Here is a 57,671-nt window from a genome sequence, read left to right on the forward strand (position 1 = left end):
GCCCGGCCAGTACGCGATCCAGACGGCGCTCGGCGGCTATCAGAGCATCAACGATCTGATTGCGCCGGGCGGGCGGCTCTACAAGCAGCGCCAGCTCGCGTACGACATGCTGACGGCCATTCCGGGCGTGACCTGCGTGAAGCCGGAGGCAGCGCTGTACATGTTCCCGCGCCTCGATCCGAAGCTGTATCCGGTCGAGAACGACCAGCAGTTCATCCTCGATCTGCTGCTGGAAGAGCGCGTGCTGCTCGTGCAGGGCAGCGGTTTCAACTGGAAGGCGCCGGATCACTTCCGTGTCGTGTTCCTGCCGAACGTCGACGATCTCGCCGATTCGATTCACCGGATCGCGCGCTTCCTCGACGGCTATCGCAAACGCCACGCGGCCTGAGGGCGCATCGGCGCCCGAACCGATTTTCAATCTCTCACTAGACACACACGCTGCATGGAACCGATCAAAGTTGGACTGCTGGGCTTCGGCACGGTAGGCAGCGGCACCTTCACGGTACTGCGCCGCAACCAGGAAGAAATCAACCGACGCGCGGGTCGCGGCATCGAGATCGCGCGCATTGCCGTGCGCAATCCCGCGAAGGCCACGGCGGCGCTCGGCAGCGAGGCGGGCACGGTCTCGATCACCGACGACTTCGGTTCGGTCGTCGACGATCCGTCGATCGCCATCGTCGCGGAAATGATCGGCGGCACGGGCATCGCGCGCGATCTCGTGCTGCGCGCGATCAAAAACGGCAAGCACGTCGTGACGGCCAACAAGGCGCTGCTCGCCGTGCACGGCACGGAGATCTTCGAGGCGGCGCGCACGAACGGCGTGATGGTCGCGTTCGAAGCGGCCGTCGCGGGCGGCATCCCGATCATCAAGGCGCTGCGCGAGGGCCTCACGGCGAATCGCATCCAGTACATCGCGGGCATCATCAACGGCACGACGAACTACATCCTGTCGGAGATGCGCGACCGCGGCCTCGACTTCGCGACGGCGCTGAAGGCCGCGCAGGAACTCGGCTACGCGGAAGCGGACCCGACCTTCGACATCGAAGGCGTCGACGCCGCGCACAAGGCGACCATCATGAGCGCGATCGCGTTCGGCGTACCCGTGCAGTTCGACAAGGCGTACGTCGAAGGCATCAGCAAGCTCGCCGCGATCGACATCCGGTATGCGGAAGAACTCGGCTACCGGATCAAGCTGCTCGGTATCACGCGGCGCAGCGACAAGGGCATCGAGTTGCGCGTGCATCCGACGCTGATCCCCGGGAAGCGTCTGCTTGCGAACGTCGAAGGCGCGATGAACGCGGTCGTCGTGCACGGCGACGCCGTCGGCACGACGCTGTACTACGGCAAGGGCGCGGGCGCGGAGCCGACGGCGTCGGCAGTGGTCGCGGATCTCGTCGACGTGACGCGCCTGCACACGGCCGACCCCGAACACCGCGTGCCGCATCTGGCGTTCCAGCCGGACCGTCTGTCGAGCACGCCGATCCTGCCCATCGACGAAGTGACGAGCGGCTACTATCTGCGTCTGCGGGTCGCCGACGTGACGGGCGTGCTGGCCGACATCACGCGCATCCTCGCGGACACGGGCATTTCGATCGACGCGCTGCTGCAGAAGGAATCGGAGCAGGTCGACGTGTCGAAGAAGGGCGAGACCGACATCATCCTGATCACGCACGAGACGGTCGAGAAGAACGTCAACGCGGCGATCGCGAATATCGAGGCGCTGAAGACGGTCGTGTCGAAGGTGACGAAGCTGCGCATGGAAGCGCTGAACTGACGCACGCAAAGCACACGACGCACGACACGCACACTCGCAACGAGGCAAGCTCATGAACTACATTTCCACGCGCGGCGCCGGCATCGGCGAGCGCCACACGTTCTCCGACATCCTGCTCGGCGGTCTCGCGAAGGATGGCGGCCTGTATCTGCCGGGCGACTATCCGCAGGTATCGGCGGATGAACTCGCGCGCTGGCGCGCGCTGCCGTACGCCGATCTCGCGTTCGAGATCCTGCGCAAGTTCAGCGACGACATTCCCGCTGAAGAACTGCGCGAACTGACGCGCCGCACGTACACCGCGCAGGTGTACTGCCATGTGCGCGACGAAGAGAACGCCGCGCAGATCACGCCGCTGAAGACGCTCGGCGTCGAAGACGGCGCGTCGCTGTCGCTGCTCGAGCTGTCGAACGGCCCGACGCTCGCGTTCAAGGACATGGCGATGCAGCTGCTCGGCAATCTGTTCGAGTACACGCTCGCGAAGCACGGCGAAACGCTGAACATTCTCGGCGCGACGTCGGGCGATACGGGCAGCGCCGCCGAATACGCGATGCGCGGCAAGAAGGGCATTCGCGTCTTCATGCTGTCGCCGCACAAGAAGATGAGCGCGTTCCAGACTGCGCAGATGTACAGCCTGCAAGACCCGAACATCTTCAACGTGGCGATCGATGGCGTGTTCGACGATTGCCAGGACATCGTCAAGGCCGTGTCGAACGATCATGCGTTCAAGGCGCAGCAGAAGATCGGCACGGTCAATTCGATCAACTGGGCGCGCGTCGTCGCGCAGGTCGTGTACTACTTCAAGGGCTACTTCGCGGCCACGAAGCGCAACGACGAGCGCGTGTCGTTCACGGTGCCGTCGGGCAACTTCGGCAACGTGTGCGCCGGACACATCGCGCGGATGATGGGTCTGCCCATCGAAAAGCTCGTCGTCGCGACGAACGAAAACGACGTGCTGGACGAATTCTTCCGCACGGGCATTTACCGCGTGCGCAAGTCGTCGGAGACGTATCACACGAGCAGTCCGAGCATGGACATCTCGAAGGCGTCGAATTTCGAGCGCTTCGTGTTCGATCTGCTCGGCCGCGACCCGAAGCGCGTGCTGCAACTGTTCCGCGACGTCGAAGAAAAAGGCGGCTTCGATCTGCAGGCGAGCGGCGATTTTGCGCGCGTGCAGGAGTTCGGCTTCGTATCGGGGCGCAGTAGCCACGACGACCGCGTCGAGACGATTCGCGACGTGTTCCAGCGCTACGACACGATGATCGACACGCACACGGCCGACGGCGTGAAGGTCGCGCGCGAGCATCTGCAGGCGGGCATTCCGATGATCGTGCTGGAGACGGCGCAGCCGATCAAGTTCGGCGAGACGATCCGCGAGGCGCTCGAGCGCGAGCCGGAGCGTCCCGCGGCGTTCAGCGGGCTCGAAGACTTGCCGCAGCGCTTCGAGGTGCTGCCGAACGACGCGCAGCGCGTGAAGGACTTCGTCGCGGCGCATACGGGGGCTTGAGCGGGCAGTCAGCGCGATAGAAGCCCGGTCACGCAGACGGCGCACGTTCATCGACGTGCGCCGTTTTGTTTTGCGGCGCGTGCCGATGCGCTTAGCTCTCCAGCAGCCATTCGTCACGGCCCGGATAAAAGCGCCCATCAACGCGACGCGGCTGCGCCCGCTACAATGATTGTTTTCGAATCGCTTCATTTCCGATCGATGTCCACACCTACGCCTCCGACGCCTCCGCAGTCCGCGCCACGCGCGCCGATGCTGTCGACGGCCGACGCGCTCGCCACGCTGCTCGGCGCCGCCGTGCAGATCGGCGGCACCGAAACGCTGCCGACACTCGACGCGACCAACCGCGTGCTCGCCGCCGACGTGATCTCGCCGCTCGACGTGCCGCCGATGAACACGAGCGCGATGGACGGCTATGCGGTGCGTGTCGCCGAGCTGTCGCAAGGCGAACGGCGCTTGCCCATCTCGCAGCGCATTCCGGCGGGCCACGCGCCGCAGCCGCTGGCGGAAGGCACGGCGGCGCGCATCTTCACGGGCGCGACGGTGCCGCCCGGCGCCGACGCGATCGTGATGCAGGAGCAAACGGAAGCAGCCGGCGACGCAGTGGCGATCCTGCACACGCCGAAAGCGGGCGAATGGATCACGCAGCAGGGCGCCGACATCCGCAAGGGCGCGACGATCCTGCCCGCGGGCACGCGGCTCACGCCGCAGGCGCTGGGACTCGCGGCGTCCGTCGGGTGTGCGAATCTGGAGGTCGTGCGCCGCGTGAAAGTCGCGGTGTTCTTCACGGGCGACGAACTGACGATGCCCGGCGAGCCGCTCAAGCCCGGTGCTATCTACAACTCGAACCGCTTCACGCTGACGGGCCTGCTGCAAAAACTCGGCTGTGAAGTCACCGATTTCGGCATCGTTCCCGACAAGCTCGACGCGACGCGGCAAACGCTGCGCGACGCCGCGCAGGCGCATGATCTGATCCTGACGTGCGGCGGCGTGTCGGTGGGCGAGGAAGACCACGTGAAGCCCGCCGTCGAGGCTGAAGGGCGCCTGTCGATGTGGCAGATCGCGATGAAGCCGGGCAAGCCGCTCGCGTTCGGCGCGATTCGCCGCGCGTCGGCGCAGGGCGAAAGCGCGGCGGCGGGTGCGGCGAGCGAGACGTTCTTCATCGGCTTGCCGGGCAATCCCGTGTCGACGTTCGTCACGTTCCTGCTGTTCGTGCGTCCGTTCCTGCTGCGCCTCGCGGGCGTGCGGACAGTGACGCCGCGCGCACTGTCGCTGCGCGCCGACTTCACGCAGCACAAGGGCGACCGCCGCAACGAATTCCTGCGCGCGCGCGTGAACGCCGCGGGCGGTCTCGATCTGTTCCCGAACCAGAGTTCGGCGGTGCTGACGTCGACGGTCTGGGGCGACGGCCTGATCGACAATCCGCCGAATCATGTGATCAGCGCCGGCGAGACCGTGCGCTTCATCCCGTTTTCCGAATTGCTGAACTGAGCGCGGCCGTTATCGGGCCGCTACCGAGAATGAAGATCCAGCTGAAATATTTTGCGAGCGTGCGCGAAGCGCTCGGCCGGTCAGACGAATCCGTGGACGTGCCCGAAGGCATCGCGACGGTCGGCGACGTGCGCGCCTGGCTGCGCGTGCGCGGCGGCGTGTGGGCCGAGACGCTCGCGGAAGGCCGCGCGCTGCGCATGGCCTGCAACCACGTAATGACGGACGCGGGCACGCGCATCACCGACGGCTGCGAAGTCGCGTTCTTTCCGCCCGTCACGGGCGGCTGAGTCCGGCCATTGAATCGGGCCAATGAAGCGGGAGGGCGAACGATGACGGTCCGCGTCCAGACAGAAGACTTCGACCTGACGACGGAAGTCGCCGCATTGCGCGCGCAGAATCCGAAGGTCGGCGCTGTGGCGTGCTTCGTCGGCACGGTGCGCGACATCAACGAGGGCGAAGCCGTCGAGACGATGGAGCTCGAGCACTATCCGGGCATGACGGAGAAGTCGCTCGAAGCGATCGTCGACGCGGCCCGCGAGCGCTGGCCGGGTACCGATGTGCTGATCGTGCACCGCGTCGGCAAGCTGATGCCGCTCGATCAGATCGTGCTGGTTGCGACGACGTCGAAGCATCGGGCGAACGCATTCGCGTCGTGCGAATTCGTGATGGACTACCTGAAGACCCAGGCGCCGTTCTGGAAGAAGGAAAAGACGGAAAGCGGCGAGCGCTGGGTCGACGCCCGCGTGACCGACGACGAAGCGCTCGCGCGATGGGGGCTGAAATCGGCGAACTCAAACGCGGATTGAGCGAAGAACGGCTCAATCGTCGTCGCGCGATTTGCCGATGATTTTGGCCGGAAACGGCTCGCCGCGCGGACGCGCATGTTCCGCCTCATGCTCTTCGCGCGAACGGCGGCGCGGCGCGATCCGCTCCAGCAGCGCCTGCTGTTCGGCGGGAATCTGATAGTCCCAGCCGAAGCGGCTCAACTGCAAACTCTGTGCGATGCGCAGCGCGGGCTCCATGAAACGCACGGCGGCGGCCGGTTCATAGCGCGACTCGACGGTATCGAGGAACAGATAGAGCCAGTGGCTGAAGTGCCGCGGCTCGACGCCGGCGAGCGGCATATGCGCATGCTGTACGTTGCCGCGATATTGCTTCGCGCCCAGAACCAGCGATCCCCAGAACACGCACATCTTCGGCAGATGCTCGTCCCAGCGTCCCGCCAGCTTCTCTTCGAACACCGGACCCAGCAGCGCGTCGGCACGCACGCGGTCGTAGAACGCGTAAACGAGCTCGTGGATGTTCTCTTCGTCGGGTTCGGCGTAGCGCGTGGCGAGGTGTTCGGCAGCGGGAATAGTGGAAGAAATTTCGGACTTCATAGCTGAAATAAGTAAGACGCGGCAAGCACTCCGACGCAAACCTGGCGCAAACTCCATCGCAAACTTTGGGCGCGCTCATCTAAAGTCAGAAAAAGTGCGCTTCAGACGAAAGTTAGCGTTTATAGTTACGCGAAATAACGAGATAAACGCGGCAATAAGAAGCGTTTTCGACGCATGATATTGCGCGCTGCAGCACCGGCGTTTATGGGAGGGCGTGAACATTCCGCACGTCATCCCCGTCGCGACTTGCCTTTCAATGAGACTGACAGACTATACCGATTACTCGCTGCGCGTGTTGCTTTACCTCGCAGTCCGTTCCGAAGGACTGGCTACGATCCAGGACATTTCGGACGCGTACGGCATATCGAAGAACCATCTGATGAAGGTGGTTCAGCGGCTTGCGGAACTCGGCTGGGTTGAGACCGTGCGCGGGCGCAACGGCGGTTTGCGGCTGTTCGAGCATTCGTCGGCGCTGACCATCGGCGAAGTGGTGCGCGCTGCCGAGAACGACTTCTCGCTGGTCAGCTGTTTCAACGGCAGCGATCCGGGCTCGCATCGCGAGTGTGTCATTCAGTCGCAATGCCGGCTGAAGGGCGTGCTCGAAGCGGCGCGCGCAGCGTTTTTCCGCGAGCTCGACGGCTTTACGATCCGCGATATCGCCGAGCCTGCGTCGCCGCTGATGTCACTGCTCGGGCTCAAGCCGTCGGCCACCGTCGTGCCGATCGTGCCCATTACGCCCGCCCTACCGACGGGCACCTGAGCCGACCGCACGATCGGTCGCCCGTGCGGCCGTCATTCGACGTCGCACTCTGCGCATATGAACGGCTTGCGGGCAGGCCCGCGCCCGTTCGCCGGCGCCCGCTGCGAGCCGCTGTGCGCCATCTCCGCCTTTGCTTTCACCGTGCTGTACGCGGGGCTAAACTGCGCTGTGTCCCGCGCTGGACGCGACAACGCAGCCGCCGTGCGAATTCTCTCCCCCTGATGCAAAAAAGCGCTTGAAACCTGCCTAAAACGCCTCATTTTGGTGGTAATCGAAATTGGAGGTCTCTTGATGAGAGTCGACAAACTCACCACTAAATTCCAGGAAGCGCTGGCCGATGCGCAAAGCCTTGCCGTCGGCCATGACAATCAGTACATCGAGCCCGTTCACCTCCTCGCGGCTCTCGTCGCGCAGCAGGACGGCTCGGCGCGTTCGCTGCTGTCGCGCGCCGGCGTCCACGTCCAGGCGCTGCAAACCGCGTTGAACGACGCGATTACGCGCTTGCCGCAAGTGCGGGGGACGGACGGCAACGTGCAGATCGGCCGCGATCTCACGGGTCTCCTGAACCAGGCCGACAAGGAAGCGCAGAAGCTCAACGACACCTACATCGCGAGCGAAATGTTCCTGCTTGCCGTCGCCGACGACAAGGGCGATGCCGGCCGTCTCGCGCGCGAGCATGGTCTGTCGCGCAAGTCGCTGGAGGCCGCCATCGTTGCCGTGCGCGGCGGCTCGCAGGTGCACAGCCAGGACGCCGAAAGCCAGCGCGAAGCACTGAAGAAATACACGATCGATCTGACCGAGCGCGCCCGTGCAGGCAAGCTCGACCCAGTCATCGGCCGTGACGACGAAATCCGCCGTTCGATTCAGATCCTCCAACGCCGGACCAAGAACAATCCGGTGCTGATCGGCGAGCCGGGCGTCGGCAAGACGGCGATCGTCGAAGGTCTCGCGCAGCGCATCGTCAACGGCGAAGTGCCGGAGACGCTCAAGGGCAAGCGCGTGCTGTCGCTCGACATGGCCGCGCTACTCGCGGGCGCGAAGTATCGCGGCGAGTTCGAAGAGCGTCTGAAGGCCGTGCTGAACGACATCGCGAAGGACGAAGGGCAGACCATCGTCTTCATCGACGAAATTCATACGATGGTCGGCGCGGGCAAGGCCGAAGGCGCGATGGACGCGGGCAACATGCTGAAGCCGGCGCTCTCGCGCGGCGAATTGCATTGCGTCGGCGCGACCACGCTCGACGAATATCGCAAGTACATCGAAAAGGATGCCGCGCTGGAGCGCCGCTTCCAGAAAGTGCTCGTCGACGAGCCGACGGTCGAAGCGACCATCGCGATCCTGCGCGGCTTGCAGGAGCGCTACGAGCTGCACCACGGCGTCGACATCACCGACCCGGCGATCGTCGCGGCGGCGGAACTCTCGCATCGCTACATCACAGATCGCTTCCTGCCGGACAAGGCGATCGACCTGATCGACGAAGCGGCGTCGAAGATCAAGATGGAAATCGACTCGAAGCCCGAGGAGATGGACAGGCTCGATCGCCGCCGTATCCAGCTGAAGATCGAGCGCGAAGCCGTCAAGAAGGAGAAGGACGAAGCGTCGCAGAAGCGCCTGCAACTGATCGAGGAAGAAATCGAGCGGCTCGACCGCGAATATTCGGATCTCGAAGAAATCTGGACGGCGGAAAAAGCGGCCGTGCAAGGCAGCGCGCAGCTGAAGGAAGAAATCGAGAAGACGCGCGCGGAAATCACGCGTCTGCAACGCGAAGGCAAGCTCGAAAAGGTCGCCGAACTGCAGTACGGCAAGCTGCCGCAGCTCGAAGCGCAACTGAAGCAGGTCACGCAGGCCGAGGCGCAGGAGCAGAACAATCCGACGCGTCCGCGCCTCTTGCGCACGCAGGTCGGCGCGGAGGAAATCGCGGAAGTCGTGTCGCGCGCGACGGGCATTCCCGTGTCGCGCATGATGCAGGGCGAACGCGAGAAGCTGCTGCAGATCGAAACGAAGCTGCATGAGCGCGTGGTCGGCCAGAACGAAGCGATCAGCGCGGTTGCCGATGCGATCCGCCGTTCGCGCGCCGGGCTCTCGGACCCGAACCGTCCGTATGGCTCGTTCCTGTTCCTTGGGCCGACGGGCGTCGGCAAGACCGAGTTGTGCAAGGCGCTCGCGGCGTTCCTGTTCGACGCGGAAGATCATCTGATCCGCATCGACATGAGCGAGTTCATGGAGAAGCACAGCGTCGCGCGCCTGATCGGCGCGCCGCCGGGCTATGTCGGCTACGAAGAAGGCGGCTATCTGACGGAAGCGGTGCGCCGCAAGCCGTACAGCGTGATCCTGCTGGACGAAATCGAGAAAGCGCACCCGGATGTCTTCAACGTGCTGCTGCAGGTGCTCGACGACGGCCGGATGACGGATGGCCAGGGCCGCACCGTGGACTTCAAGAACACGGTGATCGTGATGACGTCGAACCTCGGCTCGCAGGTGATCCAGGCGATGGTCGGCGAGTCGCAGGAAGCCGTGAAGGATGCCGTCTGGGAAGAAGTGAAGCTGCACTTCCGGCCGGAGTTCCTGAACCGGATCGACGACGTCGTCGTGTTCCATGCGCTCGGCCGCGACAACATCCAGTCGATCGCGAAGATCCAGCTGGAACGCGTGCACGACCGGCTCGCGAAGCTCGATATGCAGCTGGTCGTGTCGGATGCGGCGCTGGAGCTGATCGGCAAGGTCGGCTACGACCCGCTGTTCGGCGCGCGGCCATTGAAGCGCGCGATCCAGCAGGAGATCGAGAACCCGGTCGCGAAGCTGATTCTGGCCGGCAAGTTCGGGCCGAAGGACGTGATCCCCGTCGAGGTGGAAAACGGCAAGCTCGTGTTCGAGCGGGTGGTGCACTAAGCCTGAGCGGCATGGAAACGGATGCGCTGACAACGGGCGTATCCGCTCCCGATCGAAATCAAGAAAGAAAAAAAGCAAAAAGGCAACGAAGCGATTCGTTGCCTTTTCGTTTTTGTGCGCGGCGCTTCAGGCGCTACGCATGTCGAAGCAATGCAAAAGCGCCGCGGAAGTGACGCAGAAGTAGCACAGAAGCAGCGCACTCACGCGTTCTTGTTGCCGCCGAACAGGCCGGCCAGCGCGCCCAGCGAGCCGAGTGCGCTCGCGAGGCCGCCCGTGTCGACCTTGCCGTCGGCGGGGACTTCGCCGTTCGGCGTCGCGGCGTTGACGACGTGCGGCAGCACTTGCGACAGCAGACCCGTCACCGCCGACGGTTCGACGCCGACCTTCGATGCGATGTTCGTCACGGCTTCCGAGCCGAGCACGTTATGCAGTGCGTCGGCGGCGATCGGCTGGTTCTCGCCGTTGCTGACCCACGAGTTGATGATGTCGCCTGCGCCGTTTTGCTGGAAGCGCTGGATCAGCCCGTTCAGGCCGCCCGGCTGGTTGTTGATGAATTCGAGTGCAGCGGCGATCAGCGCCTGCTGGCCGCCGCCTTCGGGCGTATTGCCGCCGCCGAGCATGGAACCGAGGGTGTCGAGTAGGCTCATGACAATCTCTCTGTAGAGGCCGGCGCGATACTCGTGAAAGCGTGCGCCGGCGGGTAGGTGAAACGCCGGAAACGTCGGAAACGCCGCGCGAGCGCGGCACCGACAGGCTTGACAGACGTAGACGTGAAGCAGTGAGGCCATCGGACGCACAGCGAAGTGCGTCCCCGTCCGAGTCCTTATACGCCCGATGCAGCGGACGCGGCCTTGCTCTTCTTCGATTTCTTCGACTTCGGGGCGGTCGTATCCGACGCCATCGCAGGCGCGGATGCCGCGGTAGCAGCGGGCGCCGATGCTGCAGTGGCGTCCGCCTTGCTCTTCTTCTTCGACTTCGAGGCTTTCGTACCCGATGCGGCTTCGGCAGGCGCGGAAGGCGTGGGTTGCGCCGTGGTTGCGGGCGCAGCCGTCTGCTTCGACGTCGTCGCGGCGGGCTTGGTGGTTGCGCCCGTCGGCGGCGTGGACGAGCCGTTGATCGTGAGGCCCGCGGCTTCGAGGTTCTTCACCGACTTCTCGCCGATGCCCTTGACGCGATTCGCAAGGTCGTCGGCATCCTTGAACGGGCCATTCTTCGTGCGTTCGTCGATGATCGCCTTTGCATGGACGGGGCCGATGCCCTTGACCGATTCGAGCGCCGCCTGGTCGGCGGTATTGACTTCGACGGCGGACGCGAATCCCGCCGACAACGACAGGATCAGCGCGGCGCAAAGCATCAACAGCTTTTTCAACATGGCAATCACTCCATTGAGGGCAAACAGGTAGCCGGAACGGACGACGCTTTCACGTTAGCAAGCACTGCGTTCAAGCATAGAACATTTACTGTTCTCTTTCGCCGAAGGGCGCGCGACGTTGCGCGAATCGGCCGATTTATACCGGTGCGTCCGTGACAACACAATCGGCTCGCACCAAATTTGAAGCTTTTGCGCACTCGCGGGGCTGGCATCGTGTACGGATGTCAGGGGAGTTTGACGGAGGATGGGGCGGGACGGGGGGGCGCTGTTTGCTGCGCGGTTGTGCTCCCTCCCGTTGTGCCCGCTTTGGTCGCGCCTGCTTTCACAGGGCCACGCGCCGTCGCGCCGCGCACTTCGAAACGCACGGAATCGGCGCCCGATCCATCCGCATCGACGAGTTCCAGCACGTGACGCCCAGGCCAGGGCAGCCACAGCACGCGTTCGTCGTGGCCGAGCGAGCGGCCGTCGAGACGCCACGTGCTGCTGGCGGACGAGCCGCTCGCGCGCTCGAACACGATGCGCTGGCGCGCGGCGGGGATGTCGGGATCGAGCGCGAAGAGCGTGCCGTCAGTCGGTGAGCCGATGCGCGGCGCTCCGTTCGATGACGACTTGCCGGAACCGTTCGACGCGCGCATGAGCGCCGCTGAACGCGGCATCCGCGAGACGGTTCGCGCGCCGTCCGCATTGCTCGCGTTCGCGGCGAGTCCGACCAAGGGCGTTTGCGTGCCGCTCACGAACCATTCGTTGCGCGCGGGCTCGATGTTCTGGTCGAAGGTCACGCGCGTCTGCACGACGCCCACTGGCGCGCGCGGCGCGACGCTCGGCACGCGCCGATGCAGATAGCCGACGATGGCCGCCCAGACGGGCGCCGCGCCCGTCACGCCGGATACGTCCCACATCGGCTGTCCGTCTGCGTTGCCGACCCATACACCGACCGTATAGCGCGACGTATAGCCGATCGTCCAGTTGTCGCGCATGTCCTTGCTGGTGCCCGTCTTGACGGCCGAAAAGAAGCGCGTCGCGAGCGGACTGTCGAAGCCGAACGTGCGCGTGCGCGCGTTGTTGTCCGACAGCACGGTCGTGATGATGTAGCTGGCATCGGCGGTGAATACGCGTTGCTTCGCGGCAGGCTCGCGCAGGCTCGATGCAGGCGCATGACGCGGCACGTCGAAAGTCGGCGACGCGACTCCGCCGTTGGCGAGCGCGCGATACGCATTGGTCAGCGACAGCAGCGTCACGTCCGCGCTGCCGAGCGCGAGCGAATAGCCGTAGTAGTCGCCGCTTTGCGAAAGCGGCAGGCCGAGCGCGGTGAGCGTTTTCGCGAAGCGATGCGGCGTGACCATCACGAGCGCGCGTACGGCGGGCACGTTCAGCGACGAGCCGAGCGCCGTGCGCACGCTCACCCAGCCCTTGAAGTCCTTGTCGTAGTTTTGCGGAATATAGAGGCCGCCGCCCGCTGCGAGATCGAGCGGCGCATCGTCGAGCAGCGAGGCTGTGGTGAGCCGACGCTCGTCGATGGCCTGTGCGTAGAGAAACGGCTTGAGCGTCGAGCCGGCCTGGCGGCGCGCGAGCACGGCATCGACATCGCGCGCGCCCGACAGGCCACCCGACGATCCGACCCACGCGAGCACTTCGCCCGTCGCGTTATCGAGCACGACGACGGCGCCGTCGTGCACGTTGCGCGGATGCGCGGGCGCGTTGAGCTCGATGAGCGTGCGCGTAAGCGTGTCGCTGGCGAAGCGCTGGAGCTTCGCATCGAGCGTGCTCGTGACACGCGCGCCCGCCGTCGGATGCGCTTCGCTCGCAATGCGCCGCGCGAAATGCGGCGCAAGCACGGGCGCATCGGGCGACACCGACAGCAGCGCGGGAGCAGGGCGCGCGAAAGCGAGCTGCACGAAGCTCGCGAGATTCGCGCAGCGCTCGGGCGCCTTCATGTCGCGCAGAATCCGGCACGCGCGATCGCTGACCTTCGTGTACGACGCATTCGGCGAGCGGATCAGCGCGGCGGCAACGGCGGCTTCGCGTTCGTCGAGGCCGGATGGCGCCTTGCCGAACAGCGTGATCGACAGTGCGGACAACCCGATCGTCTCTCCGCGGAACGGTACGAGATTCAGGTACGCCTCCAGAATCTGGTCCTTGCGCCACGTGCGTTCGAGCCATAGCGCGCTCACGGCCTGGCTCGCCTTCTGCGTGATCGAGCGTTGCCCGGAGCGCTGCGGATCGTCGTTGAGCAGACCGGTGAGCTGCATCGTGACCGTCGATGCGCCGCGCGTGCGCGTGTTCCACAGATTCGCCCATGCGGCCGCCGCCGCGCCGCGCCAGTCGACGCCGCTGTGCTCGTAAAAGCGCTTGTCCTCCGACACGACGATCGCTTCGCGCAACGCCGGCGACACATCGGCGAGCGCGACCCAGTCGCCGCGCCGCTCGGTGTTGTCGATGCGCGTGCGTTGCAGCGGCACGCCGTCGCGCGACAGCAGCAGCCAGTCGGAGGTGCGCCATTGCGTGTGGACGTCGTCGAACGTCGGCAGCGCATGCGCGGCGAGCGGTATGGCGATCAGCAGCGCGCACAGCACGACGCGCGCGCACGCGCTGCGCCACCGCCCGTTTAGCGGGCGATTACGTTTCATCGCGTTCGTGCGGTCCATCGTCATGCGCGCCTCGTTACTTCGCCGCCGCCGCGGGCTTCACGACGACGGCCGCATTCGGCAGCACGCCGAACGTCGATGGCGCATAGAGCGCTTCGACGCGCGTCGGCGGCAGGCCGAACGTGCCGACGTTGTTCAGCCGGATCGTGTACTCGACTGAGAATTTGCCCTTCGGCACATAGTCGTAGTACGCGCGATAGCCATCGAAGCCGCGCTCGATGAACGACGGCCACGCATAGCCCTTCGACTTTTCGCCTTCCGTCGCCGCTTCCGAATCGCGGCCCAGTCCCGAGCCGAGGATCGTCGCGCCTGCGGGCACAGGATCGTTGACGACGACCCACGTCATGTCCGTCTGCGCATCGATGTCGAGATGCACGCGCACGATGTCGCCGCGCGTGTTCACGCCCTTGACGGCGGGGTCGATCGGCGTGACCGTCTTCGTGATCCTGTAGCCCGCGGCCAACGGCGCTTTCAGCGCGACGGCGGCGAGGCTTTCGATCGTCGCCCACGGCTTGCCGGTGCCGTCGTGCGCGAGCGTCAGCGGGATGGGCGCGTTGCGTGCGCCCGTCGGCCACGGCAGCAACTGGCTGCGCACGTCGGCTGTCTTCGTGACGGACGTCGCGGATGCATCGTTCGTTGCAGCGGACGCGGGCTGGCTCCATGAGATCGCCTTGTCCGTCGCGCCGAGTTGCAGCTTCGTCTGTCCCGTCACGGGCACGCTCTCGAAGACCTGCGAGAAACGCTGCACGGCAATCGAGCCCCACAGGTTCGCCGTCGTCGTCTGCCATGCGCCGTTCTTCTGCAACGCGAGCAGACCCGCAACGAGTCGCGGCATCTCGTCCTTCCAGCCGGGCGTCTCGACGAACATCAGCGCGGTGCGCGCGGCGTTCGTTTCGGTGCCCGTCATCAGCCACCAGAGGTCGTCGTTATCGGCTGTCGAGAAGGTGAGGCGCGTGCCCTGGTACGTGAGCCGCGAGCGGATGATCTGCTCGGCTTGCGTGAGCTTTTCTGCGCGTTGGGGAACGTCCTTCACGCGTGACAGCACCGCGTAGTAGTCGAGGACCGCCGACGTCGGCCACTGGTTCGGCGCGATCTCGATCGAGCCGAGCATGCTGGCGCGCGCCGCGCCATGACGCGACAACGCTTCGAGCGCGGCGAGCTTGCGCAGATCGAGATCCTTGCGCGGCGCCCAGACGTCGCGCGCGAGCCGGCCTTCGACGAAATTCGCGAGGCCGCCTTCGAGCTTCGCGCGAAGGTCGTCGGGCAACGCAAAACGCGGATCGAGCTTCGCGGCTTCGTCGGTCACGGAGAGCAGATACGCGGTGAGCGCCGTGCTGCCCGTGTTGCCGCTGTCGTCGGCGGGCGGGAAGTAGTTCGCGAGGCCGTCCTTGTCGAGATAGACGGGCATGCGCGCGACGACGGCCTGCCAGCGCGCCGGATCGCGCAAGCCGAGCGCAACGGACGTCTGCTGTTCGAGGCAGCTATACGGATAGCGCTCGAACCAGCGGCGCACGCCCGGCATGCCGTCGGCGAGCTTCGATTGCAGCGACACCGCGATGCCGCCGCGCAGCGCGCCTGCTTGCGTCATGGTCGCGTCGGGCGGCGCGGCGACGGGCAGCGAGAACGTGCCGTCGACCTGCGTGAGCGTGGCCTGCTGAACGTTGACGGGAATCGCGGCCGTCACGCGCTGCGTGACTTTCAGCGCGTCCGCCGCATGTGGTGCGCCTTGCGCCGTCGCGCCGACGCTCCACGCGAGCGCAGCGGATGCGGCCTCCGACAGGCCGTCGGGCGGCGTCACCGTCCATGCGACTTCGCGCGCCGAATCGGCTGGGATGTCGACCGTTTGCGGTTGCAACGACAGCCCCGCCACGTTCGGCGTGACGACGACTTTCATCGCGCGCGTCGTCGTGTTGCGCACGGTGAATTGCGCGCGGAACTGATCGCCTTCGCGCACGAGCGGCGGCAGGCCGGAGATCAGCTGCAGGTCCTGCGTGCTGCGAATCGACGTGCTGCCTGTGCCGAACTGGCCGTCGCCGACTGCCGCTATCGCGACGATGCGAAAGCTCGTCAGCGAATCGTTGAGCGGCACGTCGACGAAGGCTTCGCCGTTCGCATCGAGCGTCACGCGCGGATTCCACAGCAGCAGCGTATCGAACAGCTCGCGCTGCGCGCTGTGTCCGCCGCCGCCGCCCGCGGGCACCGCCTTGCGTCCGAAGTGTCGGCGGCCGACGATCTCCATCTGTGCGGTCGCCGTTTCGACGCCGTAGGCGCGCCGTTGCAGCATCGCGTCGAGCACGTCCCAGCTGTTGTTGGGCATCAGTTCGAGCAGCGCTTCATCGACGGCCGCGACGGCGATCTGCGTGCCGGCCGGCGCGGGCTTGCCGCCCGGCATCTGTACGCGCAGCTTCACATGCGCCTTGCCGCGCACCGTGTACGACTTCGCATCGGGCGTCACCGTGACAGCGAGCCTGTGCGCCGCCGTGCCGACCTTGATTTCGGCGAGGCCATAGCGGAACGCGGGCTTCGACAGATCGACAAGCGGTGTCGGCGCTTCGTAGTAGCGGCCTTCGTACCAGAACGCACGCGCCCATTCGAGCGGCGCTTTCCAGCCCCACGTGAAGAACGAGTACCACGGCACTTCGCGAATCCGCCCGCGCAGCGCGAGCACCGACACATATACGTTGGGCCCCCACGCTTCGTTCACTTTCAGCTCGACGGTCGGGTCCTTGCCGTCCAGCTTCACGACGTGCGTTTCGACGATGCCTTCGCGTTCGACAGCGACGAGCGCCGTCGCAAAGCGGAAGGGCATGCGCACCTGGAAGCGCGCCGTCTCGCCTGGCTCGTAAGCCGTCTTTTCGGGCAGCACGTCGATGCGGTCGGTGTTCTCGCCTCCGAACCACAGGTCCTCTTCGCGCGTGACCCAGACGGAGGTCGCCGCCGTCGACAGATTGCCGTCGCCGTCCTTCGCCGTCACGACGAGATCGACGTTGCCCGCTTCCTTGAGCTTCGCGTCGCAGCTCATCAGGCCGTGGTCGTCGCTCTTGCCGCTGCACAGCGTGCCGAGGTCTTTTGTTTCCGTGTGGTTGTCGTACGCGTAGAAGCCGCCGACCATGCGTTTTCTCGACGTGATCGTGATGCGCGCGACGCCGCGCACTTCGAGCGGCACGCCCGCGCGCGGCTTGCCTTGCAGATCGACGGCGAGCGCCTTCACGGGCACCGTGCTGCCCACGGATACCCACCGCCCCGACTTCACGCCCGCGACAACGGCAGCGGGCCACAATGTCGCGGCACCGCTGATCATCTGCACTTCGCCGTTCGGATCGGCGAAGGTCGCTTCGAGCGCGAGGCGCTTCGGCGCATCGACATGCGGCAGGTTCTTCAGCGTCAGGCTGCCGGCGCCGTTGCGGTCGAGCGTGACGGGTTCCTTGTCGGCGATCAGCTTCGATGTATCGTCATCGGATTGCGGCTCGCTTTCTTCGTCATCCGAAGCGGATGATTCGCTGCTCTCGTTGCGCTTCCTGTACGGCGCGAAGCTGAATTCCGGATACGTGCCGGCGAAGGCGGGCGTCGTGTTCTTCATCAGCGCCGATAACTGCACGGGCAAGCCCGATGCGCCGCCGCCCGACATATAGTCGATCTGCAACGCGAGTGGCGCTTCCTTCGCGGCGACGAGCGGATGGGTCTTCGCGTCGCGCACGGCGATCGTGCCTTTGAACACGGGCAGGCGGAATTCCTCGACGCGGAAGCTGCCGGACGCATAGCTGTGGCGCGGCGTGGCGGTGTTGTTGGCGTCGCTGTCGTCGTTGCTTTCGGTCGTGCTTTCGGCGGAGGCCGTGGCGGCATCGCCGTCGTCGAGCGACACGCTGTACTCGCCGAGCTTCGCCGATGCGGGAATCGCGAACGTCGAGTCGGCCGTGTGATCGGCGGCCCATTTGAGCGGCATGTGCCACGTCTGTCCGCTGCCTAGATGGCGAATCGTCATGCGCGTCGGATACGCCTTCGGAAACGCGAGACCGTGCATCGTCTCGATGCGGACCATGTGCTTCATCGATACCGTTTCGCCCGCGCGCAGCAGCGTCCGGTCGAACACGGTATGCGCACGCACGGTCTGTTCGACGCTCGTATCCGTCGGCACGTTGAAGCGCCACGCTTCGATGCCCTGGTTCCAGTCGGAGCGCACGAACGCCATGTCGTGACCCGTCTTCGGATCGTCGATGCGCGCGGACACGAAAAAGCCTTCGAAACTGCCTTCGTTGCATTCGCGGCGCGTAGCCAGCGCCTGGTTGATCGTCAGCACACCGTGCGCGTCGGTCTTGCCGGACGCGACTTCATCGCCGTTGCAGTCGCTTACGTGCACGTCGGCGTTCGGTACGGGCTGGCCCTTGTCGAGCGTCGTCACCCACACGACGCTGTTCTCGCGGCCCTGCTTGAAGTGCACGCCGAGGTTCGTGACGAGCACGGCCGTGCGCACGTACATCGGCGCGTGCTTGCCGAGCAGCGAAGCGCCGAGCGCGGGCGACGCGAGTTCGATCACATAGAAGCCGGGCTTCGTCACCGGCACGCCGACCACTTCGAACGGACGCAGCGTTTTCGGATCGGCCTTCGGCAGCGCCAGCGTTTCGACCTTCGGCTGGCCCGCGAGCAACGACAGCGAGCGCACGTCGATCAGCGGATTCTTGCGGTCCTCGGTCGCGTTGGCGTCTTCTGCATTGCGCGGAACGATCACGGGGTGCGGATTGTGTGCGAGCAGTTGCGGCATCTGCTGATCGATCGACTGACGATCCATCATGAAGCCGTCGAAGCGGTCGACGTTGCGCATCCAGCGCCGGATGTCGCTATCGGCATCGACGCGCAGCTTCGTGAACTGCGCATTGCCCGCGTTGAGCCCGGCGATATGCAGGTCCGCCTCGACGTTGCGCAGCGTGACGGGCACGAGCGCGGGCATGTCGGGTTCCGCGAAGCGCTCGATGATGCCAAACGCGCCCGACGAAAACTTCGCGAGCGGCGGCAGCGGGGCCGTATTTGTCTTGAGCGGAAACAGGTCCGCGTTGGTCAGCGCGCGGCCGCTCGCGTCTTTCAGATTCGACGGAATGTCGATGGTCAGATCGGCGCGCTCGGGCAGCGGCGCGGCGAATTCGACAGCGGTGGTCTGCGGGTCTTTGTCGTCGGCGGAGAACGACGGCTTGATCTCGCCGTCCGGCCCTTTGATGCGGATCTTCTCGGCATCCGCGCGCAGGATGGGCGCATTGAATTGCACACGCAGCGGACGCAAGGGCGTGCAGGGCGCCTTTGCATTTTCGCGCTCGCAGCTGAAGCTCGCGGCGAATGGCTCGCGCACGGTGAAGTCGAAGCGGCGCTCGACGTCGTTGACGATACCGCTCGGGCTTGCGACGCCCTTGCCATAGACGAGCTGCGCCTTCGTGCCTGATGGCAGCGCCTGCTGGCATTGCAGCGTCAGCACGCGCGCCGCGTCCTTTTGCAGCCTGAAGAGTTTGAGCAGCGCCGTGCGCGTGGCGGCATCGACGTTCCTGATGGGGACGCGGTTGCCGAGTCCGCTCGATTCGCACCATACGTTCTGACTGACGGAGGCTTCCGTTGCCGGTCCGTTCAGTCGGACGACGAAGGCCTGATCTTCTTCGATTTCGCCGCCGTACGGCTCGATGCTCTGCACGATAGGGCCGCCCGTTTCGAACGCGTAGTGGTGCGGGCCCGTCAGCGCATGGCCTGCCGACGATTTCAACCCGTCGTTCAGATCGACGGAACATGCGACACCTGGCGGCAGATCGGCGGCGAAGTCCCACGCCCAGGTCTTGTCGTCGATCCAGCGCGGCTGGCCGGCGCTCGCGGACGCATCGTTGCACTTGATGCGCGCGGGCGCGGGCAGATTCGGCGCGCCGAACGCGACCATCGATTCGTCGAACTTGACGACGACCTGGCGCACCTGCGCGACCTTGCCTTGCGGCGAGACCTGTGTGATGCGGGCTGCATCGGCGCGCCATGCGAGCGTGGCGAGAAGGCCGAGTGTCACAGCCGTCGCGGCTGCCCCTATCCATTGACGTTTGATGGTGCCGCTTTGCATCGACTGCGCTCCCGGTTTCATTTTTCTTTCGGATTGCCGCTGCCGATTCTAGCCGATGCACCCAGCGTTTCAGCCCGGATGCAATGTAGGATTTCGTTGAATTTTGTCGATCAACAGATCGTGCTTGACTTAGAGTTCACTCGAAGTCCTAACCTGAGTTTCGTCATGTCGAAAGCTCTCACCATCGGTCAGGTCGCCGCGACGAGCGGCGTCTCCGCGCATACGCTGCGCTACTACGAGCAGGCGGGGTTGTTGCGTCCCGTCGGCCGCACGGACGCGGGCCACCGTCTTTATTCGCCCGCCGATCTCGACTGGCTGCGCTTCGTGATGCGTCTGAAAGCGACGGGGATGCCGATCGCCGGCATGCAGGCGTTCGCCGCGCTGCGCGCGGAGGGCGATGCGACCATCGGCGCGCGGCGCGAGATGTTGGTCGAGCATCGCGAGGCCGTGCTGGCGCGCATCGCGGAGCTGCAGACCAATCTCGACGCGATCACCGACAAGATCGCGGTCTATGAAGCGGCCGAACGTGAGGCGGCATCGGCAGGACATATCGGAAACGCAAGACTTGATTGAGGACTCGCAATGAATGACGCATATGCAACGGCACAAGAGCAAGCACAGGAACAAGCGGAAGCACGCGGCGATCGCTATGCGCGCGGCTGGGACAAGCTGAAGGAAATCGACGGAACGGCGGGAGAGAAGGTGATCGCGTCGCTGGCACCCATTGCGCCGGATTTCGCGCGGATGCTGATCGAGTTTCCGTTCGGCGATGTGTACAGCCGTCCGCAACTGGACCTGCGCGCGAGAGAGATCGCGACGATCGCCGCATTGGCCGCGCTCGGCAATGCGCAGCCGCAACTGAAGGTGCACATCGAGGCGGCGCTCAATGTCGGATGCACGCGCGACGAGATCGTCGAGGTATTCATGCAGATGGCCGTGTATGCGGGCTTTCCGGCGGCGTTGAATGCGTTGTTCGCGGCACGTGAAGTGTTCGAGCAGCGCGACGAGGAAGAGGCGGCTGCGTAGGCGATATCTGCGACGATTGCGGGTTCAGGGAAGGGTTAAGGCGCAACTAACGGTCTGCTTTCACTGCTCACTGCCACACGGCGAGAACGGCACGCACCGATGCTTCGTCTTTAGCGGGATGTCGTTGCTTTCGGAAATGCGTTTCCTGCTTTACCGAAACGGAGGCGAGCGCGCGGCGCGAGCGCGCGGATCGAACCAGCGCATCTGATCGAACATCGACGCGCATGCGGCCCGCATGAAAAGCCACTATGCGTTCAGGCCGCGCTATCTGCCTGCATCTGCTCGCCCATCCGCAGCGACCGCCTGCTGATCCAGCGCAGATAGAACGCGAGACCGACGCCCGCAATCGCCAGGCTTGCCGTGTTCGCGAGCCAGAAGCCGCGTGCGCCCGTGAACGATGCGGGCACCCATCCGCCGACGTCGAAGCCGAGCGCATAGCCGCCGCCGAGTCCGACGCCCCACAACGCGACCGCGTAGATCACGGTCGGCACGACGGCGACGCGATACGCGCGCAGCACGAATGCCGACGTAATCTGCAGCGCATCGCAGAGATGGTAGAAGACGACGATCAGCACCAGCGGCATCGCCGCCGCCGCGACCCGCACATCGGGCGTATAGCCCGCGATGATCAGCGGCCTCAGCGCGAGCACGATCACGCCGTAGCAGCACGCAATCGCGACGGCCATCGCGATGCCGTGCCGCGCAAGCGTGCGCGCCGCTTCGTAGCGATGCGCGCCCAGCGCCTGGGCGACGAGCGTCGACGTCGCGATGCCGATCGACAGCGGCGTCATGTACAGCACGGCGCCGATGTTGCCCGCGATCTGATGCCCCGCCAGCGTCGTCGTGCCGAAACGCGCGATGAAGAGCGCCATGAACGTATACGACGTGACTTCGATCAGATACGAGAGCCCCATCGGAATGCCGAGCTTCAGTTGCGCGGCCTGACGGCGCCAGACGGGCCAGCAGAAATGCGCGAAGATAGCGAACGGCCGGAACACATCGAGCTTCGTCATTGCCAGCATGCCGACGATGGCGAGCGTCCAGTTGATCAGCGTGCTGGCGAGCGCGCAGCCCGGGCCACCGAGCGCCGGCACGCCGAGTCCGCCGAAGATCAGCCATGTGTTGAACGGCAGCTTCAGCATCAGCGCGCCGATCTGCAGGATCATCACGAGCCGCGGCTGGCCGACTGCGTTCGTCAGCGAGCTGTAGACGCGAAACGCAAGGCTCGCCGGCAAGCCGAACGCGACGATCTGCAGGTATGACACCGTGCGCTCGCGCAGTGCCTCGGGCGCGCGCGCAAGCTGCAGCAGCGGGTGAGGGAAGTAGAGAACCAGAAAGCCGAGCACGGCGAGCGCGAAGGCAAGCCACAGCGCCTGGCGCACTTCCTCGCCGATCTCGTCGTAGCGGGCGGCGCCGTACAGCTGGCCCGCAATCGGCTGCAATGCCGTCAGAATGCCCGTCAAGCCGATATACACGGAGATGTAGATCGACGAGCCGAGGCCGAGCGCGGCCAGATCCGTCGCCGAGTAGCGGCCGACCATCGCCGTATCGATTACGCCGAACGCGATGATCGCCAGCTGGCCTATCAGCACGGGCCAAGCGAGCCCGGCGATTTTCCGCACGTCGGCGAACATTGTCAGCCGTGTTTCTTCGGGCGCCACGGATGGCGCTTGACGGGCGGCTGCGGGCGGTCGATGCGCACGTACAGCCGGAAGCGTTCGTCGCGGTCGGCGGCGCGGCGGCCTTCCCACACGAGCTTCCACACGAAGTTCGACATCGAGCTCGGCTCGCCGAAGTCCTGCGTGTCCTGGCGCAGGATCACGTCGCAGTCTTCATTGAACGAAAAATGCATATCGCCGAAATACGCGAATGTCGCGATCTGCGCGTCGCCGAGACGCACGGGCGCAATGCAGTTGTAGTCCGATGGCAGGTGCGCGGAGATCTGCTCGGCCACGTCCTTGTACGTCCGGCTGTAGTTGACGACGGGCAGCCAGAGCGTCATCAGCAGCACCCACATCAGCGTCGTGCCGGCGCTCGACAGCACGACGCTGCGCCACAGCACCTTCGGATGGCGCGCGACGCGCCACTGCACGAGCGCGAACCAGCAGAGCGTCACGGCCACCGCGCACAGGAACGACAGGATCTTGAACTGCGGCGTGAAGCCCGGCGCGAGCCGCGCGAGATTGCGCGCAAGCTGATGCGGAAAGCCCGTCATGCCCGCGAGCCACACGAGCCACACAAACGTGCCGAGCACCGTGAAGCTCAGCACCGCGAACCAGTCGATCGCGTTGATCGCGCCGCGCTTGAGCGTCGGCAGCGCGAACGCGGCGATCACCGCGAGCGCGGGCATCAGCAGCGTGAAAAGGCGGTTCGTCCCCTGGCTTTGCAGCACGACGAGAATCAGCAGCGGCGCGATTACCGACAGCGGAATCGCAATGTGCGGCGCGCGCCGCAGCCCCGCCCAGCTGAACCACGCCCAGATCGCGAGCGGCCACGCGGGCCACGCGAAGAGCGGCAGGTTCTTGACGGCATATCGCAGCGTCGAGCCGTATGGGCCGGCGAACGCGTGCAGGCTGGTGCGCATCCATTGATGAAGGAACCAGACGGCGTCGTCGGGGAAGAGCGCGATCGCCGTGAGCGGCCACGCGACCGAGAGCGCCAGCGCGACGGGCAGACCCGCGAGCATCAGCGTGCGCCAGTGCGTTTCGTGCACGATGATCAGCATCGCGAACGTGCCGACGAGCAGCGCGCCCACCAGCACGGGATTGCTCGTCAGCGCGACGAGGCCGATCGCGCAGCCCCAGATCAGCGCGCCCTGGACGGGCTTGTCGACCATCCGCACGAGGCCATAGACGAGCATCGCGATGCAGACGAATTGCGCGATCTGCGGCGTCGTTTCGTGGCCGCGCTCGGCGAGACCGAAGATCGCGAGCAGGATCAGCAGCGCGCCGTCGCCGAGCGTGCGCCCGTAATCGCGCGGCTCGGGCTCGCCGCCGAATGCGTACTTGAACGGCTGCACCTCGGGCCGGCGGCCGAGCAGATAGGCTGCGTACCAGACGAACGCGCAGGCCGCGCAGAACAGCAGGCCCGTGAACACGCGCGATGCGTTGCTCGCGTCGACGAGCGGGTCCAGCACGCGGATCGCGCTTGCACCGAGCCAGTAGCCAAGCGGCGCATCCGACGTGATGTACTTGCCGACGAGATTGGGCAGCATCCAGTCGTGCAGCGTGCCGTTGGCCATCGTCCACATGACGCCGAAGCCGGCTGCGTCTTCCGTCTTCCACGGGTCGCGGCCGAACAGGCCAAACGACGCGTACACGACGCAGATGGTGAGCAGCAGCCAGCGCGGCAGCGCGCTGGTGGCGGAAGCAGTGAGGCGAACGACAGATCTCATGCGGTGTTCGTGTGAGGCTGCGCGGGCGGCAGCCATGAGTTATTGATGGAGCGCAGGAGGCGTCTCTGAACCAGCATGCGGCATTGTAGACGCGCGGCACGGTGCCCGTCACAAACGCGCACCGACGCTGCGGATAGAAGCAGCGCAGCGAAAGGGCAAGGAAGCGGGCTTTCGGGGTGGCCGTTCGACGTGGACCCGGCGGGCGTTGCGGCGGGCGTCTCGCGGCGGGTTTTGCTTCAATGCCAGCCGTCGCGCCGACAATTGTTCTCGCGAACAGGCATCAATTGAAGTGGAAATGGATGCAACCCGCATATAACGCGGCGCAATGCCGTATCGGGCGAAGCGGCGGCATGCGGCCAGCGAGCCTAACCCAGCCCAACAAACCTTTCGCCGACAAAAAAGGGCAGCTTGCGCTGCCCTTCTTGCATCGTGGCGGCCCGGAGGGAAGTCGGGGCCTGCAACGTGTACTGCCGGTTACTTCGCGGCCTTGCCCGAAGCGCGGGCGCCGAACTTCTTGTTGAACTTCTCGACGCGGCCTGCCGTGTCCATGATCTTTTGCTGGCCCGTGTAGAACGGGTGCGATTCCGACGAGACTTCGATCTTCGCCAGCGGGTACGTCTTGCCGTTGAATTCGGCCGTTTCACGCGTCTGGATGGTCGAGCGCGTCACGAACCTGAAGTCGTTCGACATATCGACGAACAGGACTTCGCGGTAATTCGGGTGGATGCCTTCTTTCATGGTCTTTCCTTTAATCTGGCGGTAGCCAACCCGGGAGCCGGAGAATTCCGCAACCGCGAGCCACTTGCCTAAGGTCGAAAAACGGGGATTATGCCAGAAAATCAGTCGTTTGACGAGGTTCGTGGAGGTTTTTTCGCAAGCTTCGGCGGCTGCCCGCTTCTTGCGATGCGCTACGCGTCGGTCTGTTCGAGTGCGCCCGTATGCGCCGGGTCCTGCCGATAGTAACGGGCGAGCAGCTGGTAAAGCTCCGGATATTCCGCCTCGAACTCGCGGGGCTTTACGAACAGCGCCTCGCTGCACACGGCAAAAAATTCAGACGGATGGTCGGTGGCGTAAGGATCGATCAGCGACTCGCGTTCGAAGCGGGCCCAACGCCGCTCCGGCACGGCCTCCACTTTCGCGCAGAACTGGTCGTATGCGTGGTCGAACACGTCCGCCCACTGCGCGGAATCGAGCGGCGCATGCAGCTTGCGGAAAAGGGGCGGGTGGCCGTCGGCTTCGCCCGTCACCATGTCGATCTTGTGCGCGAACTCGTGAATCACGACGTTGTATGCGTCCGAGCCGTCCGTCATCTGCGCGTCTTCCCATGACAGGATCACGGGGCCGCCTTCCCACGCTTCGCCACTTGCATCGTGCTCGACTTCATGGACGACGCCGTCCTCGTCCTCGACGGTCTTGCGGATCACGAACTCGCCCGGATAGACGATCACGCCGACCCAGCCGCGATACAGTTCGAGCCCGAGATTCAGCACGGGCAGGCACGCCTGCACGGCAATCGCGACGGTGATCTGATCCGTCAGCTCGAGATCATGCGCGGTCGAGAACTCCTTTTGCGCGATGAAGAGGCTCGTCATGTCGCGCAGGCGCGCGAGGTCGGCGGCGCCGAGGCGCGTGAGAAACGGCAGGCCGTCGAGCGTCGCCTGCCAGAGCGCGTCGTCGATCGCGTGGGTGCGCAGCGCGCGGTCGCGGCGGCGCGTGTCGAGCCATTGGGTGAATTTCGAAAGCATCGCGCGGTTGCCTCGCAGTTGCCCATTTTGGTTAGCGTTACCGATACGAATCTAGTCGATCTGCTTTTGCCATGCGGCGAAAATGCCGCCGCATACGGCCACGCCGATCAGAAAGTAAAACCCGTCGAGCGATGCGAGGAAGCTCGCCTGTTGCGCGACCATCCGGCTCACCTCGACGACGGCCAGCGCATGCGCGTCGGCCGCCGCGAAGCCGTGCGTGAGCGCCGCGATCGTGTTTTCGAAAGCCGGATTGTACGGATTCGCGAACTCGGCGAGCCGCGTCTGATGCAGTGCCTGACGATGCTGCTCGACGATGATCACCGACGCCGTCGCGAATGAAATCGTCAGTTGCCGGACGATGTTCTTCAGCCGGTAGCCGTGCGAGAACTCCTCGATAGCGAAGATTCTAAACGTCAGATTCGCGACGGGCAGCACGATGAAGAGCAGCAGCAAACCTCGCAGCAATAGCGGCACGATCAGCGCCGGTTCGCCGACGGCGGGCGACATGCGCGTCATCCACGCGGCCGCGAACGCCGCGACCGCGAATCCCGGCACGATGATCCACTTTTTGCGCAGCAGCAGCTTTGCGTAGCGCAGATAGGCGAAGAGGGCCGTCGCCGAAATCAGCGACGTGAAGCCGACTAGCTGGCCCGTGTTCTCGACGGGATAGCCGAGGCCGGTTTCGAGGAAGCGCGAGATCAGATAGCTGAACGCCGTCGATTCGTAGTAGTAGAACATGTACAGCACGAGCCCAACCTGGAAGGTCTTTTCGCGCAGCGCGTGCAGCCGCACGAGTGGCGACGGATGATGCCATTGATGCCGGACGAACCACGCAAGCGCCGCGATGCCCGCCGCGGTCAGAATGAGCAGATTCGGCGATGTGCTGAAGAGCTGAAAGCGCACCTGCTGCATCACGATCTGCAGCGCGCCTTGCGCGAACGCGAAGATGATGTACGGCCAGAAATGGGTCGCGCCGCGTTCTCCCGGCGTGCGGCCGCCGGAATCGGGCAGCGCGAACATCGCGAGCACGGCGAACAGCACGCCGAACGGCGCGGTGCAGGCAAAGAGCGCGCGCCACGTGAAATGCGCGACCAGCTGTCCGCCGATGAGCGGCGCGAGCGCGCTGCACAGCACGATCAGGATCAGAAAGGCGCGCGTTGCAGCCGGCCGCCGCTGTGGCGTGAAGCTCAGCTGGATGAGGATGCGGCACGTGCCCATCATCGGACCGATGAAATAGCCCTGAAAGCCGCGCGCGAACAGCAGGCCGAACGACGTATCGCACAGGGCGGCCGCGACGGCGCCCGCCGCATAGAGCAGCATGCAGCCGGCCACGTAACGCCGGTAGCCGACACGGTCGACCCACCATTGCTGTTGCAGGATGCCGAGCACGGCGGCGACGGCATACGCGCTCGACGACCACACGAGTTCGTCCGGCGACGCATTGATGCCACCCGCGATGTAGCTGGCGAAGAACGAAAAGATCGCGTTGTCGAAGTAGTCGAGGCCGGTGACGACGGCCAGCACCCACGGGAAAAAATCGCCGCGCAGTTTCTCCGCGCTGAAGATATGCGCGCGCGGCACGCCTGCGTTCATGCTTTCGTGCCCTTGCTCCCGGCACGTTTGCTGGCAGCCGCGGCGCGGCGCTGCCGGATCAGTTCATCGGCGCTTTCGCCGGCGAGACGCCGCTCGACGTAATTCAGGTCGTCGGCGAGTTCGGACTTGAGCTTCTGCACTTCTTTCAGTTCGCGCCGCACGGATTCGATGCGCGCGTCGAGCGATTCGATCTGTTGCGCGAGGCCGTCGCGAATCTGCTGCAGCGAGTCCATCGAGTAGCGGTTGCGTCCGCCTTCCGTCGTTTCGAGCGGGCGTTTCAGCATTTCTGTGATGCCAGCCAGCGAGAAGCCCAGCGCGCGCAAACGCAGGATGCGCGAAAAGCGTTCGAGGTCGTCTTCGTCGTACAGGCGATAGCGGCCTTCGCTGCGGCTGGGCGTGACGAGGCCACGTTCCTCGTAGTACTTGAGCGTGCGCGGCGTGACGTTCAGACGTTCGGCGGCGTCGCGCACGGTCAGCAGAGTGGGGGAGTCGTCGTTCGGCATGGCGATGCTTCACATATCGGTCATGATGCGAAGCATTATAGATCAACGTGTACGTTCACGTACAGGTGGCGGTGTGAACGTAGTATTGAGTGCAAGGCGTGCGGACGAAAAAAACGCCTGCGCGATGGCAGGCGTTCTCGTGTTCGACAGTTCGAGGCGCTGGCGGCGATCAGCCGCCGCGGCGCATCATGTCGAAGAACTCGGCGTTGTTCTTCGTCTGGCGGATCTTGTCGAGCAGGAATTCCATCGCTTCGACTTCGTCCATGTCGTGGATGAACTTGCGCAGCACCCAGATCTTTTGCAGGATCTCGGGCTTGATCAGCAGTTCTTCGCGACGCGTGCCGGACTTGTTCAGGTTGATCGACGGATAGACGCGCTTTTCCGCGAGACGGCGCTCGAGGTGTACTTCCATGTTGCCCGTGCCTTTGAACTCTTCGTAGATCACGTCGTCCATGCGGCTGCCCGTTTCGATCAGCGCGGTGCCGATGATGGTCAGCGAGCCGCCTTCCTCGATATTGCGCGCTGCGCCGAAGAAGCGCTTCGGACGCTGCAGCGCGTTCGCATCGACACCGCCCGTCAGCACCTTGCCCGAAGCCGGCACGACCGTGTTGTACGCGCGAGCAAGACGCGTGATCGAGTCGAGCAGAATCACAACGTCGTTCTTCATTTCGACGAGGCGCTTCGCCTTTTCGATCACCATTTCGGCGACCTGCACGTGACGCGCGGCGGGTTCGTCGAACGTCGATGCGATCACTTCGCCTGCCACCGAGCGCTGCATTTCCGTCACTTCTTCCGGACGCTCGTCGATGAGCAGCACGAACAGGATGACGTCGGGGTGGTTCTGCTTGATCGCGTGCGCGATGTGCTGAAGCATCACCGTCTTGCCCGACTTCGGCGACGCGACGAGCAGGCCGCGCTGGCCTTTGCCGATGGGCGCGATCATGTCGATGATGCGGCCCGTGACGTTCTCTTCGCCGCGCATCTCACGTTCGAGCAGCAGCACCTTGTTCGGGTGCAGCGGCGTCAGGTTCTCGAACATGATCTTGTGCTTCGAGGCCTCGGGCGGCTGGCCGTTGACCTTGTCGACCTTCACCAGCGCGAAATAGCGCTCGCCGTCCTTCGGCGTGCGGACTTCGCCTTCGATGGTGTCGCCCGTATGCAGGTTGAAGCGGCGAATCTGCGACGGGCTGATGTAGATGTCATCCGTGCTTGCGAGATACGAGGTTTCCGGCGAGCGCAGGAAGCCGAAGCCGTCAGGCAGCACTTCGAGCGTGCCGTCACCGAAGATCGTTTCGCCCGTTTTGGCGCGTTTTTTTAGAATGGCGAACATCAGTTCCTGCTTGCGCAGGCGGTTCGCACTTTCGATCTCGAGACCATTGGCCATCTCGATCAATTGGGACACGTGTAGCGTCTTGAGCTCGGATAAATGCATACGGAGAACCCGCAGAGAAGGTGCGACCTGAAATGAAATCTGGGAGGAGAAGTGAGCGGAACCGCTCAGGGACTTACTCGTCTTTTAGACGTTTTATAGATTCTAGCATAGCACACGCCAATTCCAGCCTGCGCGGCTGGTTAGACTTGACGCATGATTCTTGTTGTCGGGGGACAACAAGAATCATGCGGCTCGCTCGATGCATCAACTCACTGCAAGTTATGCGAGCCGGGTGGCGTGCATGCAATGCATGCGCGCCGTGTCTGCGTGTGACCGATTAAAGATTGCCGTCGAGGAACGCGGTGAGTTGCGACTTCGACAGTGCGCCTACCTTCTGTGCAGCAACTGCGCCGTTCTTGAACAGGATCAGCGTGGGGATGCCGCGCACGCCGAACTTGACGGGCGTGGACTGATGTTCGTCGACGTTGATCTTCGCGATCTGCAGGCGATCAGCGTAGTCCTTCGCAACTTCGTCGAGGATCGGCGCGATCATCTTGCACGGGCCGCACCATTCCGCCCAGAAGTCGAGCAGCACGGGTTTATCGGATTTGACGACGTCCTGTTCAAACGATGCGTCGCTGATATGCTTGATGTGTTCGCTCATTGTGTGAATACCTCTTTCGGTTCGAGGCCTGCTTTGATTGCCCGCCACGATACAACAAAATCAGAAAACTTTCCGTTCGCTTTACCACAGGGCAAACCATGAAAGCCGACGCGCGAAGCACTGTGGGGACAGTTTCGGGAAGGCGACCTGGCTTGGCTTTGCGGGTCACTTGAACGCCAGTTTAGCCTAAATTGCTATGCGTTGCCCGCCGTGATAGTACGCCTTCGGGCGGTAGGGTCTCACGCCGCGCACGGCAGCGCTGGCAAGGCTTCGGCGCATATCCCGAATGCCTCGCGCGCGCATGTCGTCCGCGCTGCAACCCGTCGTGACAAACCCTATTTGGCGATCGTATGTGCGAAGACAAGAGCGGCAGCAGCGCCGAAGTTGCCGTTCCGTCGCGGCGGCTTTTGTCCCGATGCCTCTCGCGCAGCGCAGCAAGCGATGTTAGAATACGACGTGACGGGCCTCCTCGCATGGAGGGGCGGTCAACCTGGTCAGGTCGGGAACGAAGCAGCCACAGCCGTTTTCCGCCAGTGCCGAGGGTCGGGCTCGTCACCTTCCTTTCTTCCCATCTGTCTCACTTCTCCCGTATTTGTCGTCATCTGCGTTGGTCCAAACGCGGCATGTTCTGGCGCTTGCGTCGTGAATTCAATGAACCGTCAGAGCGTTGTCACGCCTTGCGCGCGCGCACGATCGATTCGTCTTTTCGCGTCAGCGTTGCTGATACAATTTCCGCATGACCTATCAAGTTCTCGCACGCAAATGGCGGCCGAAGGATTTTGCTTCGCTCGTCGGACAGGAGCACGTGGTGCGCGCGCTCACGCACGCGCTCGACGGTGGCCGTCTGCACCACGCCTATCTGTTTACGGGCACGCGCGGCGTCGGCAAGACGACGCTCTCGCGTATCTTCGCGAAGGCGCTCAATTGTGAAACGGGCGTAACGGCTACGCCGTGCGGCGTCTGCCGCGCTTGCCGCGAGATCGACGAAGGGCGCTTCGTCGATTACGTCGAGATGGATGCGGCGAGCAACCGTGGCGTCGACGAAATGGCCGCGCTGCTGGAGCGCGCGGTGTATGCGCCCGTCGATGCGCGCTTCAAGGTCTACATGATCGACGAAGTGCACATGCTCACGAACCACGCGTTCAATGCGATGTTGAAGACGCTGGAAGAGCCGCCGCCGCATGTGAAGTTCATTCTCGCGACGACCGATCCGCAGAAGATTCCCGTCACGGTGCTGTCGCGCTGTCTTCAGTTCAACCTGAAGCAGATGCCCGCAGGGCATATCGTGTCGCATCTCGAGCGCATCCTCGGTGAAGAGAACATTCCGCACGAGGCGCAGGCGTTGCGCCTGCTCGCGCGCGCCGCGGACGGCTCGATGCGCGATGCGCTGTCGCTGACCGACCAGGCGATCGCGTACTCGGCCAATCAGGTCACCGAGGAAGCCGTGCGCGGCATGCTCGGCGCGCTCGATCAGAGCTATCTGATTCGTCTCCTCGATGCGCTCGTCGCGGGCGACGGCGCTGCGGTGCTGTCGGTTGCCGACGAGATGGCGTTGCGCAGCCTGTCGTTTTCGACCGCGCTGCAAGACCTCGCGGGTCTTTTGCACAAAATCGCGTGGGCGCAGTTCGCGCCGTCGTCGGTGCTGGAAGAGTGGCCGGAGGCCGCCGACCTGCGCCGTTTCGCCGATGCGCTGAGCCCCGAGCAGGTTCAGCTGTTCTATCAGATCGCGACGATCGGCCGAAGCGAACTGGGCCTCGCGCCCGACGAATACGCCGGCTTCACGATGACACTGTTGCGGATGCTCGCGTTCGAGCCGGCGCCGAATGGTGGCGGTGGTGGTGGCGTGACGCCAGCGGGACGCTCGACGGTTCCGGCTGCGGCTGGTTCCAAGCGCGCGAGTGCGCCCGTCGCGGCGGCTCCTGCGCGCGAGGCACAGGCTCGGCCAATCGAGACGCCTGCGGCTGCGCCAAAACCCGAATCCGTGCCGGCTCAGCCGAAAGCAGTCAGCGAAGCCCCTGAAATCGCAGCCGCAGCAACGGTCGATGTCGGCGTGACACCGATGGTGTCCGCTGCCGGGTCGAAGGACGTCGACGAACCACCTGGCGTCTCGAACGCCCCGGAAGCTTCGCCAACTGAACCCGCCGGGCCGGACGACAGCCCTCGCGCACAAGCCTCGGCCGCAGCCGCGCCACAACGGCAGCCAGAAGCATCGCGCCGCGCGGGTGGCGCCAGCGCCGCGCTCGACGTGCTGCGCAACGCGGGCATGAAAGTATCGGCGGATCGCGGCGCTTCGGCCCGTTCGGCTTCCGCTACGTCCGCCGCAGCCGCGTCTCCCGCGCCGACGGCGAAGCCCGCGTCGCCGCGCGTCGCCGTTCGCGTGCCGACGCCCGATCCCGCGCGCCGCGCCGCAGCCGCCGCGCAACAGGAGGCCACCGCGCGCGTCCAGCCGTCGCGTGCCGCGCAACAGCAGGGCGGCTCGTCGGTTCCGCCGTGGGAAGACATTCCGCCCGACGACTACATTCCCGCTTCATCGGACGATGCGTTCTTCGCGCCCTCCGACGACAACTTCATTCCCGTTTTCGACAGCGGCCACGATGACGTGGTCGTCGCCCGAGGCAGTGCGTCCGCCGTGGCGCCCGCAGCCGCGCCTGTCGTCGACATCCGCACGCTGCCGCCCGCCGTGCCGCTCGGCGCGATCGGGTTCGACGGCGACTGGCCGGCGCTCGCCGTCACGCTGCCGCTCAAGGGCATCTCGTATCAGCTCGCGTTCAACAGCGAACTGATGGCCGTCGAGGGCAAGACGCTGAAGCTCAACGTCGCGGTCCAGCTCTACGCCGAGCCGGCGCAGATCGCGAAGCTGAAAGCGGCGCTCGCCGAACGGCTCGGCAACGAGATCGACGTGCGGGTCGAAGTCGGTCCCGTGCAGCGCACGGCCGCGGTGCTCGATGCAATCGAGCGCGCGCAGCGTCAACAGGAAGCCGAGCGCGAAATCGGCGCCGATCCGTTCGTGCAATCTCTGATCCGCGAGTTCGGTGCGAGCATCGTGCCGGGCTCGGTGCGTCCCCTCACGCCGGGCGCCGACGGCGGCCACAACGCCGCCAGCCACTGATTCCGGCGCGCGTCGGATGAACGTGCGTCAACCGGAATTCACCATTACGAAGGAGCAAGTCCATGATGAAAGGTCAACTCGCCGGGCTGATGAAACAAGCCCAGCAGATGCAAGAGAACATGAAGAAGATGCAGGAGCAACTCGCGCAGATCGAAGTCGAGGGGCAGTCGGGCGCGGGCCTCGTCAAGGTGACGATGACCTGCAAGAACGACGTGCGCCGCGTGTCGATCGATCCGAGCCTGCTCGCCGACGACAAGGACATGCTCGAAGATCTCGTGGCGGCTGCATTCAACGACGCCGTGCGCAAGGCGGAAGCCACCGCGCAGGAGAAGATGGGCGGCATGACCTCGGGCCTGCCGCTGCCGCCGGGCTTCAAGCTGCCGTTCTGATCGCACGGGGAGTTCGCGCGCGGGCGTCGGGCGCTCCGCCCGCAGCCCGTGCGCGCCTCGCCGAACCCACCATCGACGTCGCCGTTCCAGCATGAAACAACCTTCCGCCTTGTCGGCGCTCGTCGAAGCGCTGCGCGTTTTGCCCGGCGTCGGGCCGAAGTCCGCGCAACGCATGGCGTACCACCTGATGCAGCACGATCGCGACGGCGCCGAAAAGCTCGGCCGCTCGCTGCTGTTCGCGACCGAGCATCTGCAGCACTGCGAGAAGTGCAACACCTTCACGGAAGCGCAAATCTGCGAAGTCTGCAGCGACACTGAGCGCGATCCGACGCTGCTATGCGTCGTCGAAACACCCGCCGATCAGATCATGCTCGAACAGACGATGACTTATCGCGGGCTCTATTTCGTGCTGATGGGGCGGCTGAGTCCGCTCGACGGCATCGGCCCGAAGGAAATCCATTTCGACCGGCTCGTCAAGCGCGCATCGGATGGCGTCGTCAAGGAAGTTGTGCTCGCGACCAACTTCACGAACGAAGGCGAGGCCACCGCGCATTACCTCGGGCAAACGCTGAAGGCGCGCGGCCTGTCGGTGACGCGTCTCGCGCGCGGCGTCCCCGTCGGCGGCGAGCTCGAGTATGTCGATGCGGGCACCATCGCGCGCGCGATGCTCGACAGGCGCTCGATGTAGCAGCCAATGAACATCGAGCGCGCATCGAACGCGTAGCGCACGGACGCATCGGCCGCGTCTGGCAAGTACAAGAAGATCGGGAGACACATGAGCACATCGACTGCAACGCCAGAGCAACAACACAAAGGACCAACCCAGGGCCCGCTCGCGGGCGTCAAGGTGCTCGAGCTCGGCACGCTGATCGCCGGGCCGTTCGCCGCGCGCTTTCTCGGCGAGTTCGGCGCGGACGTGATCAAGATCGAAGACCCGAAGGGCGGCGATCCGCTGCGCAAATGGCGCAAGCTCTATCCCGAAGTGGGCGGTACATCGCTGTGGTGGGCCGTGCAGGCACGCAACAAGAAATCGGTAACGATCAACCTCAAAGCCGACGAAGGCAAGGAAATCGTCCGCAAGCTCGCGAAAGAAGCCGATATCGTCGTCGAGAACTTCCGCCCCGGGCAGCTCGAAAGGCTTGGGCTCGGCTACGACGTGCTGTCGAAGGAGAACCCCGGCCTCGTGATGGTGCGCCTGTCCGGCTACGGGCAGACGGGGCCGTATCGCGACCGCCCGGGTTTCGGCGCGATCGCGGAATCGATGGGCGGCCTGCGTCATATCACCGGGTATCCGGATTTGCCGCCGCCGCGTATCGGCATTTCGATCGGCGATTCGATTGCGGCGCTGCATGGCGTGATCGGCGCGCTGATGGCGCTGCATCACCGTCAGGTGAACGGCGGCAAAGGGCAGGTCGTCGATGTCGCGCTGTACGAAGCCGTCTTCAACATGATGGAAAGCGTCGTGCCCGAGTACGGCGTGTACGGCATGGTGCGTGAGCGCACGGGCGCTTCGCTGCCAGGCATCGTGCCGTCGAATACCTATCCGTGCCGCGACGGCAGCATCGTGATCGGCGGCAACAGCGATCCGATTTTCAAGCGGCTGATGATCGCGATCGACCGCGAAGACCTCGCGAACGATCCGGCGCTCGCGCACAACGACGGCCGCGTGCCACGCACGCAGGAGATCGACGGCGCGATCGCGGCGTGGCTCGCGCATCGCACGATCGACGAGGCGCTCGACGTGCTGAATGCCGCCGACGTGCCCGTGGGCCGCATCTACAGCGTCGCCGACATGTTCACCGATCCGCAATACGCCGCGCGCCAGATGATCCAGAGTTTCAAATGGCAGGACGGCCGCGACATCACGCTGCCGGGCGTCACGCCCAAGCTCTCCGAAACGCCCGGCGAAACGCGCTGGCTCGGGCCCGAACTGGGTGAACATACGGATGAAGTTCTGCGATCGCTGGGTTATGATGCGGACCTCATCGCAAGGTTGCACTCGCAACAGATCGTCTGAGCGGGGAACAGGCCAGCGCGTGAAAGCGTGCGCGAAGCGCGTATAAAGCGTACGAAGCGTGCACAAAGCACGCGCAGACCGGCCGACCATGCCGGCAACAGAACAACGACAGAAGATACGGAGACAGGACCATGCAACGAAGAAGCTTTCTCGCAGGCACCGCGGCGCTCGCGGGCGCATCGCTCGTTGGCTCGCCGCTCGCGTTCGGGCAAGGCAAGCTGGAGACGTCGAAAGTCGCGATCGCCGTCGGCGGCAAGAATCTTTTCTACTATCTGCCTCTGACGATTGCCGAGCGCCGTAATTTCTTCAAGGACGAAGGGCTCGAAGTCGAGATCTCCGACTTCGCGGGCGGCTCGCAGGCGTTGAAGGCGGCCGTCGGCGGCAGCGCCGATGTCGTGTCCGGCGCGTTCGAACACACACTGCTGCTGCAGGCGAAGAACCAGTACTTCCGCGAATTCGTGCTGCAAGGGCGCGCGCCGCAGATCGTGCTCGCCGTGTCGAAGAAGACGATGGCGAACTACACGTCGATCGCGGACCTTAAGGGCAAGAAGATCGGCGTGACGGCGCCGGGTTCGTCGACATCGATCATGGCGAGCTTCGTGCTCGCGAAAGCCGGGCTGACCGCGAAAGACGTGTCGTTCATCGGCGTCGGCGCGGGCGCGGGGGCGATCGCCGCGCTGCAATCGGGGCAGATCGATGCGCTCGCCAATCTCGATCCCGTGATGACGAAGCTCGAACGCTCGGGCGAGATTCGCGTCGTGTCCGACGCGCGCACGCTCAACGATACGCACACGGTGTTCGGCGGCAACATGCCTGCCGGCTGTCTCTATGCATCGCAAGCGTTCATCAGCAAGAATCCGAACACGACACAGGCGCTCGCCAACGCGATGGTCCGCGCGCTGAAGTGGCTGCAGACGGCGACGGGCACCGAGTTGATCAACACCGTGCCCGAATCGTATCTGCTCGGCGACCGCGCGCTGTATCTGGATTCGTGGCAGCACGTGAAAGAGGCGATGTCGCCCGATGGCCTGATGCCCGCCGACGGCCCCGCGACGTCGCTCAAGACGCTGCAGGCTTTCGACGACACCGTGAAGGGCAAGCCGATCGATCTGTCGAAGAGCTGGACGAACGACTTCGTGAAGAAAGCGCTCACGACGGTCAAGGCGTAACGCACTGACAGTAAGGGCGAGCGCTCGCGTCGCGCTCGCCGTTCAAGCCGTCACATCCTTGTCCAAAACCTCGAATCATCACAGCATCGAAGAAGCGAGCCGAACGATGACCGTTGCCGCCCTGGCGCTCGAAAACATCACCTGCACATTTGCGTCGCGTGAGAATCGCGGCCAGCGATACACCGCCGTCAAGGATACGACCTTGCGCATCGCGCCGGGCGAATTCGTATCGGTCGTCGGACCGACGGGCTGCGGCAAGTCGACGTTGCTGAACGTCGGCGCGGGGCTGCTGGAACCGTCGTCGGGCGCGGTGACGGTGTTCGGCGAGAAGTTGTCGGGCATCAATCGGCGCGCGGGCTACATGTTCCAGGCCGATGCGCTGATGCCGTGGCGTTCGGCGCTCGACAACGTGACGGCAGGCCTGTCGTTCCATGACGTGCCGCGCGCCGAAGCCCGCTCGCGTGCTGAGGAATGGCTCAAGCGCGTCGGCCTCGGCGGCTTCGGGGACCGTTATCCGCATCAGCTGTCGGGCGGCATGCGAAAGCGGGTTGCGATGGCGCAGACGCTGATTCTCGATCCCGACATCATCCTGATGGACGAGCCGTTCTCCGCGCTCGACATCCAGACGCGCCAGCTGATGGAAAACGAGCTGCTCGATCTTTGGGCCGCGAAGCGCAAGGCCGTGCTGTTCATCACGCACGATCTCGACGAAGCGATCGCGATGTCGGATCGCGTCGTCGTGTTGTCGGCGGGGCCGGGCACGCGGCCCATCGGCGAGTTCAAGATCGATCTGCCGCGTCCGCGCGACGTCGCCGAAGTGCGCTCGCATCCGCGCTTCGTCGAACTGCATGCGCAGATCTGGAGCGTGCTGCGCGACGAAGTGCTGAAGGGTTATCAGCAGCAACTGACGGCTGTGCAGGAGAGCAACTGAGATGTGGAAAGTCTTGCGTCCGAACCGCGCGAATCTCGTGATCTGGCAGTGGCTGCTGCTCGTGCTGTCCTTCTTGCTGTGGTACGTGCTGACCAGCCCGACGCTGTTGCCCGCGTTCTATTTCGATGACCCGAACAAGGCCGCGTTCTTCTTCGGCGAGCCGCAAAAAGTGCTCGTGCGGATCTGGGAGTGGTTCGCGTCCGGTGAGATCTATCTGCATCTGTGGATCACGCTAATCGAGACGGTGCTCGCGTTCGCGCTCGGCACGGTGCTGGGGCTCGGCGTCGGGCTGTGGCTTGCGCTGTCGCCGCTCGCGAGCGCGCTGTTCGATCCGTATATCAAGGCAGCGAACTCGATGCCGCGCGTGATTCTCGCGCCGATCTTCGGCGTGTGGTTCGGCTTGGGCATCTGGTCGAAGGTTGCGCTCGGCGTGACGCTCGTGTTCTTCATCGTGTTCTTCAACGTCTATCAGGGCGTGAAGGAAGTGAGCCCCGTGGTGCTCGCGAACGCACGCATGCTCGGCGCGAACCGCAAGCAGTTGTTGCGCGCCGTCTATCTGCCGAGCGCGATGAGCTGGGTGTTTTCGAGCCTGCATACGTCGGTGGGGCTGGCGTTCGTCGGCTCGGTGGTCGGCGAGTACCTGGGCTCGGCGCGCGGCGTCGGCTACCTGATTCTGCAAGCCGAGGGCACGTTCGATATCAACACCGTGTTCGCCGGCATTCTCGTGCTGACGGCCTTCGCGCTGCTACTCGATGCGATCGTCGGCATGCTGGAGCGGCGCCTGATGAAATGGCAGCCGAAGAGCGGCGAGACGGAAAAGATCTGACTACCGGTGTATCGAAAGAAGAACGGCGCGTGACCTGCAGGGGGCACGCGCCGTTTGTCGTTTTGTCGTCGAGTAGCCCGTTCGTGCTTACGGCGTGATCACGATCTTGCCGAGCACCCGTCGGTGCGCCATGTCGTTGAGCGCGCGCGGCGTATCTTCGAGCGGGTAGCGCGCCGACACCAGCGGCTTGAGCTTGCCTTCGCGAATCCAGCCGAGCATCTGCTGGAACGCGGCTGCGTTGCGCTGCGGTTCGCGGCGCGCGAAATCGCCCCAGAACACGCCGACGATGCTCGCGCCTTTCAGCAACGCGAGATTGAGCGGCAGCTTCGGAATCTCGCCGTTCGCAAAGCCGACGACGAGATAGCGTCCACGCCAGCCGATGCTGCGAAATGCGGGCTCCGCATAACTGCCGCCGACCGGGTCATAGATCACGTCGGGACCTTTGCCGTCCGTCAGCGCGTTGATGCGTTCGCGCAGGTCTTCCGTCGTGTAGTTGATGATCGCGTCGGCACCATGCGTGACGCAGGTCGCGAGCTTCTCGTCGCTCGACGCCGCCGCGATCACGCGCGCGCCGAGCGCCTTGCCGATCTCGACGGCTGCGAGTCCGACGCCACCCGCCGCGCCCAGCACGAGCATCGTTTCGCCCGCTTTCAACGCCGCGCGATCGACGACGGCATGATGCGACGTGCCGTATGCGAGCGTGAAGATGGCGGCCGTCTCCAGGTCGGCGTCGTCGGGCAGCGGCACGCACGCGCTGGCATCGGCGAGCGCCTGCTCCGCGAAGCCGCCTTGCTGCGTATAGGCGACCACGCGCACGCCCGGCTTGAATTGCGTGACGCCTTCGCCGACAACGCGCACGATGCCCGCGACTTCCGCGCCAGGCGTGAATGGCAGGGGCGGCTTGAACTGATATTTATTCTGGATGATCAGCACGTCAGGAAAATTGACGCTCGCGGCTTTCACGTCGATCACGATCTGGCCGGCTTGCGGCTGAAGATCGGGCAATTCCTCGATGCGGAGTGTCTCGGGCGGACCATAGTGGTTGCAGCGGATTGCGCGCATCGTGTCTCCAATCGATAAGTGTCCATTGCAAGATTGACGGGTCATAAGCGTGCTGTCGATCAGCATGCTGCGGCGATCTTCACGCCTGGTCAGCAACCATGTGTCGACAGTAAAACGTCGGCAGCAAAACGAACCGTCGCTGCGAACCGTCGCAGCGAAGCAGTGTAAAGCAAGCGCGAACGACCGTGCGCTTCCGTTGCGGCACGAAGCCCGTGAAGCCATGCATTCAGACATAGGCATGCGGCGGGCCAGCGTGTCGTTCGCGTGCCTTGTTTCCTCGGTTACAATCGGCGCATGCGAATCCTACTCAGCAATGACGACGGTTATCTGGCGCCCGGCCTTGCCGCGCTTTACGAAGCGCTGAAGCCGCTCGCCGATGTCACCGTGATGGCACCCGAACAGAATTGCAGCGGCGCGTCGAACTCGCTGACGCTCTCGCGCCCGCTGTCGGTGCTGCGCTCGGCCAACGGCTTCTACTACGTGAACGGCACGCCAACGGATTCCGTTCACATCGCGCTGACGGGCATGCTCGACCATACGCCGGACCTCGTCGTATCGGGCATCAACAACGGTCAGAACATGGGCGAGGACACGCTGTACTCGGGCACGGTCGCCGCCGCGACGGAAGGCATCATGTTCGGCGTGCCCGCGATCGCGTTTTCGCTCGTCGATAAAGACTGGGTGCACCTCGAAGATGCCACGCGCGTCGCCGCCGAAATCGTCGCGCACTATCTTGAACGTCCGCTGCCCGGCCATCCGTTGCTGAACGTCAACATACCGAACCTGCCTTACGAACAGTTGCGCGACTGGCGCATCACGCGTCTCGGCAAGCGGCATCCGTCGCAGCCGGTGATCCGGCAGACTAATCCGCGCGGCGAGCCGATCTACTGGATCGGTCCGTCGGGCGGCGCGCGCGATGCCAGCGAAGGCACCGACTTCCATGCAGTTGCGAACGGCTTCGTGTCGATCACGCCGCTGCAACTCGATCTGACCGATACGGCCATGCTGCCCGCGGCGTGCGACTGGGTGCGCGCCGGGAGCGGCACTTCATGACCGGCGAGCGCGCAAAGCGCTTCCCGCTTGGACTCGAAGACCTGGTGCGCGAGCCGCGCCGGGCCGACGCGCGCGCAGGCGATGCGCGCGGCGCGAAGACGCCCGTCAAACCGGCGGCATCGAACGCCACCTCTCAGGCGGGCCGCACGCACAGCGGCGTGAGCGGCACGGCGCTCGTGAAGTCGCCTGTGGGCGCGAAGGGCGCTGTGGGCGTGCTCAACGCGGGTGCGAAGAACGCGAGCGCCGGCGCGTCCGCGCGCACGCCTTCGATTGCAAAAAACGCGGCGGGAATCGTCAATACAAAGAGCACGGCCGCGATCCGCAACGACGGCGCGCGCAACCAGTTGCCGCGTCCCGTCACGACATCGGCGGATCGCACGGGCGCGCCGAACGTTGCGCTCAGCAGCGCGCTGACGCTGACCTCCGAACGCGTGCGCGAGCGGATGGTCGAACGGCTGCGTGCGAACGGCGTGTCGGACCCGCGTGTGCTCAGTGCGATGGCGATAGTGCCGCGCCACATGTTCGTGGACCCCGGTCTCGCTACGCAGGCGTATGAGGATGCGGCGCTGCCCATCGGCCATCACCAGACGATCTCGAAGCCGTCCGTGGTCGCGCGGATGATCGAGCTGGCCGCGCAGGGCCGCACGCTCGCGAACGTGCTCGAAATCGGCACAGGCTGCGGCTATCAGGCTGCCGTGCTGAGCCAGGTCGCGCGCGACGTCTATTCGATTGAACGCATCAAACCGCTTTACGAGCGCGCGAAGACGAACCTGCGTCCGCTGCGCATCCCGAACATCCGTCTGCATTACGGCGACGGACGCGTCGGTTTGCCGTCGGCGGCGCCGTTCGATGCGATCGTGATCGCGGCGGCGGGACTCGATGTGCCGCAGGCGCTGCTCGAGCAGCTCGCCATCGGCGCGCGGCTCGTGGCGCCCGTCGGATCGCAGGACGGACAGTCGCAGGTGCTCACGCTCGTCGAGCGCACGGGGCCCGCGCAATGGCGCGAATCGCGGCTTGATCGCGTTTTCTTTGTCCCCTTAAAATCCGGAGTGATTTGAACCTGATGAGTATGTTTCGCGCGATGCAAAGAACCAGCCAGAATGTCCCGTTGACCATCGTTCAGCGCAGCGTTTGCGTAGCCATGCTTTCCGTGTTGGCGGCATGTGCCACGCGCCTCGATCAGGCGCCCGTCGTCGATCGCTCCGGCACCCTCGGCACCGTCACGCAAGCGGGCGGTGCGCCCGGCGCGCAGCCCGCCGTGCCGCTCGGTCCGCCGCCTCCGGGCTACTACCGAGTGAAGCCGGGCGACACGTTGTATAGGATCGCGCTCGAAAACGGTCAAAACTATCGTGACATCGCCACGTGGAACAACCTGACGAACCCGAACCAGATCGAGGTCGACCAGTTGCTGCGCGTGGCGCCGCCGGGCGCGAACGGTGCGCCTGTCGTGCCGGGTGTCGCGACGGCGCCGATCGGCGGTGGTGCAGTGCAGAGCGCGCCGCTGAACGGAGCGCCGCAGGCCGCGCAGCCGAATCAGCCGCCGCTCTTCGGTGCGGCGCCGGGCGCGTCGGGCACGCAGGCGACGACGATCCCGCCGCAGGCTGCCAGCGATACGACGGCGTCGAATGGAAACGTGTCGTTTGTATGGCCGGCTCGAGGGCCGCTGCTCAACGGCTTTGACGACTCGAAGAACAAAGGCGTGAACATCGGGGGCTCAGCGGGCGAACCGGTAAAGGCTTCCGCTGATGGCCGGGTGGTTTATGCAGGAAATGGGCTGCGCGGTTACGGCAATCTCATTATCATCAAGCATGACGCAACGTATCTCACAGCGTATGCACATAATCGTGCTTTGATGGTAAAAGAGGGTGACGCGGTAACCAAAGGTCAGAAGATCGCCGAAATGGGCAATAGTGATTCGGACCGCGTGATGTTGCATTTCGAAGTTCGCCGCCAGGGTAAGCCTGTCGACCCATTGAAGTATTTGCCGCCGCAATAAGCGAAGCGATACGACCATGCCGAAACCGAAGCGCCGCACACCGCAAGCAGAGACTGAGTCACTCAGCCGTGCCACGCATGTTTCGGTGGACGACGCTGGCGCTGCCGACGTCGAGGACGACGCGGTCGACGATCTCGAAAGCTCTAACGATCTCGACGAACGCGCATCGGGTTCCGATGAAGAATCGGAGTCGCGCGAAGGTGCAAACGATTCCGCTCCCGACGCCGACGATTTCCGCGCGCTGTTGCAGGCCGAGCTCACGGCCGACACGATCCAGCACTACCTGAACCGTATCAGCGTGAAGCCGCTGCTCACCGTCGAGGAAGAGCAGCGCTACTCGCGTCTTGCGAAAGCGGGCGAGTTCGAAGCGCGTCAGGTGATGATCGAGCGCAATCTGCGGCTGGTGGTCAGCATCGCGAAGGGTTATCTGAATCGCGGCGTGCCGCTGCTCGATCTGATCGAAGAGGGCAACCTCGGCCTGATGCACGCGATCGAAAAATTCGATCCGACGCGCGGCTTCCGCTTCTCGACTTACGCGACATGGTGGATCCGCCAGAGCATCGAGCGCGCGATCATGAATCAGGCGCGCACGGTGCGGCTGCCCGTGCATGTGATCCGCGAGCTTAACCAGGTGCTGCGCGCGAAGCGCCACCTCGAAAAGAATTCGATGAACTCGGGCGAAGCGGCCGACCGCCGCGACGCGAGCATCGACGATATCGCGTACCTGACGGGCAAGACGACGGACGAAGTGACCGATATCCTCGCGCTGAACGAGCACACGGCGTCGCTCGACGCGCCGCTCGATCTCGATCCCGCGAGCAGCCTGCTCGATCTGCTGTCGGACGACCAGAGCCAGTCGCCGGACGCGGAAGTCCAGCATCGCGAGCTCGAAACGCTCACGCGCGCATGGCTCGCGCGGCTGTCGGACAAGCATCGGCATGTGATCGAGCGCCGCTTCGGTCTCAATCACATCGAACCGGCCACACTCGAAGAACTCGCCGACGAAATGGGCCTCACGCGGGAGCGTGTGCGCCAGATCCAGCAAGAGGCGCTCGTGCGTCTGAAGCGCTTCTTTGCCTCCAATGGCGTGCGTAAGGACGCCGTTCTTTAGAAGATGATTCCAATTCTGGTTTTCGACATCGAGACGATTCCCGATGTCGCCGGCATTCGCCGGCTTGAAAGTCTTCCCGCCACGATGTCCGATGAAGAAGTCGCCGAGCATGCTTTCGCGGCGCGGCGCGAGAAGACGGGCGGCGATTTCCTGCCGCATCATCTGCAGCGCATCGCGGCGATTTCATGCGTGTTCCGCGACAACAACGGCTTTCGCGTGCGCTCGCTCGGCACGCCTGAAGACGGCGAAGCATCGCTCGTGCAGTCGTTCTTCCGGACCATCGAGAAGTACACGCCGCAGCTCGTGTCCTGGAACGGCGGCGGCTTCGATCTGCCCGTGCTGCACTACCGCGCGCTCGTCAACGGCATTCGTGCGAACCGCTACTGGGACCTCGGCGAAGACGACCGCGACTTCAAGTGGAACAACTACATCAGCCGCTATCACTCGCGGCACACCGATCTGATGGATGTGCTCGCGATGTATCAGGCGCGCGCGAACGCGCCGCTCGATGCGCTCGCCAAGCTGTGCGGCTTTCCCGGCAAGCTGGGGATGGACGGCGGACAGGTGTGGCACGCATTCCTGGCGGGCCGCATCGATGAAATCCGCAACTACTGCGAGACGGACGTCGTCAACACGTATTTGCTGTACTGCCGTTTCCAGTTGATGCGCGGCGGTTTCTCGCCCGAAGAGTACGCGGACGAAATCGCGTTCGTGAAGAACTCGCTCGCGCAGGAGTCGGCGCCCCATTGGGCCGAATATCTGGCCGCGTTCGAGAACTGATCGCTGCGCGCGATCTCGTGCACGCGTCGCGGATGATGCGCGCGCCGCGTGCACGCCGGGCAGGTCAATCCATTTCCAGCACGATCGGCTGATGATCGGATGCGCGCGTCGCGCCGTCGATCTCGCAGCTGCGCAGCCGCGTGCGCAGGTCTTCCGTGACGAACAGAAAATCGCATGTGAGCGGCCCGTCCGACCACTGCGCCTTGTCGTAGACGCCCGCCGTCATCGGCGGAGTCTGGTTGGGGTGCAGCGCCGTCCACGCGTCGATGAAAGACGGGCTGCCGTCGAGCGGCTCCAGCATGCGCCGGTACGCTTCACTGTCGTACGCGCTGTTGAAATCGCCGCAGACGATTGCGCTGACGGGTCGCCCCGTATCGGTGAAAGGCCCGATCGCGTTTTCGGCGGGTGCGGGGCGCGCGGCATGCGCGGCCGCTTCCTGCTGCATCGCGCGCAGATGGTTCACCTGCGCGAGGCGTTGCTTGACCGAATAGAACTCCAGATGCGTGACGATCACGCGCAGCGGCCCGCCGGGCGCGCGCAGCACGGCTTCGAGCGCGACGCGCTGCATTGACGGCGCTTCCGGGTCGGCGGGCCACGGCAGCGAATGACGGATCACGCGCTCGATGGGCAGACGCGTCGCGAGCGCGTTGCCGAACTGGCGGCGCGGCGCGGCGGGCGCATCGAGCTTGAGCGGCGCGAGATCAGCGCCGATCGCACCGAGCACGGTGTAGCCGGGCAGCAGATCGGCCAGTTCGGCGAACTGGTCGTCGCCGGGATGGCCCGCCAGCACCGAAAAGCCGCGCGTGACTTCCTGCATGCACAGCACGTCGAAATCGGCGAGCCGCCGTGCTTCGTCGATCGTGCGCGACAGGTTCACGTCCCCGTGCGCACTGCGTCCCCACTGGACGTTCCAGCTGATCAGTCGCATCGTCAAATCTCCGTCGGTGTTTGTCGTTCGTCTACAATCTCAGGTTTGGTCCCGCCGATTTTTCATTTCGGGTCCCACTTTTACACAGTCTGTCAGGAAGTCGCAGGTGTCTGAATCTGTTACCCCCATTGGAAAAACGCGCTCGCCTCGCAAGAGCAAGCAGGCGCGTGACGAGGCTGCCGCCGGCCCGTTCAAGGCCCCCGAACTCGATATCGACTCGCTCGACATGGAAGCGCGCGGCGTCGGCCGCACCGTCACGGAAGACGGCTCGCCCGGCAAGGTCATCTTCGTCGAGGGCGCGCTGCCCGGCGAACGTGTCACCTATTCGAGCTACCGGAAGAAGCCGAGTTTCGAGCAGGCGCAGGTCGTCGATGTCCTTAAAGAGAGCGTGATCCGTACCCGCCCGCAGTGCAAGTTTTTTGGCACGTGCGGCGGTTGTTCGATGCAGCATCTCGACGTGCGCGCGCAGATCGCCGTCAAGCAGCGCGTGCTCGAAGACAATCTGCTGCATCTGGCGAAGCTGCGCGCCGAAACCATCTTCCGGCCGATCCACGGCCCGTCGTGGGGCTATCGCTATCGCGCGCGGCTGACGGTGCGCAACGTCGTGAAGAAGGGCGGCGTGCTGGTGGGCTTCCACGAAAAGAAGAGCAGCTACGTCGCCGACATGACGAGCTGCGAAGTGCTGCCGCCGCACGTGTCGGACATGCTGGTGCCGCTGCGGCACCTGGTCGAGGGACTGTCGATTCGCGAGCGTATGCCGCAAATCGAACTGGCCGTCGGCTCGTCGGTGACGGCGCTCGTGCTGCGCATCCTGGAGCCGATCAACGCCGCCGACGAACAGCTGCTGCGCGATTTCGCCGACCAGCACAACGTCCAGTTCTGGCTGCAGCCGAAGGGGCCGGATACCGTCTACCCGTTCTATCCGCTCGACCGGCAGCTCGACTACACGCTGCCCGAGTACGGCATCCGCATGCCGTTCCGTCCGACCGATTTCACGCAGGTCAATCACCAGATCAACCGCGTGCTGGTCGGCCGCGCGTTGCGCCTGCTCGCGCCCGCAAAGACCGATCGCGTGCTCGATCTGTTCTGCGGCATTGGCAATTTCACGCTGCCGCTCGCGCGGGTTTCGCGCGAAGTGGTGGGCATCGAAGGCAGCGACGTGCTGACCGCGCGCGCGCTCGAAAACGCGAAGGAAAACGGCGTCGACGGCCATACGTCGTTTGCGTGCCGCAATCTGTTCGAAGTCACCGCCGACGACATCCGCGCGCTCGGCCACTTCGACAAGTACCTGATCGATCCGCCGCGCGAAGGGGCGCTTGCCGTATCGAAGGCGCTCGCGGATATCGCGCAAAGCGGCGAAGGGCCGTTGCCGAAACGCATCGTCTACGTGTCGTGCAACCCGGCGACGCTCGCCCGCGACGCGGGCCTGCTCGTGCATGAAGCCGGCTATCGGCTGAAGGGCGCGGGCGTCGTGAACATGTTCCCGCATACGTCGCATGTCGAGTCGATTGCGCTCTTCGAGCGTGACTGATCGGGCGTGACCGACGCGAAAGGAACGCGCCCGTCGTGAAGCGCGTCCGCGTAAAGGGGCGCCAGAATGCGCGCCAATGCGGGCAACGAGCGGGCACCGAAGCGGGCACTGAAAGCGGGCCGCAAAAACAAAAACGCCACGGTATCGAACCGTGGCGTTTTTCGTATCGGCTGACGATCAGCGGCTCAGAACTGCCACCACGCCTTTTCCTTGCCCGGACGCGCACGGCCCGTGATATACGGGCTGTCCGGGAACGTGCCTGCCAGCACGCGCTTCGTATCGTCGGCGAGCTGCGGTTGGTCCAGCTTTTGATACGACAGCATCATGATGTGCAGCGCGTCTTCGATAGCGGGCGCGTTCTTGTATTCCCTGATCGCGAGCTGCGCGCGGTTGATCGCGGCCACGTACGCGCCACGGCGATAGTAGTAGTCGGCCGCGTGCACTTCGTGCGAAGCCAGCGCGTTCACGATGTAGCGCATGCGCTGCGCCGCATCGGGCGCGTACTTGCTTTGCGGATACTTGTCGACGACGACCTTGAACGCGTCATACGACTCGCGCAGCGACTTCGGATCGCGCTCGCTCATGTCCTGGCCCGAGAAGCGGCCGAACAGACCGAGGTCGTCGTTGAAGTGGATCATGCCCTTCAGGTAATACGCGTATGCGATGTCCGGATGGTCCGGGTGCAGCTGGATGAAGCGGTTGACGGCCTGGTCGGCGGCATCCGTTTCGCTGTCCTTCCAGTTGCAGTATGCGACGTTGATCTGTGCCTGCTGCGCGAAGTGGCCGAACGGGTCACGGCCTTCGAGCGCTTCGAAGTATTTCGCGCACTTGCCGTAGTCGCTGCCGTTCAGGGCGTCTTGCGCCTCCGTATATAATTTATTGTTGGTCCACGTCGCCGTTTCGTCCGTCTTCTGAGGCAGGCCATGACAGGCCGCCACCAGCGTCACGGCTGCCGCGCAAGCGACATAGCTGGCCACCTTCCTGGCCATCTGTTGGGCCACCGTCTTTCGAACAGTTTGAGTAATGATGTTCAAGGCTCGCATTTTCCAGTCTAGCTTTACGTCCAGGTGACCCAGTCTCGATGACCCGTTCCAATACTCCGCGCCCCGCACAGGGCGCGCGGAAGAGCAACAAGGATTATAGCCCAAGCGCCAACCCCGCCGACGCATTGCCGGACGACAGCGCAAGCGCTGCGCTCGACGACGATTTCGACGGCGACGCGCTCGCATCCGAAGCCCCGAACACCGATGCCGAAAGCGCCGTGCCGCGCGCGGACGAAGCACCGCGCGTCGTCACGGTGCCGCCCGAGCTTGCGGGCGACCGGCTCGACAAGGTGCTCGCGAAGGTCTTTCCCGAATTTTCACGCAGCCGTCTGCAAAGCTGGATCGAGGCGCAGCGCGTGCGCGTCGACGGACAGCCCGCGAAGATTCGCCAGCCGGTGCCGCTCGGCGCGACGATCGAGCTCGTGCCCGATCTGCTGCCCGAGCAGCTCGCGTTTACGCCGGAACCCGTACCGCTCGATATCGTCTATGAAGACGAGACGATCGTCGTGATCAACAAGCCTGCCGGGCTCGTCGTGCATCCCGCCGCGGGCAACTGGAGCGGCACCGTGCTGAACGGCCTGCTGCACCGCTATGGCGACGCCGCCGCGGGTTTGCCGCGCGCGGGCATCGTGCATCGGCTGGACAAGGAGACGTCAGGGCTGATGGTGGTTGCGCGCACGCTCGAAGCGCAAACGGATCTCGTGCGGCAGTTGCAGGCGCGCACGGTGAAGCGCCGCTATCTCGCGCTCGTGTGGGGCAATATGCCGGAAGAAGGTACGATCGACGCGCCCATCGGCCGCGATCCGCGCGAGCGAACCCGTATGGCCGTCGTGACGGGCGCGGCGGGCAAGCCCGCGCGCACGCACTTCAGGCGCATCGATTCGACGCTGTGGGAGCGGCAGCCCGTGTCGGCGATCCATTGCGATCTGGAGACGGGGCGCACGCATCAGATCCGCGTGCATTGCGCGCATGTCGGCCATCCGCTGCTCGGCGACCCGGTGTATGGCCGCGCGCGCGGCAAGCGCTCGGTGACGCCGCTGCCCGGTGGCTTCGCGCGTCAGGCGCTGCATGCATGGCGGCTCGCGCTCGTTCATCCGCGGACGGGCCGCACGATGCAATGGCGCGCCGACGTGCCGGACGATATTGCTGCCTTGTCCGAAGCACTCGGGCTCGGCCGCGAGCACGAAGACGAGTACGCCGAAGACTACGACGAATACGAAGCGTTCTACGACGACGAAACCGATGCATCTCCCGATGCGGAAGATTACGTCGACGAAGACGAAGCGGACGAAGCAGATGGATCACACGACGAGGACGATCGCGCATGACGCTGCCTGACCTGACGATGAACGACGTGCTGCGGCCCGAGTGGCGCGTATCGCCGCGCGTGCATGCGTTCGTCACGACGCGCAACGGCGGTGTGAGCCTGCCGCCGTTCGGCACATGGCGCGATGGCGTCGACGGGCCGGGTGGACTGAACCTCGGCAAGAAGTCGGGCGACGATCTCGCTCATGTCGAAGAGAATCGCGCGCGCGTGCTGCGGCTTACCGGGCTCGACGAAGCGGCGTGGCTGTCGCAGGTCCATGGCGCGACCGTCGTGAGCGCCGACGACGCGATCGCCGCCGCAAGACGCGGCGAGTCGCCCGTTCGGGCCGACGCGGGCGTGACCGACAAGACGGGTACGCTGTGCGTCGTGATGATCGCGGACTGCATGCCCGTCCTGCTGTGCGATCCGCAAGGCCGCGCGGTCGGCGCAGCGCATGCGGGCTGGCGAGGTCTTGCTTCGGGTGTTGTCGAAAATACGGCGCAGCGTGTCGCGTCGCTCGCGGGCACTGACATGTCAGCGCTGCACGCGTACCTGGGTCCGTGCATCGGTCCGCAGGCTTTCGAAGTCGGACCAGACGTGCGTGACGCCTTCATGAAAGGTGTCGGTGGCGCACAACGCGATGAGGTCGCAAGCTCGTTCGCCGATCACCCTGCGAATGCGGGCAAATATCTCGCGGATCTGCCCAGGCTCGCACGTCTGCGGCTCGCGCAACTCGGCGTGACGCAAGTAACGGGTGGCGATCATTGCACGTTCACTCAGCGCGAGCGCTTTTACTCATATCGACGCGATCACGAGACGGGCCGAATGGCCGCGATGATCTGGCTCGCAGACGATAGCGGGGCGCTCTAAGTCCCGCTGCGCAAAGGCCTTTTTGCTGCACCCGACACATCGCGAAGGCGCTTCGCGAGCATTCTTATGCTGCACTGCGCGAACGTAAGAAGACCTACGCGGTTGCGCAGTGCATAAGCGTTCCCTGCCCATGCGGATCAGGATCGGAGCCCGTCGTAGCGGGCTCTTTTTGCATTGCACAGCACGACCGTGCCGAGATCGCGAAAACGCCTTGATGCACATCGGGAAAACGATAATGAAAAAAATCCCGCACTGCGGCAAAATCGGGAGCAAGCATTGACATGCCTTGCGATGGGGCGCAAGAATGTTCTTCACAGGGCAAGGGCGCCACGTGGTCGCGATCCGATCGCGGTCTTCGCGCCAGTACCTGCCTCTCAACCCGTCCGCGAGGACTCTTCGGTCAAAAGCAGGCATGGTTGCATCTCAAACTTCCTCGAATTCTTCTCGCAAGGACACCTCGTCAGACCGCACTCAGCAAGATGCGAATGCGGCAGGGGTTCAGCAATGGTTCGACGCATGGATGAACGCATGGCGTTCGCTAGGTGCGCCGGCCGCAGCAAATGGCAATCCGTTCAGCGTTCCTTCCATGCCGGACTTCGCGAAAGCGGCGACGGCGCAGGCGGGCTCGCTGCCATTTTCCAATCCGTTCGTCGAGCAGATCGCCCGGCAGTTTGCTCAGGCGCAGGGCCAACCGGACGGTCAGGCTTCGGGTCAGCCGTTCAACGCATTCTTCGGACAGGCGTTCAACCCACAGCTTGCACAACAGTTCGCGCCGCAGTTTGCGCAACAGTTCACGCAGCAGCTCGCGGGGCTGAAGGTGCCGAGCGCGTCGATTCCGCCCGCACGGCTTCAGCAGCTGCAGTCCGACTATTCGCGTGATGCGATGCAGTTGCTGCAGCAGGCGACGCAGGCGGCGTCGACGGGCATCGAGCTCAAGGACCGGCGCTTCAGCTCCGAAGCCTGGAAGACGACGCCCGTCTACACGTACACGGCCGCGTGGTATCTGCTGAACGCGCGCTATCTGCAGGAACTCGTCGACGCGATCGAAACCGACCAGAAGACGCGCGAGCGCATCCGCTTCGCCGTGCAGCAATGGACGGCCGCCGCATCGCCGAGCAACTTCTTCGCGCTGAATCCTGAAGCACAGAAGACGCTGCTCGAAAGCAATGGCGAGAGCCTGCGACAGGGCGTGATGAACCTGCTCGGCGACATGCAGCGCGGCAAGATCTCGCAAACGGACGAATCCCGTTTCGGCGTCGGCAAGAATCTCGCGATGACGGAAGGCTCCGTCGTATTCGAGAACGAACTGATGCAGCTGATCCAGTACAAGCCGCGTACGGCGACGGTCCACGAGCGGCCATTGCTCATCGTGCCGCCGTGCATCAACAAGTACTACATTCTCGATCTGCAGCCCGATAACTCGCTTGTCGCGCATGCGCTCGAGTCGGGTCATCAGGTCTTTCTGATTTCGTGGCGCAACGCGGACCAGTCGATCGCGCAAAAGACGTGGGACGACTACGTGTCCGACGGCGTGCTGACGGCCCTCGATACCGCGCGCCAGATCAGCGGCCGCGAGCACATCAATACGCTCGGCTTCTGCATCGGCGGCACGCTGCTGGCAGCGGCGCTGGCCGTCGCGGCAGCGCGCGGCGAGCATCCCGCCGCGTCGATGACGCTCCTTACGTCGTTGCTCGACTTCAGCGATACGGGCGTGCTCGACATCTTCGTCGACGAAGCACACGTGCAGATGCGCGAGCAGACGATCGGCGGCAAGAACGGTATGCCTCCGGGCCTGATGCGCGGCATCGAGCTCGCGAACACGTTCTCGTTCCTGCGTCCGAACGACCTCGTGTGGAACTACGTCGTCGACAATTACCTGAAGGGCCGCACGCCAATGCCGTTCGACCTGCTGTACTGGAACAGCGATTCGACGAGCCTGCCGGGGCCGATGTATGTCTGGTATCTGCGCAACACGTATCTCGAGAACAGGCTGCGCGAGCCCGGCGCGTTGACGACGTGCGGCGAAAAGGTGGACCTGTCGCGCATCGACGTGCCGACGTTCATCTACGGCTCGCGCGAAGACCATATCGTGCCGTGGCAATCGGCGTATGCGTCGGTGCCGCTGCTGACGGGACCGCGCAAGTTCGTGCTCGGCGCGTCGGGCCACATCGCGGGCGTGATCAATCCGCCGTCGAAGAAGAAGCGCAGCTACTGGTCGGTGGCCGGCGACGACAAGACGCTGCCCGCGAACCCGGACGACTGGTTCGAAGGCGCGACGGAAACGCCGGGCAGCTGGTGGCCCGAATGGACGAACTGGCTCGACCAGTACGGCGGCAAGAAGGTGAAGGCGCCGACGGAACCCGGTTCGGCCGAATTCCCGGTGATCGAACCCGCGCCCGGACGGTACGTGCAGGTGCGCGAGTAATCGGCGAGTAATCGTTTGGGTATCGAAGCAGATTCACGAGCGGTCGCCGTCGAAGTCAATGAGCGATCGCCGCAAACAGATAACGAGTGACGACGGAGTGAGACAGACGCTGTATCGCAGTAACGCTGACTGACCGGATTAACAACTTGACGGGCTACTGTGGAGTGACACGCCGCAGCCCCAAAGGAAATCGAAATGACTGACGTAGTGATCGTATCGGCGGCCCGCACGGCTGTCGGCAAATTCGGTGGGTCGCTGGCGAAGATCGCGGCGCCGGAACTGGGCGCCACGGTGATCCGCGCCGTGCTGGAGCGCGCGGGCGTGAAGCCCGAGCAGGTGAGCGAAGTCATCATGGGTCAGGTGTTGGCGGCGGGTTCGGGTCAGAATCCGGCGCGCCAGTCGCTGATCAAGGCAGGCCTGCCGATGGCCGTGCCCGGCATGACCATCAACAAGGTATGCGGCTCGGGCCTGAAGGCCGTGATGCTGGCAGCGAACTCGATCATCGCAGGCGACGCGGAGATCGTCGTCGCGGGCGGCCAGGAAAACATGAGCGCCGCACCGCACGTGCTGCCGGGCTCGCGCGACGGCTTCCGCATGGGCGACGCGAAGCTGATCGACACCATGATCGTCGACGGCCTGTGGGACGTGTACAACCAGTACCACATGGGCGTGACGGCGGAGAACGTCGCGAAGGAATACGGCATCACGCGCGAAGACCAGGACAAGTTCGCGGCGCTTTCGCAAAATAAGGCGGAAGCCGCACAGAAGTCGGGTCGCTTCGATGATGAAATCGTGCCGATCCAGATTCCGCAGAGGAAGGGCGATCCGCTGTCGTTCACGACCGACGAATTCGTGCGCCATGGTGTGACGGCCGAATCGCTTGCGGGCCTGAAGCCGGCGTTCTCGAAGGAAGGCACGGTGACGGCCGCGAACGCGTCGGGCATCAACGACGGCGCAGCCGCTGTCGTCGTGATGTCGGCGAAGAAGGCCGAGGCGCTGGGACTCACGCCGATCGCGCGCATCAAGGCGTACGCGAACGCGGCTGTCGATCCGAAGGTGATGGGCATGGGCCCTGTGCCGGCGTCGCGACGCTGTCTGGAGCGCGCGGGCTGGAGCGTGAACGATCTCGACCTGATGGAAATCAACGAGGCGTTTGCCGCGCAGGCGCTGGCCGTGCACAAGCAGATGGGTTGGGATACGTCGAAGATCAACGTGAACGGCGGCGCAATCGCGATCGGCCATCCGATCGGCGCGTCGGGCTGCCGTATTCTCGTCACGCTGCTGCACGAAATGCAGAAGCGCGATGCGAAGAAGGGTCTGGCCTCGCTGTGCATCGGCGGCGGCATGGGCGTGGCGCTGGCTGTCGAGCGTCCGTAAGCAGGACTGCTTCACAAGGAGGCCGCCACGCAGGCCGGCGTTCGCCAGAGGGCGGCCGGTGCGTGGCGCGGTCCAATGGCCTTGCGGGCGGTGCAATCCTCCGCATGGCCGGGATATCGCGAAAGGCGAAGCACGAGGCGGCTGGCGTCTCGTAAAACGATAATGGAGTGTGTTTTATGTCACAACGAATTGCGTACGTAACGGGCGGCATGGGTGGCATTGGCACGAGCATTTGCCAGCGTCTGCACAAGGATGGCTTCAGAGTGATCGCGGGCTGCGGCCCGAACTCGCCGCGCCGCGTGAAATGGCTCGAAGATCAGAAAGCGCTGGGCTTTGACTTCGTTGCATCGGAAGGCAACGTCGGCGACTGGGAGTCGACCAAGGTCGCGTTCGACAAGGTGAAAGCTGAAATCGGCGAGATCGACGTGCTGGTCAACAATGCGGGCATCACGCGCGACGTCGTGTTCCGCAAGATGACGCACGAAGACTGGACGGCCGTGATCGACACCAACCTGACCAGCCTCTTCAACGTGACGAAGCAGGTGATCGACGGCATGGTCGAGCGCGGCTGGGGCCGTGTCATCAATATTTCGTCTGTGAACGGCCAGAAGGGGCAGTTCGGGCAGACGAACTACTCGACCGCGAAAGCGGGCATTCACGGTTTCACGATGGCCCTCGCGCAAGAAGTGGCCACCAAGGGCGTGACGGTCAACACCGTTTCGCCGGGCTACATCGGCACGGACATGGTGAAATCGATCCGCCCTGATGTGCTGGAAAAGATCGTCGCGACGATTCCGGTGCGCCGTCTCGGCACGCCGGATGAAATCGGGTCGATCGTTGCATGGCTGGCGTCGGACGAGTCGGGCTTCTCGACGGGGGCCGACTTCTCGCTGAACGGCGGCCTGCATATGGGCTGATCCGTGGGCGTTCCGCTTTGTCGCAGCACGGACGAAGCAGGGCGTTGCATGGTTCAGATGTTTCTGGCGGCGTCTTGCACGTGCAGTGTCAAACTGCGCGTGCGACAGGACGCCGTTTCTGCGCTTCATTCGCGCTCAAAGGCTTTACATGACCACTACTACAAAGAAAACAGCCGAACGACTCATTAAGAAATATCCGAACCGTCGACTGTACGATACAGAGACCAGCACTTACATTACGTTGACTGATGTAAAGCAGCTCGTGCTGGATCAGGAGGATTTCAAGGTCATCGATGCCAAGAGCAACGAAGACCTGACGCGCAGCATCCTGCTGCAGATCATTCTCGAAGAGGAGAGCGGCGGTCTGCCGATGTTCTCTTCGCTGATGCTGTCGCAGATCATCCGTTTTTACGGGCATGCGATGCAGGGCATGATGGGAACGTACCTGGAAAAGAATATTCAGGCGTTCATCGATATTCAGAACAAACTCGCGGATCAGTCGAAGGGCCTGTACGAGGGCAAGACGATGAATCCGGAGGTCTGGTCGCAGTTCATGAACATGCAGGCCCCGATGATGCAGGGGATGATGACGAGCTATATCGAGCAGTCGAAGAACATGTTCGTGCAGATGCAGGAACAGATGCAGAACCAGGCGAAGACGATGTTCAGCTCATTCCCGTTCACGCAGCCTGCGCCGCAAGGGAATCCGGAGCCGGAGAAGAAGTAGCCGGCGCAAGCGGTTCTTCCGGCGGGAAAGTTGTTTTCGAGTTTTCCGGCCAGGACGTATCGATGAGTCCGCCCGGCGGCGCGCCGGGCGGTGCGGCGTCGGGTATCGGCGGGTCTCGTCGGCGTTCGCCCGCGCCATCCCCGTATCCCCCGCCCACGGTATAATACGCGGTTGCTTGGACGGGCCATTTCGATCAAGCGTCGACCGCATATCGCGCTACCAATCCGATTCACATGGTCCCAATTCGCGGCGGCCCGCAGTTGTTCCGCAGTTGTTCTTTTCGCCGCCGCACGGTGCACCCACGTTTGCTGCAGTCTGGCGCTCGGGCTGCACGCCCAGGCCTTCATCTATCGCGCCACTCATCGCTTCTCGCCGGACCATTCTCTATGTCGCAGACCTCCACCCCCGCCGCGCCGACCGCTTCGATTCCGAAGGTCGGATTCGTTTCACTCGGGTGCCCGAAAGCCCTCGTCGACTCCGAACAGATCATCACGCAACTGCGCGCGGAGGGTTACGAGATTTCCGGTACGTATGACGGCGCGGACCTCGTCGTCGTGAACACGTGCGGCTTCATCGACGAGGCCGTCCAGGAAAGTCTCGACGCAATCGGCGAAGCGCTGAACGAGAACGGCAAGGTGATCGTCACCGGCTGTCTGGGCGCGAAGCAGAGCGCAAGCGGCTCGAATCTGATCGAAGAAGTGCACCCGAAGGTGCTCGCCGTGACGGGCCCGCATGCCGTCGGCGAAGTGATGCAGGCCGTGCATAGCCATCTGCCCAAGCCACATGATCCGTTCGTCGATCTCGTGCCCGCCGCGGGCATCAAGCTCACGCCGCGTCACTACGCGTATCTGAAGATTTCTGAGGGCTGCAATCACCGCTGCACGTTCTGCATCATTCCGTCGATGCGTGGCGATCTCGTCTCGCGACCCGTCGCCGAAGTCATGCTCGAAGCGGAAAACCTGTTCAAGTCGGGCGTGAAAGAGCTGCTCGTCATTTCGCAGGACACGAGCGCATATGGCGTCGACGTCAAATACCGCACGGGCTTCTGGAACGGCAAGCCGATCAAGACGCGCATGACGGATCTCGTCGGCGCGCTCGGCGAACTGGCCGCGCAATACGGCGCGTGGGTGCGTCTGCACTACGTATATCCGTATCCGAGCGTCGACGAAGTGATTCCGATGATGGCCGACGGTCCGCTGAAGGGCCATGTGCTGCCGTATCTCGACGTGCCGTTCCAGCACGCACATCCGGAAGTACTGAAGCGCATGAAGCGCCCCGCCAACGCCGAGAAGGTGCTCGAGCGCGTGCGCGCATGGCGCGAGATCTGCCCGGATCTGACGATCCGCAGCACGTTCATCGCGGGCTTCCCCGGCGAAACGGAAGAGCAGTTCGAAACGCTGCTGGACTTCATCCGCGAGGCGGAACTCGATCGCGTCGGCTGCTTCGCGTATTCGCCCGTCGAAGGCGCGACAGCCAACGAGCTCGACGGCGCGCTGCCCGATGAAGTCCGCGAGGAGCGCCGCGCGCGCTTCATGGAAGTCGCGGAAGAAGTGTCGGCGAAGCGCATTGCGCGCAAGGTCGGCAAGACGCTGAAGGTGCTCGTCGACGAAATCAACGCCGACGGCGGCATCGGCCGCACGGCGGCGGATGCGCCGGAGATCGACGGCGTCGTCTATATCGAGCCCGCGGCGAAGGCATCGAAGCGCTACAAGGTCGGCGATTTCGTGTCGGTGAAGATCACGGGTGCCGACGGCCACGACCTGTGGGGCGAGGTTTAAGCGATGGCGCCGAACGCGCCCGCCGGCACGCCGTCCGTCCTCGCGCTCGGCGAGGCGATGGTCGAGTTCAACCAGTCGGAGAAAGACGGGCCGACGTATCTGCAAGGCTTCGGCGGCGATACGTCGAACTTCTGCATCG

Annotated in this window: 47 protein-coding genes and 1 other RNA gene (2 of these 48 only partly in view); 32 read left to right on the plus strand and 16 right to left on the minus strand. The window is 64.3% G+C overall.

From position 1 onward, the window contains the following. From BMW76_RS01925 to moaE, 6 genes are all read left to right on the plus strand, one after another. On the plus strand, nucleotides 1-388 hold the final stretch of the coding sequence (locus BMW76_RS01925; RefSeq protein ID WP_090862109.1) for a pyridoxal phosphate-dependent aminotransferase. Its footprint begins 860 nt before the window's first position; only the last 388 of its 1,248 coding nucleotides appear in the window; its start codon lies off the left edge, out of view; it ends in the stop codon at nucleotides 386-388. A 54-nt stretch (nucleotides 389-442) separates the two neighbouring features. Then, a complete protein-coding gene (locus BMW76_RS01930) occupies nucleotides 443-1,774 on the plus strand; it encodes a homoserine dehydrogenase (RefSeq protein WP_090862111.1) in 1,332 nt (443 codons plus the stop codon). 52 nt (nucleotides 1,775-1,826) lie between these two features. Beyond that, nucleotides 1,827-3,278, plus strand: coding sequence for a threonine synthase (gene thrC / locus BMW76_RS01935; protein WP_090862113.1), 1,452 nt, complete (start codon nucleotides 1,827-1,829; stop codon nucleotides 3,276-3,278). Between the two features lie 198 nt (nucleotides 3,279-3,476). Beyond that, entirely contained in the window at nucleotides 3,477-4,766 is a 1,290-nt protein-coding gene (locus BMW76_RS01940; RefSeq protein WP_245763097.1) for a molybdopterin molybdotransferase MoeA, read from the plus strand. A gap of 29 nt (nucleotides 4,767-4,795) precedes the next feature. Next, nucleotides 4,796-5,053: a molybdopterin converting factor subunit 1 gene (gene moaD / locus BMW76_RS01945; RefSeq protein ID WP_090862118.1), complete on the plus strand. Its 258-nt coding sequence runs from the start codon at nucleotides 4,796-4,798 to the stop codon at nucleotides 5,051-5,053. A gap of 42 nt (nucleotides 5,054-5,095) precedes the next feature. Next, nucleotides 5,096-5,572: a molybdopterin synthase catalytic subunit MoaE gene (moaE, locus tag BMW76_RS01950; protein ID WP_090862120.1), complete on the plus strand. Its 477-nt coding sequence runs from the start codon at nucleotides 5,096-5,098 to the stop codon at nucleotides 5,570-5,572. Between the two features lie 12 nt (nucleotides 5,573-5,584). Here the strand turns inward: moaE and BMW76_RS01955 are convergent, their stop codons facing one another. Beyond that, nucleotides 5,585-6,145: a group III truncated hemoglobin gene (locus BMW76_RS01955; protein ID WP_090862122.1), complete on the minus strand. Its 561-nt coding sequence runs from the start codon at nucleotides 6,143-6,145 to the stop codon at nucleotides 5,585-5,587. Between the two features lie 256 nt (nucleotides 6,146-6,401). Here BMW76_RS01955 and BMW76_RS01960 point away from each other — a divergent pair, with 256 nt between their 5' ends. Further along, complete coding sequence (locus BMW76_RS01960) at nucleotides 6,402-6,905, plus strand: Rrf2 family transcriptional regulator (protein ID WP_090862124.1); 504 nt, start codon at nucleotides 6,402-6,404, stop codon at nucleotides 6,903-6,905. 291 nt (nucleotides 6,906-7,196) lie between these two features. Next, nucleotides 7,197-9,794, plus strand: a complete 2,598-nt coding sequence (gene clpB / locus BMW76_RS01965; protein ID WP_090862126.1) for an ATP-dependent chaperone ClpB — start codon at nucleotides 7,197-7,199, stop codon at nucleotides 9,792-9,794. A 200-nt stretch (nucleotides 9,795-9,994) separates the two neighbouring features. On the opposite strand, the gene BMW76_RS01970 is transcribed toward clpB, so the two are convergent. The 4 genes from BMW76_RS01970 to BMW76_RS01985 all read right to left on the minus strand — a co-directional run bounded on the left by BMW76_RS01970 (nucleotide 9,995) and on the right by BMW76_RS01985 (nucleotide 19,890). Beyond that, nucleotides 9,995-10,441: a YidB family protein gene (locus BMW76_RS01970; protein WP_090862128.1), complete on the minus strand. Its 447-nt coding sequence runs from the start codon at nucleotides 10,439-10,441 to the stop codon at nucleotides 9,995-9,997. A gap of 176 nt (nucleotides 10,442-10,617) precedes the next feature. Continuing rightward, nucleotides 10,618-11,166 carry a ComEA family DNA-binding protein gene (locus BMW76_RS01975; RefSeq protein WP_090862130.1) on the minus strand — a complete coding sequence of 183 codons (549 nt, stop codon included), beginning with the start codon at nucleotides 11,164-11,166 and terminating at the stop codon, nucleotides 10,618-10,620. Between the two features lie 224 nt (nucleotides 11,167-11,390). After that, nucleotides 11,391-13,793 (minus strand): penicillin-binding protein 1C, encoded by a 2,403-nt coding sequence (pbpC, locus tag BMW76_RS01980; protein WP_177200295.1) that lies wholly within the window; start codon nucleotides 13,791-13,793, stop codon nucleotides 11,391-11,393. Nucleotides 13,794-13,827: 34 nt separating this feature from the next. After that, nucleotides 13,828-19,890 (minus strand): alpha-2-macroglobulin family protein, encoded by a 6,063-nt coding sequence (locus BMW76_RS01985; RefSeq protein ID WP_090862539.1) that lies wholly within the window; start codon nucleotides 19,888-19,890, stop codon nucleotides 13,828-13,830. On the opposite strand from BMW76_RS01985, the gene BMW76_RS01990 reads away from it, so the two are divergent. Next, complete coding sequence (locus BMW76_RS01990; protein WP_245763098.1) at nucleotides 19,885-20,463, plus strand: MerR family transcriptional regulator; 579 nt, start codon at nucleotides 19,885-19,887, stop codon at nucleotides 20,461-20,463. The genes BMW76_RS01985 and BMW76_RS01990 overlap by 6 nt on opposite strands. A 9-nt stretch (nucleotides 20,464-20,472) precedes the next feature. Beyond that, the gene (locus BMW76_RS01995; protein WP_090862135.1) at nucleotides 20,473-20,916 is read left to right on the plus strand and encodes a carboxymuconolactone decarboxylase family protein; all 444 of its coding nucleotides are present in this window, start codon (nucleotides 20,473-20,475) and stop codon (nucleotides 20,914-20,916) included. Nucleotides 20,917-21,170: 254 nt separating this feature from the next. Here BMW76_RS01995 and BMW76_RS02000 read toward each other — a convergent pair whose 3' ends face one another. The 8 genes from BMW76_RS02000 to trxA form a co-directional block, all read right to left on the minus strand. Further along, nucleotides 21,171-22,550, minus strand: coding sequence for an MATE family efflux transporter (locus tag BMW76_RS02000; RefSeq protein ID WP_090862137.1), 1,380 nt, complete (start codon nucleotides 22,548-22,550; stop codon nucleotides 21,171-21,173). A 2-nt stretch (nucleotides 22,551-22,552) separates the two neighbouring features. Next, the gene (locus BMW76_RS02005; protein WP_090862139.1) at nucleotides 22,553-24,310 is read right to left on the minus strand and encodes an ArnT family glycosyltransferase; all 1,758 of its coding nucleotides are present in this window, start codon (nucleotides 24,308-24,310) and stop codon (nucleotides 22,553-22,555) included. A 474-nt stretch (nucleotides 24,311-24,784) separates the two neighbouring features. Next, nucleotides 24,785-25,048, minus strand: a complete 264-nt coding sequence (locus BMW76_RS02010) for a type B 50S ribosomal protein L31 (protein ID WP_090862141.1) — start codon at nucleotides 25,046-25,048, stop codon at nucleotides 24,785-24,787. Between the two features lie 170 nt (nucleotides 25,049-25,218). Beyond that, the gene (locus tag BMW76_RS02015) at nucleotides 25,219-26,055 is read right to left on the minus strand and encodes a M90 family metallopeptidase (protein ID WP_090862143.1); all 837 of its coding nucleotides are present in this window, start codon (nucleotides 26,053-26,055) and stop codon (nucleotides 25,219-25,221) included. A gap of 51 nt (nucleotides 26,056-26,106) precedes the next feature. After that, nucleotides 26,107-27,648 (minus strand): MFS transporter, encoded by a 1,542-nt coding sequence (locus BMW76_RS02020; RefSeq protein ID WP_090862145.1) that lies wholly within the window; start codon nucleotides 27,646-27,648, stop codon nucleotides 26,107-26,109. Further along, nucleotides 27,645-28,151, minus strand: a complete 507-nt coding sequence (locus BMW76_RS02025; protein WP_090862147.1) for a MerR family transcriptional regulator — start codon at nucleotides 28,149-28,151, stop codon at nucleotides 27,645-27,647. Before BMW76_RS02025 ends, BMW76_RS02020 begins: the two co-directional genes overlap by 4 nt. A gap of 169 nt (nucleotides 28,152-28,320) precedes the next feature. Beyond that, complete coding sequence (gene rho, locus BMW76_RS02030) at nucleotides 28,321-29,583, minus strand: transcription termination factor Rho (RefSeq protein ID WP_012400357.1); 1,263 nt, start codon at nucleotides 29,581-29,583, stop codon at nucleotides 28,321-28,323. A 277-nt stretch (nucleotides 29,584-29,860) separates the two neighbouring features. Next, a complete protein-coding gene (trxA, locus tag BMW76_RS02035) occupies nucleotides 29,861-30,187 on the minus strand; it encodes a thioredoxin TrxA (protein ID WP_007586494.1) in 327 nt (108 codons plus the stop codon). 458 nt (nucleotides 30,188-30,645) lie between these two features. Here trxA and ffs point away from each other — a divergent pair. The 8 genes from ffs (at nucleotide 30,646) to BMW76_RS02075 (ending at nucleotide 38,628) form a co-directional block, all read left to right on the plus strand. Further along, nucleotides 30,646-30,744, plus strand: an RNA gene (ffs, locus tag BMW76_RS02040) — signal recognition particle sRNA small type. Nucleotides 30,745-30,923: 179 nt separating this feature from the next. After that, on the plus strand, nucleotides 30,924-33,296 hold the full coding sequence (gene dnaX, locus BMW76_RS02045) for a DNA polymerase III subunit gamma/tau (protein WP_090862149.1): 2,373 nt from the start codon (nucleotides 30,924-30,926) through the stop codon (nucleotides 33,294-33,296). Nucleotides 33,297-33,358: 62 nt separating this feature from the next. Then, on the plus strand, nucleotides 33,359-33,685 hold the full coding sequence (locus BMW76_RS02050) for a YbaB/EbfC family nucleoid-associated protein (RefSeq protein ID WP_006048866.1): 327 nt from the start codon (nucleotides 33,359-33,361) through the stop codon (nucleotides 33,683-33,685). Nucleotides 33,686-33,776: 91 nt separating this feature from the next. Further along, nucleotides 33,777-34,373, plus strand: a complete 597-nt coding sequence (recR, locus tag BMW76_RS02055) for a recombination mediator RecR (protein WP_087735801.1) — start codon at nucleotides 33,777-33,779, stop codon at nucleotides 34,371-34,373. Between the two features lie 87 nt (nucleotides 34,374-34,460). Then, nucleotides 34,461-35,702 (plus strand): CaiB/BaiF CoA transferase family protein, encoded by a 1,242-nt coding sequence (locus BMW76_RS02060; RefSeq protein ID WP_090862151.1) that lies wholly within the window; start codon nucleotides 34,461-34,463, stop codon nucleotides 35,700-35,702. 131 nt (nucleotides 35,703-35,833) lie between these two features. Beyond that, a complete protein-coding gene (locus BMW76_RS02065; protein ID WP_090862153.1) occupies nucleotides 35,834-36,871 on the plus strand; it encodes an ABC transporter substrate-binding protein in 1,038 nt (345 codons plus the stop codon). Between the two features lie 106 nt (nucleotides 36,872-36,977). Next, on the plus strand, nucleotides 36,978-37,802 hold the full coding sequence (locus tag BMW76_RS02070) for an ABC transporter ATP-binding protein (RefSeq protein ID WP_090862156.1): 825 nt from the start codon (nucleotides 36,978-36,980) through the stop codon (nucleotides 37,800-37,802). A 1-nt stretch (nucleotide 37,803) separates the two neighbouring features. Continuing rightward, nucleotides 37,804-38,628, plus strand: coding sequence for an ABC transporter permease (locus BMW76_RS02075; RefSeq protein WP_090862158.1), 825 nt, complete (start codon nucleotides 37,804-37,806; stop codon nucleotides 38,626-38,628). Nucleotides 38,629-38,715: 87 nt separating this feature from the next. Here the strand turns inward: BMW76_RS02075 and BMW76_RS02080 are convergent, their stop codons facing one another. After that, on the minus strand, nucleotides 38,716-39,690 hold the full coding sequence (locus tag BMW76_RS02080; RefSeq protein ID WP_090862160.1) for an NADPH:quinone oxidoreductase family protein: 975 nt from the start codon (nucleotides 39,688-39,690) through the stop codon (nucleotides 38,716-38,718). A gap of 294 nt (nucleotides 39,691-39,984) precedes the next feature. Between BMW76_RS02080 and surE the strand changes: the two genes are divergently transcribed. The 5 genes from surE to BMW76_RS02105 are packed head-to-tail and all read left to right on the plus strand — an operon-like array spanning nucleotide 39,985 to nucleotide 44,630. Continuing rightward, entirely contained in the window at nucleotides 39,985-40,743 is a 759-nt protein-coding gene (gene surE / locus BMW76_RS02085) for a 5'/3'-nucleotidase SurE (RefSeq protein ID WP_090862162.1), read from the plus strand. Beyond that, nucleotides 40,740-41,801, plus strand: a complete 1,062-nt coding sequence (locus BMW76_RS02090; RefSeq protein WP_090862164.1) for a protein-L-isoaspartate(D-aspartate) O-methyltransferase — start codon at nucleotides 40,740-40,742, stop codon at nucleotides 41,799-41,801. Before surE ends, BMW76_RS02090 begins: the two co-directional genes overlap by 4 nt. Before the next feature lie 5 nt (nucleotides 41,802-41,806). After that, nucleotides 41,807-42,739, plus strand: coding sequence for a peptidoglycan DD-metalloendopeptidase family protein (locus tag BMW76_RS02095; RefSeq protein WP_090862167.1), 933 nt, complete (start codon nucleotides 41,807-41,809; stop codon nucleotides 42,737-42,739). Nucleotides 42,740-42,755: 16 nt separating this feature from the next. Continuing rightward, the gene (gene rpoS, locus BMW76_RS02100) at nucleotides 42,756-43,850 is read left to right on the plus strand and encodes an RNA polymerase sigma factor RpoS (protein ID WP_090862169.1); all 1,095 of its coding nucleotides are present in this window, start codon (nucleotides 42,756-42,758) and stop codon (nucleotides 43,848-43,850) included. Between the two features lie 3 nt (nucleotides 43,851-43,853). Beyond that, the gene (locus BMW76_RS02105) at nucleotides 43,854-44,630 is read left to right on the plus strand and encodes a 3'-5' exonuclease (RefSeq protein WP_090862171.1); all 777 of its coding nucleotides are present in this window, start codon (nucleotides 43,854-43,856) and stop codon (nucleotides 44,628-44,630) included. Between the two features lie 64 nt (nucleotides 44,631-44,694). Here the strand turns inward: BMW76_RS02105 and BMW76_RS02110 are convergent, their stop codons facing one another. Then, nucleotides 44,695-45,558, minus strand: coding sequence for an endonuclease/exonuclease/phosphatase family protein (locus BMW76_RS02110; RefSeq protein ID WP_090862173.1), 864 nt, complete (start codon nucleotides 45,556-45,558; stop codon nucleotides 44,695-44,697). A gap of 16 nt (nucleotides 45,559-45,574) precedes the next feature. Between BMW76_RS02110 and rlmD the strand changes: the two genes are divergently transcribed. Further along, a complete protein-coding gene (gene rlmD / locus BMW76_RS02115; RefSeq protein WP_407668876.1) occupies nucleotides 45,575-47,089 on the plus strand; it encodes a 23S rRNA (uracil(1939)-C(5))-methyltransferase RlmD in 1,515 nt (504 codons plus the stop codon). A 185-nt stretch (nucleotides 47,090-47,274) separates the two neighbouring features. Here the strand turns inward: rlmD and BMW76_RS02120 are convergent, their stop codons facing one another. Next, nucleotides 47,275-48,078 (minus strand): outer membrane protein assembly factor BamD, encoded by an 804-nt coding sequence (locus BMW76_RS02120; RefSeq protein ID WP_407668877.1) that lies wholly within the window; start codon nucleotides 48,076-48,078, stop codon nucleotides 47,275-47,277. 92 nt (nucleotides 48,079-48,170) lie between these two features. Here BMW76_RS02120 and BMW76_RS02125 point away from each other — a divergent pair, with 92 nt between their 5' ends. From BMW76_RS02125 to BMW76_RS02160, 8 genes are all read left to right on the plus strand, one after another. Beyond that, nucleotides 48,171-49,460 carry an RluA family pseudouridine synthase gene (locus BMW76_RS02125; RefSeq protein WP_090862180.1) on the plus strand — a complete coding sequence of 430 codons (1,290 nt, stop codon included), beginning with the start codon at nucleotides 48,171-48,173 and terminating at the stop codon, nucleotides 49,458-49,460. Continuing rightward, a complete protein-coding gene (gene pgeF / locus BMW76_RS02130; RefSeq protein WP_090862182.1) occupies nucleotides 49,457-50,308 on the plus strand; it encodes a peptidoglycan editing factor PgeF in 852 nt (283 codons plus the stop codon). The genes BMW76_RS02125 and pgeF overlap by 4 nt, the downstream gene beginning before the upstream one ends. 412 nt (nucleotides 50,309-50,720) lie before the next feature. After that, entirely contained in the window at nucleotides 50,721-52,733 is a 2,013-nt protein-coding gene (gene phaC / locus BMW76_RS02135) for a class I poly(R)-hydroxyalkanoic acid synthase (RefSeq protein ID WP_177200284.1), read from the plus strand. A gap of 195 nt (nucleotides 52,734-52,928) precedes the next feature. Beyond that, on the plus strand, nucleotides 52,929-54,110 hold the full coding sequence (locus BMW76_RS02140; RefSeq protein WP_090862186.1) for an acetyl-CoA C-acetyltransferase: 1,182 nt from the start codon (nucleotides 52,929-52,931) through the stop codon (nucleotides 54,108-54,110). A 176-nt stretch (nucleotides 54,111-54,286) separates the two neighbouring features. After that, nucleotides 54,287-55,027, plus strand: coding sequence for a 3-ketoacyl-ACP reductase (locus tag BMW76_RS02145; RefSeq protein WP_090862188.1), 741 nt, complete (start codon nucleotides 54,287-54,289; stop codon nucleotides 55,025-55,027). Nucleotides 55,028-55,175: 148 nt separating this feature from the next. Further along, complete coding sequence (phaR, locus tag BMW76_RS02150; RefSeq protein ID WP_012400378.1) at nucleotides 55,176-55,754, plus strand: polyhydroxyalkanoate synthesis repressor PhaR; 579 nt, start codon at nucleotides 55,176-55,178, stop codon at nucleotides 55,752-55,754. Between the two features lie 386 nt (nucleotides 55,755-56,140). Then, on the plus strand, nucleotides 56,141-57,532 hold the full coding sequence (rimO, locus tag BMW76_RS02155) for a 30S ribosomal protein S12 methylthiotransferase RimO (protein WP_090862190.1): 1,392 nt from the start codon (nucleotides 56,141-56,143) through the stop codon (nucleotides 57,530-57,532). 3 nt (nucleotides 57,533-57,535) lie between these two features. Beyond that, nucleotides 57,536-57,671, plus strand: partial view of a sugar kinase gene (locus tag BMW76_RS02160; protein WP_090862192.1) — the start only. Its footprint extends 803 nt past the window's final position; 136 of the gene's 939 nt are visible here — the first part of the coding sequence; the start codon lies at nucleotides 57,536-57,538; its stop codon lies beyond the right edge, outside the window.

This window comes from Paraburkholderia diazotrophica (assembly GCF_900108945.1).
GTDB classification, from domain to species: domain Bacteria; phylum Pseudomonadota; class Gammaproteobacteria; order Burkholderiales; family Burkholderiaceae; genus Paraburkholderia; species Paraburkholderia diazotrophica.

Excerpts from the sequence above, each read along its gene's own strand:
- BMW76_RS02125 (WP_090862180.1), top strand. The coding sequence starts at position 48,171 with ATGACCCGTTCCAATACTCCGCGCCCCGCACAGGGCGCGCGGAAGAGC.
- BMW76_RS01975 (WP_090862130.1), bottom strand. The coding sequence starts at position 11,166 with ATGTTGAAAAAGCTGTTGATGCTTTGCGCCGCGCTGATCCTGTCGTTG.
- thrC (WP_090862113.1), top strand. The coding sequence starts at position 1,827 with ATGAACTACATTTCCACGCGCGGCGCCGGCATCGGCGAGCGCCACACG.
- BMW76_RS01995 (WP_090862135.1), top strand. The coding sequence starts at position 20,473 with ATGAATGACGCATATGCAACGGCACAAGAGCAAGCACAGGAACAAGCG.
- BMW76_RS01955 (WP_090862122.1), bottom strand. The coding sequence starts at position 6,145 with ATGAAGTCCGAAATTTCTTCCACTATTCCCGCTGCCGAACACCTCGCC.
- BMW76_RS02025 (WP_090862147.1), bottom strand. The coding sequence starts at position 28,151 with ATGCCGAACGACGACTCCCCCACTCTGCTGACCGTGCGCGACGCCGCC.
- BMW76_RS02020 (WP_090862145.1), bottom strand. The coding sequence starts at position 27,648 with ATGAACGCAGGCGTGCCGCGCGCGCATATCTTCAGCGCGGAGAAACTG.
- moaE (WP_090862120.1), top strand. The coding sequence starts at position 5,096 with ATGACGGTCCGCGTCCAGACAGAAGACTTCGACCTGACGACGGAAGTC.
- BMW76_RS02140 (WP_090862186.1), top strand. The coding sequence starts at position 52,929 with ATGACTGACGTAGTGATCGTATCGGCGGCCCGCACGGCTGTCGGCAAA.
- recR (WP_087735801.1), top strand. The coding sequence starts at position 33,777 with ATGAAACAACCTTCCGCCTTGTCGGCGCTCGTCGAAGCGCTGCGCGTT.
- BMW76_RS02060 (WP_090862151.1), top strand. The coding sequence starts at position 34,461 with ATGAGCACATCGACTGCAACGCCAGAGCAACAACACAAAGGACCAACC.
- phaC (WP_177200284.1), top strand. The coding sequence starts at position 50,721 with ATGGTTGCATCTCAAACTTCCTCGAATTCTTCTCGCAAGGACACCTCG.
- moaD (WP_090862118.1), top strand. The coding sequence starts at position 4,796 with ATGAAGATCCAGCTGAAATATTTTGCGAGCGTGCGCGAAGCGCTCGGC.
- BMW76_RS02095 (WP_090862167.1), top strand. The coding sequence starts at position 41,807 with ATGAGTATGTTTCGCGCGATGCAAAGAACCAGCCAGAATGTCCCGTTG.
- trxA (WP_007586494.1), bottom strand. The coding sequence starts at position 30,187 with ATGAGCGAACACATCAAGCATATCAGCGACGCATCGTTTGAACAGGAC.
- BMW76_RS02010 (WP_090862141.1), bottom strand. The coding sequence starts at position 25,048 with ATGAAAGAAGGCATCCACCCGAATTACCGCGAAGTCCTGTTCGTCGAT.
- clpB (WP_090862126.1), top strand. The coding sequence starts at position 7,197 with ATGAGAGTCGACAAACTCACCACTAAATTCCAGGAAGCGCTGGCCGAT.
- dnaX (WP_090862149.1), top strand. The coding sequence starts at position 30,924 with ATGACCTATCAAGTTCTCGCACGCAAATGGCGGCCGAAGGATTTTGCT.
- BMW76_RS02105 (WP_090862171.1), top strand. The coding sequence starts at position 43,854 with ATGATTCCAATTCTGGTTTTCGACATCGAGACGATTCCCGATGTCGCC.
- rimO (WP_090862190.1), top strand. The coding sequence starts at position 56,141 with ATGTCGCAGACCTCCACCCCCGCCGCGCCGACCGCTTCGATTCCGAAG.
- BMW76_RS01940 (WP_245763097.1), top strand. The coding sequence starts at position 3,477 with ATGTCCACACCTACGCCTCCGACGCCTCCGCAGTCCGCGCCACGCGCG.
- BMW76_RS02005 (WP_090862139.1), bottom strand. The coding sequence starts at position 24,310 with ATGAGATCTGTCGTTCGCCTCACTGCTTCCGCCACCAGCGCGCTGCCG.
- BMW76_RS01930 (WP_090862111.1), top strand. The coding sequence starts at position 443 with ATGGAACCGATCAAAGTTGGACTGCTGGGCTTCGGCACGGTAGGCAGC.
- BMW76_RS02110 (WP_090862173.1), bottom strand. The coding sequence starts at position 45,558 with ATGCGACTGATCAGCTGGAACGTCCAGTGGGGACGCAGTGCGCACGGG.
- BMW76_RS02080 (WP_090862160.1), bottom strand. The coding sequence starts at position 39,690 with ATGCGCGCAATCCGCTGCAACCACTATGGTCCGCCCGAGACACTCCGC.
- BMW76_RS02015 (WP_090862143.1), bottom strand. The coding sequence starts at position 26,055 with ATGCTTTCGAAATTCACCCAATGGCTCGACACGCGCCGCCGCGACCGC.
- BMW76_RS02145 (WP_090862188.1), top strand. The coding sequence starts at position 54,287 with ATGTCACAACGAATTGCGTACGTAACGGGCGGCATGGGTGGCATTGGC.
- BMW76_RS02070 (WP_090862156.1), top strand. The coding sequence starts at position 36,978 with ATGACCGTTGCCGCCCTGGCGCTCGAAAACATCACCTGCACATTTGCG.
- pbpC (WP_177200295.1), bottom strand. The coding sequence starts at position 13,793 with ATGAAACGTAATCGCCCGCTAAACGGGCGGTGGCGCAGCGCGTGCGCG.
- BMW76_RS01970 (WP_090862128.1), bottom strand. The coding sequence starts at position 10,441 with ATGAGCCTACTCGACACCCTCGGTTCCATGCTCGGCGGCGGCAATACG.
- BMW76_RS02065 (WP_090862153.1), top strand. The coding sequence starts at position 35,834 with ATGCAACGAAGAAGCTTTCTCGCAGGCACCGCGGCGCTCGCGGGCGCA.
- rho (WP_012400357.1), bottom strand. The coding sequence starts at position 29,583 with ATGCATTTATCCGAGCTCAAGACGCTACACGTGTCCCAATTGATCGAG.
- BMW76_RS02075 (WP_090862158.1), top strand. The coding sequence starts at position 37,804 with ATGTGGAAAGTCTTGCGTCCGAACCGCGCGAATCTCGTGATCTGGCAG.
- rpoS (WP_090862169.1), top strand. The coding sequence starts at position 42,756 with ATGCCGAAACCGAAGCGCCGCACACCGCAAGCAGAGACTGAGTCACTC.
- BMW76_RS01985 (WP_090862539.1), bottom strand. The coding sequence starts at position 19,890 with ATGCAAAGCGGCACCATCAAACGTCAATGGATAGGGGCAGCCGCGACG.
- BMW76_RS01960 (WP_090862124.1), top strand. The coding sequence starts at position 6,402 with ATGAGACTGACAGACTATACCGATTACTCGCTGCGCGTGTTGCTTTAC.
- BMW76_RS02000 (WP_090862137.1), bottom strand. The coding sequence starts at position 22,550 with ATGTTCGCCGACGTGCGGAAAATCGCCGGGCTCGCTTGGCCCGTGCTG.
- pgeF (WP_090862182.1), top strand. The coding sequence starts at position 49,457 with ATGACGCTGCCTGACCTGACGATGAACGACGTGCTGCGGCCCGAGTGG.
- surE (WP_090862162.1), top strand. The coding sequence starts at position 39,985 with ATGCGAATCCTACTCAGCAATGACGACGGTTATCTGGCGCCCGGCCTT.
- BMW76_RS02090 (WP_090862164.1), top strand. The coding sequence starts at position 40,740 with ATGACCGGCGAGCGCGCAAAGCGCTTCCCGCTTGGACTCGAAGACCTG.
- phaR (WP_012400378.1), top strand. The coding sequence starts at position 55,176 with ATGACCACTACTACAAAGAAAACAGCCGAACGACTCATTAAGAAATAT.
- BMW76_RS02050 (WP_006048866.1), top strand. The coding sequence starts at position 33,359 with ATGATGAAAGGTCAACTCGCCGGGCTGATGAAACAAGCCCAGCAGATG.
- BMW76_RS02120 (WP_407668877.1), bottom strand. The coding sequence starts at position 48,078 with ATGGCCAGGAAGGTGGCCAGCTATGTCGCTTGCGCGGCAGCCGTGACG.